56 protein-coding genes and 1 other annotated feature (2 of these 57 cut by a window edge) are annotated in these 57,671 nt (G+C 47.1%); of the genes, 50 read left to right on the forward strand and 6 right to left on the reverse strand.

What is annotated here, in order from left to right:
* From BM613_RS02915 to BM613_RS02945, 7 genes are all read left to right on the forward strand, one after another.
* On the forward strand, positions 1-244 hold the final stretch of the coding sequence (locus BM613_RS02915; protein WP_109429676.1) for a GDSL-type esterase/lipase family protein. It extends 1,772 nt beyond the left edge of the window; only the last 244 of its 2,016 coding nucleotides appear in the window; its start codon lies beyond the left edge, outside the window; it ends in the stop codon at positions 242-244.
* A 137-nt stretch (positions 245-381) separates the two neighbouring features.
* The gene (locus tag BM613_RS02920; RefSeq protein WP_281267815.1) at positions 382-1,194 is read left to right on the forward strand and encodes a DeoR/GlpR family DNA-binding transcription regulator; all 813 of its coding nucleotides are present in this window, start codon (positions 382-384) and stop codon (positions 1,192-1,194) included.
* Complete coding sequence (gene galT, locus BM613_RS02925) at positions 1,194-2,183, forward strand: galactose-1-phosphate uridylyltransferase (protein ID WP_109429678.1); 990 nt, start codon at positions 1,194-1,196, stop codon at positions 2,181-2,183. Before BM613_RS02920 ends, galT begins: the two co-directional genes overlap by 1 nt.
* A complete protein-coding gene (locus tag BM613_RS02930; protein ID WP_109429679.1) occupies positions 2,176-3,378 on the forward strand; it encodes a galactokinase in 1,203 nt (400 codons plus the stop codon). Before galT ends, BM613_RS02930 begins: the two co-directional genes overlap by 8 nt.
* Positions 3,366-4,352, forward strand: a complete 987-nt coding sequence (galE, locus tag BM613_RS02935; RefSeq protein WP_109429680.1) for a UDP-glucose 4-epimerase GalE — start codon at positions 3,366-3,368, stop codon at positions 4,350-4,352. Before BM613_RS02930 ends, galE begins: the two co-directional genes overlap by 13 nt.
* Positions 4,349-5,485 (forward strand): M24 family metallopeptidase, encoded by a 1,137-nt coding sequence (locus BM613_RS02940; RefSeq protein WP_109429681.1) that lies wholly within the window; start codon positions 4,349-4,351, stop codon positions 5,483-5,485. The genes galE and BM613_RS02940 overlap by 4 nt, the downstream gene beginning before the upstream one ends.
* A 151-nt stretch (positions 5,486-5,636) precedes the next feature.
* Positions 5,637-7,148: a C39 family peptidase gene (locus BM613_RS02945; protein ID WP_181362853.1), complete on the forward strand. Its 1,512-nt coding sequence runs from the start codon at positions 5,637-5,639 to the stop codon at positions 7,146-7,148.
* Here the strand turns inward: BM613_RS02945 and BM613_RS02950 are convergent.
* A complete protein-coding gene (locus BM613_RS02950; RefSeq protein ID WP_109429683.1) occupies positions 7,145-7,885 on the reverse strand; it encodes an alpha/beta hydrolase in 741 nt (246 codons plus the stop codon). The two genes, BM613_RS02945 and BM613_RS02950, sit on opposite strands and share 4 nt — an antisense overlap.
* A gap of 232 nt (positions 7,886-8,117) precedes the next feature.
* Between BM613_RS02950 and pdhA the strand changes: the two genes are divergently transcribed.
* From pdhA to BM613_RS03040, 18 genes are all read left to right on the forward strand, one after another.
* On the forward strand, positions 8,118-9,182 hold the full coding sequence (gene pdhA / locus BM613_RS02955; RefSeq protein ID WP_109429684.1) for a pyruvate dehydrogenase (acetyl-transferring) E1 component subunit alpha: 1,065 nt from the start codon (positions 8,118-8,120) through the stop codon (positions 9,180-9,182).
* Positions 9,183-9,195: 13 nt separating this feature from the next.
* Positions 9,196-10,176, forward strand: a complete 981-nt coding sequence (locus BM613_RS02960) for an alpha-ketoacid dehydrogenase subunit beta (protein ID WP_109429685.1) — start codon at positions 9,196-9,198, stop codon at positions 10,174-10,176.
* Positions 10,177-10,212: 36 nt separating this feature from the next.
* Positions 10,213-11,574 carry a dihydrolipoamide acetyltransferase family protein gene (locus BM613_RS02965; RefSeq protein WP_109429686.1) on the forward strand — a complete coding sequence of 454 codons (1,362 nt, stop codon included), beginning with the start codon at positions 10,213-10,215 and terminating at the stop codon, positions 11,572-11,574.
* A gap of 3 nt (positions 11,575-11,577) precedes the next feature.
* The gene (gene lpdA, locus BM613_RS02970; protein WP_109429687.1) at positions 11,578-12,987 is read left to right on the forward strand and encodes a dihydrolipoyl dehydrogenase; all 1,410 of its coding nucleotides are present in this window, start codon (positions 11,578-11,580) and stop codon (positions 12,985-12,987) included.
* 28 nt (positions 12,988-13,015) lie between these two features.
* Positions 13,016-14,446: an NAD-dependent malic enzyme gene (locus BM613_RS02975; RefSeq protein WP_109429688.1), complete on the forward strand. Its 1,431-nt coding sequence runs from the start codon at positions 13,016-13,018 to the stop codon at positions 14,444-14,446.
* 128 nt (positions 14,447-14,574) lie between these two features.
* Positions 14,575-15,507, forward strand: coding sequence for a sporulation protein YtxC (gene ytxC / locus BM613_RS02980; RefSeq protein WP_181362854.1), 933 nt, complete (start codon positions 14,575-14,577; stop codon positions 15,505-15,507).
* A 326-nt stretch (positions 15,508-15,833) separates the two neighbouring features.
* Positions 15,834-17,777, forward strand: coding sequence for a threonine--tRNA ligase (thrS, locus tag BM613_RS02985; RefSeq protein ID WP_109429690.1), 1,944 nt, complete (start codon positions 15,834-15,836; stop codon positions 17,775-17,777).
* 82 nt (positions 17,778-17,859) lie between these two features.
* A complete protein-coding gene (locus tag BM613_RS02990) occupies positions 17,860-18,357 on the forward strand; it encodes a COG1470 family protein (RefSeq protein ID WP_219930618.1) in 498 nt (165 codons plus the stop codon).
* A gap of 283 nt (positions 18,358-18,640) precedes the next feature.
* Positions 18,641-19,156 (forward strand): translation initiation factor IF-3, encoded by a 516-nt coding sequence (infC, locus tag BM613_RS02995; protein WP_109429692.1) that lies wholly within the window; start codon positions 18,641-18,643, stop codon positions 19,154-19,156.
* Between the two features lie 57 nt (positions 19,157-19,213).
* Positions 19,214-19,411: a 50S ribosomal protein L35 gene (rpmI, locus tag BM613_RS03000; RefSeq protein WP_109429693.1), complete on the forward strand. Its 198-nt coding sequence runs from the start codon at positions 19,214-19,216 to the stop codon at positions 19,409-19,411.
* A 60-nt stretch (positions 19,412-19,471) separates the two neighbouring features.
* Positions 19,472-19,831 (forward strand): 50S ribosomal protein L20, encoded by a 360-nt coding sequence (gene rplT / locus BM613_RS03005; protein ID WP_109429694.1) that lies wholly within the window; start codon positions 19,472-19,474, stop codon positions 19,829-19,831.
* 70 nt (positions 19,832-19,901) lie between these two features.
* On the forward strand, positions 19,902-20,864 hold the full coding sequence (locus tag BM613_RS03010; RefSeq protein ID WP_109429695.1) for a 2-hydroxyacid dehydrogenase: 963 nt from the start codon (positions 19,902-19,904) through the stop codon (positions 20,862-20,864).
* A gap of 72 nt (positions 20,865-20,936) precedes the next feature.
* Positions 20,937-22,598, forward strand: coding sequence for a dihydroxy-acid dehydratase (ilvD, locus tag BM613_RS03015; protein ID WP_109429774.1), 1,662 nt, complete (start codon positions 20,937-20,939; stop codon positions 22,596-22,598).
* Between the two features lie 13 nt (positions 22,599-22,611).
* A complete protein-coding gene (locus tag BM613_RS03020) occupies positions 22,612-23,424 on the forward strand; it encodes a TrmH family RNA methyltransferase (protein ID WP_181362855.1) in 813 nt (270 codons plus the stop codon).
* 51 nt (positions 23,425-23,475) lie between these two features.
* Positions 23,476-23,717 (forward strand) — a binding site (T-box leader).
* Between the two features lie 82 nt (positions 23,718-23,799).
* Positions 23,800-24,840, forward strand: coding sequence for a phenylalanine--tRNA ligase subunit alpha (gene pheS / locus BM613_RS03025; protein ID WP_109429697.1), 1,041 nt, complete (start codon positions 23,800-23,802; stop codon positions 24,838-24,840).
* Positions 24,841-24,855: 15 nt separating this feature from the next.
* Positions 24,856-27,285, forward strand: coding sequence for a phenylalanine--tRNA ligase subunit beta (pheT, locus tag BM613_RS03030; protein ID WP_181362856.1), 2,430 nt, complete (start codon positions 24,856-24,858; stop codon positions 27,283-27,285).
* A gap of 7 nt (positions 27,286-27,292) precedes the next feature.
* Positions 27,293-27,601, forward strand: a complete 309-nt coding sequence (locus tag BM613_RS03035; protein WP_109429775.1) for a cell division protein ZapA — start codon at positions 27,293-27,295, stop codon at positions 27,599-27,601.
* Between the two features lie 24 nt (positions 27,602-27,625).
* Positions 27,626-28,180, forward strand: coding sequence for a CvpA family protein (locus BM613_RS03040; RefSeq protein ID WP_109429699.1), 555 nt, complete (start codon positions 27,626-27,628; stop codon positions 28,178-28,180).
* An 80-nt stretch (positions 28,181-28,260) separates the two neighbouring features.
* Here BM613_RS03040 and BM613_RS03045 read toward each other — a convergent pair whose 3' ends face one another.
* A complete protein-coding gene (locus BM613_RS03045) occupies positions 28,261-28,599 on the reverse strand; it encodes a phage holin family protein (protein ID WP_109429700.1) in 339 nt (112 codons plus the stop codon).
* Positions 28,600-28,696: 97 nt separating this feature from the next.
* On the opposite strand from BM613_RS03045, the gene BM613_RS03050 reads away from it, so the two are divergent.
* A complete protein-coding gene (locus BM613_RS03050) occupies positions 28,697-31,048 on the forward strand; it encodes an endonuclease MutS2 (protein WP_181362857.1) in 2,352 nt (783 codons plus the stop codon).
* Here the strand turns inward: BM613_RS03050 and BM613_RS03055 are convergent.
* Positions 31,003-33,405 (reverse strand): transglycosylase domain-containing protein, encoded by a 2,403-nt coding sequence (locus tag BM613_RS03055; RefSeq protein ID WP_181362858.1) that lies wholly within the window; start codon positions 33,403-33,405, stop codon positions 31,003-31,005. The genes BM613_RS03050 and BM613_RS03055 overlap by 46 nt on opposite strands.
* A gap of 368 nt (positions 33,406-33,773) precedes the next feature.
* Here BM613_RS03055 and tyrS point away from each other — a divergent pair, with 368 nt between their 5' ends.
* From tyrS to map, 17 genes are all read left to right on the forward strand, one after another.
* Positions 33,774-35,009 carry a tyrosine--tRNA ligase gene (gene tyrS, locus BM613_RS03060; protein WP_425450680.1) on the forward strand — a complete coding sequence of 412 codons (1,236 nt, stop codon included), beginning with the start codon at positions 33,774-33,776 and terminating at the stop codon, positions 35,007-35,009.
* 87 nt (positions 35,010-35,096) lie between these two features.
* The gene (yunB, locus tag BM613_RS03065; RefSeq protein ID WP_109429703.1) at positions 35,097-35,801 is read left to right on the forward strand and encodes a sporulation protein YunB; all 705 of its coding nucleotides are present in this window, start codon (positions 35,097-35,099) and stop codon (positions 35,799-35,801) included.
* A 5-nt stretch (positions 35,802-35,806) separates the two neighbouring features.
* On the forward strand, positions 35,807-36,685 hold the full coding sequence (pheA, locus tag BM613_RS03070) for a prephenate dehydratase (protein WP_109429704.1): 879 nt from the start codon (positions 35,807-35,809) through the stop codon (positions 36,683-36,685).
* A gap of 260 nt (positions 36,686-36,945) precedes the next feature.
* Positions 36,946-37,962, forward strand: coding sequence for a LysM peptidoglycan-binding domain-containing protein (locus BM613_RS03075; RefSeq protein WP_109429705.1), 1,017 nt, complete (start codon positions 36,946-36,948; stop codon positions 37,960-37,962).
* 80 nt (positions 37,963-38,042) lie between these two features.
* Complete coding sequence (locus BM613_RS03080; protein ID WP_109429706.1) at positions 38,043-39,002, forward strand: phosphotransferase; 960 nt, start codon at positions 38,043-38,045, stop codon at positions 39,000-39,002.
* Positions 39,003-39,066: 64 nt separating this feature from the next.
* Positions 39,067-39,918, forward strand: coding sequence for a nitrilase-related carbon-nitrogen hydrolase (locus BM613_RS03085; protein ID WP_109429707.1), 852 nt, complete (start codon positions 39,067-39,069; stop codon positions 39,916-39,918).
* Positions 39,915-40,769, forward strand: a complete 855-nt coding sequence (locus tag BM613_RS03090; protein WP_245926219.1) for an NAD+ synthase — start codon at positions 39,915-39,917, stop codon at positions 40,767-40,769. The genes BM613_RS03085 and BM613_RS03090 overlap by 4 nt, the downstream gene beginning before the upstream one ends.
* 12 nt (positions 40,770-40,781) lie before the next feature.
* Positions 40,782-41,528 (forward strand): YebC/PmpR family DNA-binding transcriptional regulator, encoded by a 747-nt coding sequence (locus BM613_RS03095; RefSeq protein WP_109429708.1) that lies wholly within the window; start codon positions 40,782-40,784, stop codon positions 41,526-41,528.
* A gap of 24 nt (positions 41,529-41,552) precedes the next feature.
* The gene (gene ruvC / locus BM613_RS03100) at positions 41,553-42,074 is read left to right on the forward strand and encodes a crossover junction endodeoxyribonuclease RuvC (RefSeq protein WP_109429709.1); all 522 of its coding nucleotides are present in this window, start codon (positions 41,553-41,555) and stop codon (positions 42,072-42,074) included.
* Positions 42,071-42,688: a Holliday junction branch migration protein RuvA gene (gene ruvA / locus BM613_RS03105; RefSeq protein WP_109429710.1), complete on the forward strand. Its 618-nt coding sequence runs from the start codon at positions 42,071-42,073 to the stop codon at positions 42,686-42,688. Before ruvC ends, ruvA begins: the two co-directional genes overlap by 4 nt.
* 32 nt (positions 42,689-42,720) lie before the next feature.
* On the forward strand, positions 42,721-43,728 hold the full coding sequence (gene ruvB / locus BM613_RS03110) for a Holliday junction branch migration DNA helicase RuvB (RefSeq protein WP_109429711.1): 1,008 nt from the start codon (positions 42,721-42,723) through the stop codon (positions 43,726-43,728).
* A gap of 47 nt (positions 43,729-43,775) precedes the next feature.
* Positions 43,776-44,537 carry an RNA polymerase sigma-I factor gene (gene sigI, locus BM613_RS03115; RefSeq protein WP_109429712.1) on the forward strand — a complete coding sequence of 254 codons (762 nt, stop codon included), beginning with the start codon at positions 43,776-43,778 and terminating at the stop codon, positions 44,535-44,537.
* Positions 44,534-45,700 (forward strand): anti-sigma-I factor RsgI family protein, encoded by a 1,167-nt coding sequence (locus BM613_RS03120; protein ID WP_109429713.1) that lies wholly within the window; start codon positions 44,534-44,536, stop codon positions 45,698-45,700. The genes sigI and BM613_RS03120 overlap by 4 nt, the downstream gene beginning before the upstream one ends.
* Positions 45,701-45,800: 100 nt before the next feature.
* Positions 45,801-46,841: a tRNA preQ1(34) S-adenosylmethionine ribosyltransferase-isomerase QueA gene (queA, locus tag BM613_RS03125; protein ID WP_109429714.1), complete on the forward strand. Its 1,041-nt coding sequence runs from the start codon at positions 45,801-45,803 to the stop codon at positions 46,839-46,841.
* 20 nt (positions 46,842-46,861) lie between these two features.
* A complete protein-coding gene (gene tgt / locus BM613_RS03130; protein ID WP_109429715.1) occupies positions 46,862-47,995 on the forward strand; it encodes a tRNA guanosine(34) transglycosylase Tgt in 1,134 nt (377 codons plus the stop codon).
* Between the two features lie 25 nt (positions 47,996-48,020).
* Entirely contained in the window at positions 48,021-48,290 is a 270-nt protein-coding gene (gene yajC / locus BM613_RS03135; RefSeq protein ID WP_109429716.1) for a preprotein translocase subunit YajC, read from the forward strand.
* On the forward strand, positions 48,290-49,033 hold the full coding sequence (gene map / locus BM613_RS03140; RefSeq protein WP_109429717.1) for a type I methionyl aminopeptidase: 744 nt from the start codon (positions 48,290-48,292) through the stop codon (positions 49,031-49,033). The genes yajC and map overlap by 1 nt, the downstream gene beginning before the upstream one ends.
* Positions 49,034-49,103: 70 nt before the next feature.
* Here map and BM613_RS03145 read toward each other — a convergent pair whose 3' ends face one another.
* Positions 49,104-49,502: a TIGR04086 family membrane protein gene (locus BM613_RS03145; protein WP_109429718.1), complete on the reverse strand. Its 399-nt coding sequence runs from the start codon at positions 49,500-49,502 to the stop codon at positions 49,104-49,106.
* A gap of 36 nt (positions 49,503-49,538) precedes the next feature.
* Positions 49,539-50,216: a tRNA (guanosine(46)-N7)-methyltransferase TrmB gene (gene trmB / locus BM613_RS03150; protein WP_109429719.1), complete on the reverse strand. Its 678-nt coding sequence runs from the start codon at positions 50,214-50,216 to the stop codon at positions 49,539-49,541.
* A gap of 49 nt (positions 50,217-50,265) precedes the next feature.
* Here trmB and BM613_RS03155 point away from each other — a divergent pair, with 49 nt between their 5' ends.
* Positions 50,266-50,976: a DUF421 domain-containing protein gene (locus BM613_RS03155; RefSeq protein ID WP_109429720.1), complete on the forward strand. Its 711-nt coding sequence runs from the start codon at positions 50,266-50,268 to the stop codon at positions 50,974-50,976.
* Positions 50,977-51,055: 79 nt separating this feature from the next.
* Here the strand turns inward: BM613_RS03155 and spoVB are convergent, their stop codons facing one another.
* Complete coding sequence (gene spoVB / locus BM613_RS03160) at positions 51,056-52,648, reverse strand: stage V sporulation protein B (RefSeq protein WP_109429721.1); 1,593 nt, start codon at positions 52,646-52,648, stop codon at positions 51,056-51,058.
* Positions 52,649-52,829: 181 nt separating this feature from the next.
* On the opposite strand from spoVB, the gene BM613_RS03165 reads away from it, so the two are divergent.
* The 6 genes from BM613_RS03165 to BM613_RS03190 form a co-directional block, all read left to right on the forward strand.
* Positions 52,830-53,558 (forward strand): post-transcriptional regulator, encoded by a 729-nt coding sequence (locus tag BM613_RS03165; RefSeq protein ID WP_109429722.1) that lies wholly within the window; start codon positions 52,830-52,832, stop codon positions 53,556-53,558.
* Between the two features lie 61 nt (positions 53,559-53,619).
* Entirely contained in the window at positions 53,620-54,849 is a 1,230-nt protein-coding gene (gene secD, locus BM613_RS03170; protein ID WP_245926220.1) for a protein translocase subunit SecD, read from the forward strand.
* Positions 54,846-55,754: a protein translocase subunit SecF gene (gene secF, locus BM613_RS03175; RefSeq protein WP_109429723.1), complete on the forward strand. Its 909-nt coding sequence runs from the start codon at positions 54,846-54,848 to the stop codon at positions 55,752-55,754. Before secD ends, secF begins: the two co-directional genes overlap by 4 nt.
* A 114-nt stretch (positions 55,755-55,868) precedes the next feature.
* Positions 55,869-56,774, forward strand: coding sequence for a cation diffusion facilitator family transporter (locus tag BM613_RS03180; RefSeq protein WP_181362860.1), 906 nt, complete (start codon positions 55,869-55,871; stop codon positions 56,772-56,774).
* Positions 56,775-56,824: 50 nt separating this feature from the next.
* A complete protein-coding gene (locus BM613_RS03185; RefSeq protein WP_109429725.1) occupies positions 56,825-57,343 on the forward strand; it encodes an adenine phosphoribosyltransferase in 519 nt (172 codons plus the stop codon).
* Between the two features lie 104 nt (positions 57,344-57,447).
* Positions 57,448-57,671 carry the start of a RelA/SpoT family protein gene (locus tag BM613_RS03190; protein WP_425450681.1) on the forward strand. 2,068 nt of this gene lie beyond the right edge of the window, so only the first 224 of its 2,292 coding nucleotides appear in the window; it begins with the start codon at positions 57,448-57,450; its stop codon lies beyond the right edge, outside the window.

Consider the following 57,671-nt stretch of genomic DNA (forward strand, 5'->3'; position numbering starts at 1 on the left):
TATGGAGACGCGGATTGTATTTACAGTTTTAAAAACTTCAGATGGATTTGAAATGCGTGCGCAGCAGATGCATGCAACAATGCGCTTGCCAGTAGCTAGTTTGCTCGCATTAGGTGGTCAAAATACAAGTGCAAAGGCGGAATTAGAAAAAGATATTCAAGATTTTACAATCGATGAGCATCTTACCGCTGCAATGACTTACAACCGTACTCCGATAATGGTACCGAGTCAGTTCACAGCATAAGGGTAGGAGGTCTGGAAGCTAGAAATGATGAAGAAGGCAAATCGTCGATTTCTCGGCAATTTGCCTTCTTCACATTGTATAACATTTTTTTGTTAAAACATGATATGATTTGTGAAGAAGAAAAGAGGTGAATACGTATTCATCCGAAGCAAAGGCAGGACGCCTTATTACTATTAATCGCGAAACATGGTTTCTTGTCTGTTCGAGAGTTAGCTGAACAGCTTCAGGTTTCTGAAATGACAATCCGACGAGATTTGCGTGTGCTTGAAGAGAAAGGTCTTGTAGATTCCGTGACAGGCGGCGTTGAAGTATCGCGCAGTGCAAATGAACCCTCTTTTCATGCGAAGCGCTTATTACAGCAGGCGGAAAAATGGGCGATTGCCAAAGCTGCGTTGAAATGGATTGAACCCAATATGACCGTCGGGTTTTCTGCAGGGACGACGACGTGGATGTTAGCCAATCGGATGACCGGGTTTCGCGACCTTACATTTGTCACAAATTCTACGAATATTGCGCTTGAGTTAAGTCAGCGTGGGTGGTCAAATATCATTTTGTCAGGCGGATATTTTCGCACACCTTCTGACGCTTTAGTGGGCCCGCTGGCAGAGCGATCATTGCGCATGTTGCATGTGGATGTACTCTTTCTAGGGGTGCATGGTCTTGATGTCGGACAAGGACTCACGACGCCGAATCTCTCTGAAGCAGCAGTTGATCGACTTTTTATGGAGCGGGCAAGTAAAGTGATCGTCTTGTGCGATCACACGAAATGGGGGATAAGGGCGCTTGCGCACATCGCAAATCTGGATGAGGTGGACTTGGTGATTACTGATGATGGGGTGAGTTCTCACGCAGTGCGGGCGCTTTCTGACCACGGGATTGAGGTCGTAATCGCACCATGTGAAGAACTGCCTAAGGCAATGAAGTTTTCGGAAGAAAGAAGAGATCGGTGATGACAGAACTGCGTTACAATCCTTTGTTGCAAGACTGGACGATGGTAGCTGCAAATCGGCAAAATCGGCCGAATTTACCTCTGGACTTTTGCCCGTTTTGTCCTGGTTCCGGGAAAGTACCGGAAAATTATGAGGTCTATATCTATGAGAATGATTTTCCGACACTGTCTCCTCATCCTGCAGAACCTGATGATGTGTCGACCGGGCTCTATAAAACAGCGCCAGCTTACGGGAAGTGTGAAGTGGTCTTGTATTCACAGGATCACGAAGCATCGATTTCCAAATTAAAGGTTACCCAGATCCGCAAAGTCGTCGATGCATGGACGGAGCGATTTGTTGAACTAGCGAAAGATCCGCTTCATCAATATGTGTTAATTTTCGAAAACCGCGGCCGTGAAGTAGGGGTGACAATGCCACACCCGCATGGGCAAATTTATGCGTATCCGTATGTTCCTTTAAAACTGGCGACGGAGTTAAATGCGACAAAGGTGCATTACGAACAGCATGGGGAGTGTTTACTCTGTGCGATGAATCGAGAAGAACAGACATTTGCAGGGCGAATGATTCTTGAAACCGATTATTTTACAAGTTATATTCCATTTTTCACAGATTATCCTTATGGTGTTTTTATTGTGAGTAAAGCTCATAAAACGGCACTGCCGGATTTTACGACTGCAGAACGCAATGATCTCGCACTCATTTTAAAGCGCGTCACGGCAGGAATGGACGCTCTATATCTGCGTGATTTTCCTTATATGATGGTTTTGCATCAGCGCCCTGTAAATGGTGCGGATGTGGAGTTGCATTATCATTTCCATATTGAGTTTTATCCCCCCCTTCGATCAGAAGACAAATTAAAATATCTCGCTTCCTCAGAAACGGGTGCATGGGCGCCTTGCAATCCGACTGCTGTTGAAGAAACGGCAGCCATCTTACGGAGTGCCGTAGCGAGAGCGACGAATGAGAAAGGGGAGATGCGCGATGAGTGATTCGTTGCTCTTGCAAGCATTAGAGTCGTTTCTTGCATTCTCTCCTGGACCGCAAGAGGAAGTGCGTGTGTTTTTTGCACCTGGACGCGTAAATCTAATCGGCGAACATCTCGATTACAATGGTGGATATGTTCTTCCGGCTGCATTGACGCAAGGGATCTGGTTGTTTGTGCGACCGCGCAGGGACAACCATGCGCGTTTTCGCTCACTGCATTATGAGCGCGCGGTGGATGTGCGGCTCTCGCAACTGACTTATGATCGCCGCGATGATTTTGCGAATTATCCAAAGGGCGTGTTATGGGCGTTTGCTGAAAAAGGATTGACGATACAAGGAGGCGATTATTTCTTTGCTGGGAATTTGCCTAGTCAAGCAGGGCTATCGAGTTCAGCAGCTCTAGAAATGGTCACTGCTTTCGCTGTCAATAAGCTGGTTGGGGACCCACTTTCTCTTACCCAGTTAGCGTTACTTGCACAGTCAGCGGAGAATCGTTTTGTCGGAGTAAATTGTGGCATTATGGATCAATTTGCTGTTGGACTTGGCAAGTCTGGTCATGCGTTGCTTTTGCAAACTGCATCGTTGCAGTATGAACACATTCCTTTTTTGGCTGAAGGGATCCAAATTGTGATCACAAATACCAACAAGCGTCGAGAATTGACAGATTCTAAATACAATGAGCGCCGTAAGCAGTGTGACGAGCTGTTAAAACAGGTGCAACAAGTTGAACCTTATGTGCGCGGGTTGGCGGATGTGACTGAAGCGATGTGGGAAACGATAGCGCCTCGTTTGCATGATGCGATTCTAGTCAAACGCGGTCGCCATGTGGTTTTGGAAAATGCGCGAGTAATTGCTGCAGCCGCAGCATTGCGCAATAAAAACCTGCCGTTGTTTGGTTCCCTGATGAACGCTTCTCACGAGTCGCTGCGCGAAGATTATGAAGTAACTGGGCGCGAATTAGATGCACTTGCGACGGCTGCTTGGGAAGCTCCTGGTTGTATTGGTTCACGTATGACAGGAGCAGGATTTGGCGGTTGTACGGTAAGTTTAGTGGAAACAGGAGCTGTTGACACGTTTCAACGGGCTGTTCACGAATCGTATTTGCAATCGGTAGGACTTGAACCAAGCTTTTATGTGAGTGACTTTGGCGATGGAGTGCGTGAAGTGACAGAGGAGGTATTTGCCCTATGGCAGTGTTAGTAACGGGAGGAGCAGGGTATATTGGCAGTCATACAGTTGCTGAGTTAAATGAACACGGGTTTGAGGTTATTGTTCTTGATCATCTATTAAACGGACATCGTCAGGCGCTTTTTGGAACCACCTTGTATGAGGGAGACATCGCAGATCACAAGTTGATTGCTGAAATAATTAAAAAGCATGCCATTGATACAGTTGTGCATTTTGCGGCAATGTCTTTGGTAGGAGAAAGTGTGCAAAAACCGTTGGATTACTATGAAGCAAATGTTTGTAAGACCCGCGCTTTACTTCAGACATTGGCTGAACTCGGTGTGCAGCGGTTTGTGTTTTCTTCTACAGCAGCAGTGTATGGGGAGCCGGTACAGGTGCCGATTAGTGAGCAGCATCAAACGTCTCCCACAAACCCTTACGGAGATACAAAACTTTCTATCGAACACATGCTTCGTTGGTGCTATAACGCGTATGGAATGCATTCAATTAGTTTGCGCTATTTTAATGCTGCAGGCGCGCATCTCACTTTGCCAATTGGTGAAGACCATCGCCCAGAAACGCATCTGATTCCACTTGTTGTGCAGGCTGCATTGGGTCAGCGTGAACATGTGACAGTGTTTGGAGAGGATTACGAGACGAGAGATGGTACTTGTGTACGCGATTACGTCCACGTTATGGACTTAGCGTCCGCCCATCGGTTGGCTGTAGAACGGCTAAGACATCAACAAGGAGTTGACGTATTTAACTTAGGCAATGGCAAAGGCTTTTCGGTCAAAGAAGTAATCGATGTGGTCAGTCGAGTAACAGGGAGAACGGTGCCAACAATCTATGGTGCCCGTCGAGCAGGTGACCCTGCTGTTTTGGTGGCATCTTCTGCCAAAGCAAAAGAACAACTAAACTGGGTTTTGCGGCACAGCGATCTTGAAACCATTGTATCTTCCGCTGTGAATTGGCATTCTCGTCATCCCGGGGGATTTAACGAATGAATCGAAATGAGAAAGAGGACGTGGTAGATCTCTATGGGGATCGAGCGCACACGGCCGTTTTGCACAGACGTGTGGCGCAATTGTTAGAAGAATACGCTTTAGATGCGATCGTATTGCAAACGCGCGCAAATTTTTCCTGGCTAACAGGGGGGCGTGATAATCACATCGTCAATGCGTCAGAGACGGGTGTGGCGTCACTTGTCGTTTTCCCCGATCGCATCGTCTGTGTAACGACAAGTATGGAAGAACGGAGGATCAGAGAAGAAGAGATCGGTGCACTTGACATTGAAATCATTTCTGGAGATTGGACTGTAGGTATTCAACCTCTCTATGAGCGCCTGTTCAAAGGTAAAAAAATCGGTGCAGACACTTTATTGGCAGGTACTACAGATGTCACTGCGCCATTGGCACGCGCAAGGCGCCCTTTCACTGCGTTGCAAATCAAACAGTACCGTGCGGTTAGTCAATTGGCTGTGCAAGTTTTAGAAGAAACAGGAAAATCGCTTTTACCAGGTATGCAAGAACACGCCATTGCAGCGCGAATATCTGCAAATGTGATGGCCTTGGGTGCGTCTCCGATTGTGACACTTGTTGCGACTGATGATCGCATCTTGCGTTATCGCCATCCCATTCCAACTGTACAGGTACTTCAACGCGATGCAATGCTTGTCTTGTGTGCGCAAAAATATGGACTTGTCGCAAATGTAACACGTTTTGTGCATGTTGGCCGCATTGCTCCTGAATTGCGTGACCGCCAAGAGCGATGCACGATGATCGACGTAAAAATGAATGCTGCTACACGGCCTGGTGTACGTGTTGGTGATGTCGTTGCCACAGGTCTAAAAGCTTATGCAGAGGCTGGTTATCCAGATGATTGGAAGCTTTTGCATCAAGGGGGCCCCACTGGGTATTTCTCTCGTGAATATTTTGCGACCCTTGACTCTGACGATGTGATTCAAGAGGGCGAGGCATATGCTTGGAACCCAGCTCTTGCAGGATTTAAATCCGAAGACACGTTACTTGTCGGCGCGTATCACAATGAGTTTCTCACGCACAGCGGGAATTGGGTTTACCAATCCATTTCATACAACGGAGAGGTGTTTCAACGTCCGATCATCTTGGAAGTTGAATGAAAGAGGGAAGGGTAAAACTGGATACGCGATTTCTTTGATATCTAGTAAAGTATAATTATAATAAAATCATAGACTCAGCATGTTGCGTGTCCAGCTTACATACAATGCGGCATTGGAGTATTTCAGCTAGGTGCACGGTGGGGGTTTTATGATGAAGCGAAAATGGCTGACCTATTTCATTGTCGTTGGTGCAACTCTTGGTTCTGCGGTATTCATCACGGCGGCATTTGCTTCGTCTAATGCGCGCGCAAAACAGTGGATGACGACAGGAGACATGATGACAGAAATCACGTCACTTGCGGCTCCTCATTACGCTTTTGAGACCGCGTCGAATAAAATGTGGGATGCGATCATGTTTGATCGTGACAATGGCTGGCTCCACACTCTTTCGGCGCTCAATTCGTATACACTGAGCGTCTCGCAACCGTTTACGCGCAAAGAAGCCGCTGCATTAGTCGTCGCGATGTTTGGAATCAAGTTGTCTCCTAAATCAACGCCACTCGCGTTTGCAAAGCAGGCCGGATGGTTTCGCACGATGTCGGCAGGCCCGTATTTTACCATACAGTCAGCTCAGGCATTTATGCAAAATGTCATGAACTATGTACTGCAAAATAAGCTTACTCCTCATTTTAGCGCAGTTGGTTTTGCGGATTTACACCATGCATCGCTGTCTACTCAAGGAGGTTTTATGGCGGCTTTGCAAAGTGAAGTTGGACGTGTTTTGCAAACTCCTTTTGTGCCATCCACATGGTGGAGGGGCTGTGTCGTCAAACCTACACAAAACGTAACTGCACAACAAGTGGCACAATGGATTCACAGATTTGCTCTGCATACGCAATTTCCTGTTTTCCTCAATCATCTGGACACAGATCCATATCTGTGGGCGAGTCAATTGTCATTGTTTCACGCGACTGCGATTACGGACCCCGATCACATACTTACAGCCCAAGAAGCGAAACAGATCATCGATAATCTAAATTCTCTGATGAAAGGTCAATTGCCAAGCGCATCTGGGAAATTCGTTCCAATGCCCGTGCGCCAACTCTTACCTGTCAAAGTAATTAGCCAGTTACCTGAGTTGCCCAATGGGTGTGAAGTGACTTCGCTTTCCATGTTGTTGCAATTTGAAGGGATTCCGGTGACAAATATGACACTGGCGAGTGAAATTGCGCGGGCGCAGACGCCGCTTGTTGAAGATCAAGGTCAGGTAGTGCGTTGGGGGAATCCAAACGATGGATTTGTCGGGCATATGTCAAGACAGCCAGGGTTTGGAGTGTATAACGGACCCATTGCACAGTTGATGGAGAAATATTTGCCAAATGATGTACTCAATTTAACGGGAGCTACAAAACAGACAATTTTACGTGTATTAGCGAGTGGCCGACCTGTAGAAGCTTGGACGAATGTGTATTTTCGACCTGTAACAGATTTTGTGACGTGGATGAGTGATCATGGTCCGGTTCGAACAACGTTTGATGAACATGCGGTTGTGCTTGTCGGGTATGGGAAACACAGTGTCTATCTAGATAATCCACTCACTGGAGAAGAAGCAGAGCGAGTTAACGCCAAGTTGTTTTGGGCCAGCTGGATACAGATGGGGCGACAAGCGGTTACTGTAAAACAAAACACACAGGTAGCTGTCGAACAAGAAGAGGCACATTAAACTTCCTCAAAATGCCACTTTTGATGTAACCACATAAGTACCTCAGGGATATACTTTTGCCAAAAACCCCAAATATGCGTGCCTGTTTTCTCCTGATAGGTGATCTGAAGCGCTTTGTCTTCGAGCAGTGCTTTCATTTCTCGATTGGCTTGTAAAAAATTATAGTGGCCGCTTGGCGTCTCTACATCTTGTTCCTGTTCGCCTACAATCATGTACGCGGACATTTTGTGTGTCAGGGGGATTCGGTTTACATAGGTCAATACTTCTTGATAAAAAGCGCCGGAAAAGAGGATGAGCTGCTCAAAAAGTTGAGGATTTGCAAAAACTAATTCTAAGGTGACAACGGCCCCGAGTGAAATTCCTGCCATTGCTCGATAGAATCGCTCTTTGTGTATAGCGTAAGACTGTTCAACGAATGGGATGCACTCTTCGATGACAAATCGCGTATAAGCGTCGTTGCGTTGTCCAAACAGGGCATAATCATCAGCGCGCCGTTCGTGGTTGACCGCAATTCCAGCGATTAGGAAGGGTTTCAATTTTCCTTGTGCGATCAGGTCGGCCGCAAAAGTTGCGATTCGTCCGTGAGAAAAAAATTCATTTCCATCATGGCAATAAAGGATAGGATAGGATTTATTCTCGTCATAATCCGGAGGCAGAAAAATTTTCACGGTTCGTTCTTCTTCTAGGTGAGCACTGTATAGAGTATGTCCGATGATTCGACGTTTTGGTGTGTCCATTCGTTGTTATCTCCTTTACATGAATGATACAGAGAGTTTAAAAGGTGAAATGTTTCATTGTATGTTAAGTGATTTGAAAAAAAGAAAATGTTTTTGTAACAGATTGCGGTTAAACTAAAAAGAAGTTCGCAAGTTTTTAACATCTGTATTATACTATAAACAGACACTGTATTATTTAAGTACACGATGCTTGACTTGTGATTGTATGACACTACCTTTGAGGTGAACGCACATGAGCGCTGTAGCGCCTACAAAACCCAGCACTTATCTCCAAGTTCTCGATATTGAAGGAAATGTTGTGAACCCTAGCTTAATGCCAAATTTGACCGATGAGCAACTGCGTACGCTCATGCACAAAATGGTCTTTACGCGCATTTGGGACCAGCGCGCGATTAAACTTACACGCCAAGGACGACTTGGTTTTTATGCGCCAGTCGGCGGGCAAGAAGCGAGCATGATTGGCAGCGAAGCTGCAACTGAGAAAGAAGACTTTTTGTTCCCTAGCTATCGGGATATTCCGCAGGCAGTCTGGCATGGTTGGCCTTTGTATCAAGCATTTCTCTATTCGCGCGGACATCAGCATGGCGGTCAATTCCCCGAAGGGGTGAACGTCATTATGCCACAAATTATCATTGGCGCACAAATCGTTCAAACGACAGGTACTGCACTTGCGTTTAAACTGCGCCAAGAGAAGCGTGTCGCTTTTACTTATATCGGAGATGGAGGAACATCGCAAGGCGATTTCTATGAGGGCATTAATTTTGCAGGTGCTTATCGTGTGCCGGCGGTGTTTGTTGTACAAAATAATCAATTTGCCATTTCCGTTCCTGTAGCTTTGCAAACAGCGGCCGAAACACTTGCTAACAAAGCCGTGGCAGCGGGCATTCCTGGAATTCAGGTGGACGGGATGGACGTCCTTGCGGTGTACAGTGCCATGAAACAAGCGGTAGATCGCGCGCGTGCTGGTGAAGGGCCGAGTTTGATTGAAACTGTAACTTTTCGGTATGGCCCGCACACGATGAGTGGGGATGATCCTACACGCTACCGCACAAAAGAACTTGAACAGGAATGGCAACAAAAAGATCCGCTTGTTCGTTTTCGCAACTTTTTACAAAGGAAGAACTTATGGGCGCAAGCCGATGAAGAGCGCGTAATTGAGGAAGCAAAAACGGCTGTGAATGATGCGCTAGCAAAGGCAGATGCTTATCAGAAGATGACGATTCCTGGGCTCATTGACAGTATGTTTAAAACGCTGCCTGCGGATCTGCTTGCACAGCGCGCCGAATTTGACTCTTAGGGTGGGATGTTTGATGGCACAATTGACCATGATTCAAGCGATTACAAATGCACTGGATTTAGAATTAGCCCGCGATGAAAGGGTTTTGTTATTTGGGGAAGATGTCGGACAAAGTGGTGGGGTTTTTCGGGCGACGGATGGTCTGCAAAAAAAGCATGGGGTACATCGTGTTTTTGATACGCCACTTGCCGAGTCTGGTATTGCGGGTCTCGCGACTGGGCTTGCCGTACAAGGGTTTCGGCCAATTGCGGAAATCCAATTTTTCGGGTTTGTATTTGAGGCGATGGATGAGATTGCAGGTCAAGCGGCGCGCATGCGATATCGATCGGGAGGGCGGTATAGTTGCCCGATTGTATATCGCGCGCCGTTTGGCGGGGGCGTGAAAACGCCTGAATTACACGCTGACAGTCTAGAGGGCATCTTGGCGCAGACACCAGGGATTAAGGTGGTCGTCCCATCTAATCCTTATGATGCAAAAGGCTTACTTATCTCGGCGATTCGCGATGATGATCCGGTTTTCTTCTTGGAACACATGAAGTTGTATCGTTCATTCCGCCAAGAAGTTCCAGATGAGGCTTATACCGTACCGATTGGGCAAGCTAAAGTAGTGCGCGAAGGAAAAGACGTTACGTTAGTCACTTATGGTGCGATGGTGCACACGGCGGAGAAAGCGGCTGAAGAGTGGGCTAAGACGAGGGGTATCCAAACAGAAATTATCGATTTGCGCACAATTCGTCCTATTGACATAGAGACAATCGTTAATTCGGTGAAGAAAACACATCGTGCGGTTGTTTTGCAAGAGGCTCAAAGAACTGCGGGTGTAGCAGCGGAAGTGGTTGCTCAAATCAACGAACAAGCGATCTATTATTTGGAGGCACCAGTTCTACGGATTGCCCCTCCAGATACAGTGTACCCGTTTGCAATGATTGAAGATGAATGGTTGCCAACGCCTAAACGCGTGCTAAGCGGATTGGAAAAAGTATTTAGTTTATAAGATAGATTCGTGGTTGAATGAAGAGGTGAACCTAAAATGGGGCTTTATGAATTTCGTTTTCCTGAGTTGGGAGAAGGACTACACGAAGGGCGTATTGAAAAGTGGTTAATAAAACCTGGGGATGAAGTAAAAGAAGATGACGCAATCGCTGAAGTGGAAAACGATAAGGCGATGGTGGAATTACCTAGTCCTGTAGATGGGCGTGTGATTGAACTTAAAGTGCCTGATGGCAGTACGGTTGTCGTGGGCGATTTGATTATTTTATTTGAGGTCGCAGGCGAGGGGAATTCTGATGCGACAGTGCTTGCGGATGAAAAAGCATCCGCCGTACAACAGGCGGGTTTAGAGAGTGTAGCACAGAGAGTCGAAACGGCAAGTCCCGTTTCACAACCGGTACAAGGGAGTACGAGTACACCTGTACCCAGTTTTACACAAGAAATCCTTGCAACCCCTGGCGTGCGTAAATTTGCGCGCGAACAAGGGGTGGATATCGCGCAAGTGCGTGGAACAGGCGCTCACGGTAAAGTGACAAGAGAAGATGTAATCAACTTTCTTCAAGGCCAATCGACGCTGGAGAATCATGGTGTTCAAACAGTTGAAGCACCACGAGAGACAGAAAAGCCCGTGGCTAAAGTGGATACGCAAGAAATGGCAGTTACAACCACTGTAACAACAGGTGCGAGTGGCAATTTGACGACCCTCGAAGAGCGTGTGCCCTTGCCTTCAATTCGCAAGATCATCGCGCAGGCAATGGCGAAATCCAAATATACAGCTCCTCATGTCACAATTATGGATGAGGCAGATGTCACAGAACTTGTGAAATTTCGCCAGGAAATTAAACCGCTTGCAGTCGAACGCGAGATCAAAATGACATATCTCCCCTTTATCGTAAAAGCGCTTGTTGCGACTGTGAAGAAATTTCCTCAGTTAAATGCTTCATTTGATGAAGAAAAACAAGAGTTGGTACTAAAACGTTCCTATCATATTGGCATTGCAACAGATACGGATCGTGGCTTACTTGTCCCTGTCATTGGTGATGCAGATCGCAAAAACATGTGGATGATTGCGCAAGCGATTGACGATTTGGCAGGACGCGCTCGTTCGGGTAAACTAATGCCAAACGAGATGAAAGGCAGCACGATTTCAATTACCAATATTGGTTCAGCGGGCGGGATGTTTTTCACTCCGATTATCAACTATCCAGAAGTAGCGATACTTGGTGTGGGACGCATAACAGAGCGCCCTGTGATGAAAAACGGCGAAGTGGTTGGCGCACAGATGATGGCCTTATCACTTAGCTTCGATCATCGGATTATCGATGGGGCGCTTGCACAGCACGCGATGAATGAACTGAAAAATTTATTGGCAAATCCGCGTTTGCTGCTGTTGGAGGTGTAATAGATGGTTGTTGGAGAACTCACGGAAGAAGTAGATGTACTGATTATTGGCGGTGGACCCGGGGGATATGTGGCGGCAATTCGCGCGGCACAATTAGGGAAACAAGTAACGCTTGTTGATAAAGCGGAAGTTGGGGGTGTATGTCTAAATCGGGGCTGTATTCCATCGAAAGCCCTGATTTCTGCCGCAGAACATTATGAGGCAGCCAGTCATTCGCTGTTTCCCGGAATTGCGACGACAGCTACACTTGATTTTGCGCAGGTACAGACATGGAAGCAGAGCGTCGTAAATAAAATGACAGGCGGCGTAAAAACTCTACTTAAGGGAAATAAAGTGAACGTCGTGCAGGGTGAAGTATTTTTTGTGAAACCTGACGAGGTTCGCGTGATGACGGAAGTAGAGGGTCATAATTACCACTTTGAAGACTGTATCATTGCAACGGGTTCGCGCCCGATTGAACTAAAAACAATTCCTTTTAGTGCACGTGTACTCTCCTCAACAGAAGCCCTCTCTTTGCAAGAAGTCCCTGACAGTCTGATTGTGATTGGTGGAGGCTACATAGGGATCGAATTAGGACAAACGTATGCGAAGTTTGGGACAAAAGTGACAATTATCGAAGGTACAGATTCTATTTTGCCAACTTTTGAAGCGCAATTATCGCGGCTTGTCTTGCGTAATCTAAAGAAATACAATGTCGACATTTATACGAACGCATTGGCACAATCGGTAAAAGAGACTGCGGATGATGTGACCTTGACCTTTACAGTTTCGGGAGAAGAAAAAACTGTGAAGGCTCAATATGTATTGGTGACAGTCGGGCGCAGACCAAATACGGATGAATTAGGTCTTGAAACAATCGGAATTCAGATGGCGGACAAAGGGTTGATCGCAGTAGATGAGAGATGCAAGACAAATCTCGATCACATTTATGCGATTGGCGATATTGTGCCTGGGCCAGCGCTCGCGCACAAAGCCTCATATGAAGGAAAAGTAGCGGCTGAAGTGATTGCGGGAAGAAATAGTGTGGTTGATTATCGCTGCGTTCCTGCCGTCGTGTTTTCTGATCCTGAAATTGCGGTCGTGGGACTAGCGGAAGAAGAAGCGAAACAAACCTATGGTGAGGTAGTTGTAGGTCGTTTCCCATATGCGGCCAATGGGCGTGCTACGGCGTTGAATGCGGATGCTGGATATGTGAAATTAATTGCAGATAAAAAGTCAGGCCTGCTTGTTGGGGCGCAAGTGATCGGACGTGAGGCTTCCAATTTGATTGCGGAATTGGGATTAGCTATTGAGCTTAGCGCGACGCTGGAGGATGTCGCGTTAACGATTCACGCTCATCCGACACTTGGCGAAATGGTGATGGAAGCTTCTGAGGTGGCATTAGGCTTACCGATTCATGTGCTAGGAAAGTAGGGAGTAGGGAGAGTCGGGGAGGTACACCATGGCGTTGCAACAAAGGACAGGGACTAGTTTAATTTTGCGTTTAGAACTCGATCAGTCTGTCGGTGCTTTTGGTCAGTTGACGCGCGCAATTGGTGAAGCAGGTGGCGATATTGTGGCGGTAGACGTCATCCACGTCACAAAAAATACGGCGATTCGCGATGTAACCGTGCAGGCGTTTGACCGTGTGCACGGTGAACGCATCGTTCAGGCATTGAAGGAGTTGCCGGGAGTACGCGTAGTCAATGTTTCTGATCGTACATTTCTCTTGCATTTAGGTGGGAAAATTTCGATTCAACCCAAATCTCCTGTAAAAAACCGCGATGATTTGTCGCGCGTATATACGCCAGATGTAGCGCGCGTTTGCACCGCAATACAAGAGGATCCTGCAAAGGCTTTTCAACTGACAATCAAACGAAATACGGTTGCGATTGTAACTGATGGCACAGCTGTATTAGGGCTTGGCGATATTGGCCCAGCTGGTGCTATTCCAGTAATGGAAGGCAAGGCGATGTTATTCAAACAGTTTGCAGACGTAGATGCGTTTCCGATCTGTTTAGATACCAAAGACACGGACGAGATTGTTCGTATTGTCAAGGCGATTGCTCCAACATTTGGGGGAATCAATTTAGAGGACATTTCTTCACCGCGCTGTTTTGAAATCGAAGATCGATTGCGCGCCGAATTAGATATCCCTGTATTTCATGATGATCAGCACGGCACGGCAGTCGTATTATTGGCTGGGTTGCTAAACGCCACTAAATTAATCGGTAAAAAATTAGAGCAACTGCAGGTGGTGGTTACAGGGATTGGTGCGGCTGGTGTGGCATGCACAAAAATCCTACTTGCTGCGGGTGTGAAAAATGTCATTGGCGTTGATCGACAAGGTGTCTTAACACGATCAGTGAATTATGATAATCCAATTTGGCAATGGTATGCACAAAATACAAATCCCTACGAAGTGCGTGGTGGGTTGCAAGAAGCGATTGCTGGGGCGGATGTATTTATTGGCTTGTCTGGTCCAGGTGTACTCACTGTTGATCATCTTAAAAAAATGGCTAGAGATCCAATTGTTTTTGCGATGGCAAATCCGGTTCCAGAAATTGATCCGGAGGAAGCGGAACCTTATGTGCGCGTTTTGGCGACAGGAAGATCGGATTATCCCAACCAAATTAATAATGTATTATGTTTCCCTGGAATTTTTCGCGGGGCGCTAGATTGCCGAGCGAAAACGATCAATGAAGAGATGAAACTTGCAGCCGCTCGAGCGATCGCTTCAATTGTCACTGACGACGAACTCAATGAACAATATATTGTTCCCAGTGTCTTTAATAAAAAAATTAGTCGTGCCGTCAGTCAAGCGGTGATTGATGCAGCGATTGCGACAGGTGTTGCAAGGCGTGAACGACCAGATTATACACAATCGAACTAACGGTTGTTTGGCCACTCGTTGTATGTTGAACAGATGGCAATAGAGACTTATCCTGTGCGCGTATACGCTCCTTGCCTTCTCCGTATACTGTGTGTATGTCGTTTGCATGGTATCGAGAGGGTGGTAAAATGACGTACCGATTGCGAATGATGGACCCTAAAGAGATGCGGGATTTATTGCAATGGTTACAGCGTCTTGCGATTCCCAAGGCACGCAAGGGAATTCTATATTTCTTAGAAGTTACAGATCCAGAACAACCCGCATTCATTGACTTTACCATGTGTGGCTGTGACCCAGGGGTAAATGCTGCTGATTTCCTTTCGGGGATATTAACACGTTACATTTTAGGGCATTGGATCTATCACTTCATTAAAGAGGAGTTAAGGCGCGCGCATGGCTATTTAAATTCTGAAGAAATCCAGTATTTGCAGGAGCGAATATACACAGAAGCGTTGCAAGTACGAACACAGCGTTCCTCCTCATGGGCATCTTTTACACTTGAAAGTGGTTGGTTAGCGGATTTTGAACAACAATTGAAGCGGATGATCACAGATGTTTTGTCCTCTTCAGCTGATGAACTGCATCTTGACGGTTTATTGCGCTTTCGTTTTGCCAATCATTTGGCCGAACTGCGAGAGTTCATGCATTTCGCGGTTGATGATTATCTGTTAAGTCGAGAGTATGAAGATTATGTGGATTTGTTGCGTTATTTTCTTGAAACGACGCCGATTTCCCCAATCGTTGTGCATGTTGTCACAGTGGGTGAGGCGGCACGTGCGTTTACCGATGATTATGCTCCATTTGATGTTTCGGATGTTCGAGAAGTAGCAACTCGTACCGCGGCAGAAGAGTTACATCCGCAAGATGTATTAATGAGCGCACTGATCATGCGGTCTCCGCGTAAAGTGGTGTTACATACGGACGATGTTGAGTTTGGATTTGCAAAGACATTAGTGCGTGTATTTGGCGAGCGACTTACGGTTTGCGATTCTTGCCCAGAATGTGACGTTTTTGTAGCTGCGATTGACAAAGGATCTCCGTCTGTCTATACTTCGATTTAATATCTAATGGCAGTGAATGAGACATGGATGTTTGTAGGCTCGTCAAGAGAGAGTGCGCAGAGGGTGCTGAGAGCGTGCTTACGGAAGCGACAGACATTTACCACTCAGGAGCCGCTGACGAAGGAAATGATTGATTCCTTAAGTCAAGCCGTTGCGCGCGTTAAGCGCTTTGAGACGCTGGCGAGAGTCTAGCGTGAACTTGGGTGGAACCACGGAGGCGATAGCGCTTTCGTCCCTGCGAATCAGGCAGGGACGGGGGCGCTTTTATTTTATTCGTTTAGGATAACAAAATAAAGAATTGACGCGACGAAATGGAGTGAATGGATATGGAACAAGTAGAGATTCAGTTGAAAGATGGCACAAAGCGACTTTTTCCTAAAGGAACAACACTTGCGCAAATTGCGCAAGCGATTAGTGCGGGCCTAGCGCGGCAAGCGGTGGCGGGGAAACTAAATGGACAAATTGTCGAATTAGCCCGCCCAGTTGAAAAGGATGCAGAGATAGAACTGCTTACTCTAGAAGATCCAGAGGGACTTTTTGTGTATCGGCACACTGCGGCACATGTAATGGCGCAAGCCGTGAGTCGGTTATACCCTGAGACAAAATTCGCCATTGGACCTGTCATTGAAAATGGATTTTATTATGACTTTGCAGATCATACGTTTACTCCTGAGGAGTTTCCAGCTATTGAGGCAGAGATGAGAAATATTATAAAGGCAGATTATCCAGTAGTTCGCCAAGTGCTTTCGCGTGAAGAGGCGCTTGCTTTCTTTCAAGCGCGCAACGATCGTTTTAAGGTTGAAATAATCAATGATTTGCCAGCAGATGAAACGATCACAGTCTATACACAAGGAGAGTTTACCGATCTTTGCCGCGGTCCACATTTGCCGTCTACTGGCCGAATCAAAGCATTTAAATTGCTTAGTTTAGCTGGAGCTTATTGGCGCGGAGATGCGAAACGTGAACAGTTGACGCGTATCTATGCGACTGCCTTTGCGAAGGCGTCAGAATTAGAAGCACATTTGAAGTTGCTTGAGGAAATGAAAGAGCGTGATCATCGCAAGATTGGCAAAGAATTAAAATTGTTTACGTTAGCAAAAGAAGTGGGCGCCGGATTGCCTATTTGGTTACCCAACGGAGCAAAAGTACGGCGTGTGATCGAACGCTACATCGTCGATCTCGAGGAGAATCTTGGCTATGAGCACGTCTATACGCCAGTTTTAGGCAGTGTCGAGTTATACCAGATTAGCGGCCATTGGGAGCATTATCACGAAGACATGTTTCCACCGATGCACATGGATAATGAGGACCTTGTTTTACGGCCAATGAATTGCCCTCATCATATGATGGTGTACAAGGCAGAACCGCGCAGCTATCGCGACTTGCCGCTTCGCATCGCGGAACTTGGCATGATGCACCGCTACGAGATGTCAGGGGCGCTCGCGGGGTTGCAACGGGTGCGCGCGATGACATTAAACGATGCGCATATCTTTTGTACGACAGAGCAAATTCAAAGTGAGTTTTCAAATGTTGTAAAACTCATTCAAAGAGTGTATCAGGATTTTGCGATTAAGGAATTTTCGTATCGACTGTCACTTCGTGACCCAGCCAATACTGAAAAATACGTGGCAAATGACGAAATGTGGGATACAGCAGAAAAAATGTTGCGCCAAGCGCTCGACGAATTGGGGTTAGCCTATACTGAGGCAAAAGGCGAGGCGGCATTTTATGGGCCAAAACTTGATGTGCAAGTGAAGACTGCGCTTGGCAAGGAGGAGACTTTGTCAACTATTCAATTGGATTTCCATCTTCCCGAACGTTTTTCCCTTGAGTATATTGGTGAAGATGGCAAGGCGCATCGCCCTGTGGTTATCCATCGGGGCATTGTAAGTACGATGGAACGTATGGTGGCATTTTTGATCGAAAATTACAAAGGTGCTTTCCCGATATGGCTCGCACCTATACAAGTGCGCGTGTTGTCTGTGACAGATTATCAGCAAGCATATGCAAAGGAGATCGTCGATCGCTTGCGCGAACGTGGGGTGCGCGCGGAAGCGGATGTGCGGCAAGAGAAAATTGGTTATAAAATTCGCGCGGCACAACTTGACAAAATCCCCTATATGCTAGTTGTTGGTGCGAAAGAAATGGAAACGCGGCAAGTGGCCGTACGGGAACGTGAACGCGGTGACATTGGACAAAAGTCACTTGCTGCTTTTATCGATCAATTGCTTGTAGAAATTGCGGGTCGTAGCAATGAGTTGGAGAGTTAAGCAGAGAGTTGCAGGGCGCGCGGGAAAATACAGAGGCGTACTATTGCACTTTTCTTTCGCACTTTGGATCCTTTTCGCATATTTGTATAGCGCACAAGGAACAGCGTTTGCGGCACAAGATTTGGGTACTTATGCAATCCGTATTATGGTATCCGACAAAGGGGCTGCATATGTCAAAGCGTCACCAGGGGAGAGCGTAACGCTCTCTCCCCTCACGTTGTCGAATCGGGGGGCACAAAAACAGCTTCTGCACGTTGATATTGCAGGAGGATTGTTATACGCGTATCCAACACAACTTGTCTTGCCGCCAGGACATTCAGTGCATATTGGGCTGTTTTTAAACATTCCTGGCGATGAGCGGCCTGGCGTCTATTCACGCGCTGTGGTGATCGCTGCGGTTGTACCTGATCGTAAGCTTGTGCAGGTGGCGCGCGTCCCTTTTACCGTGCAGGTTCAAGCGCAAACTGGTACTGTAGGAATTCTACAATGGATACAGCAGCATTCTTTGTTTATGGTCGCTCTTGTAGTTTTGCTCCTGTTATTTTCCTATGGCTATGACAGGTGGCGTCGTAATCGGTAGAAGGTAGGCATGCATCTGTGGTTTTCTAGACCCGTTTAGGTGTTGCTAAAAACGTAAAGGTCCTCTATAATAAATGTATTCTTTGCAGGTAAGTAGAAGCGTTCGCTTCTCACCCCGGGATCTACAGCTTGTAGTATCTATGGGTTCAGTGCACATGGACGGAATTGTAGAAAGAGACCATGTTGGCGTGAATGTGTGAGTGCGAGCGCGGTGAAAGACCGCGCTTTTTATTTTGTATTTCTTTAGTGAATTTAGGAGGTGTTGTTCAATTAGCAAGGATGATGTGCAAATTAATGATGCCATCCGTGCGCGTGAAGTGCGCTTGATTGATGAAGCAGGGGAACAATTAGGGATTGTCAATCTCCGTGAGGCGCTGCGCATTGCGGGGGAAAAGAATCTCGATCTTGTCAATGTCGCTCCGACGGCAAAACCTCCCGTTTGCCGCATTATGGACTATGGAAAGTTCAAATACGAGCAAAGCAAGAAAGAGAAAGAAGCTCGCAAGCATCAAAAAGTCGTGATGATTAAAGAAATTCGCATGACCCCGAACATTGAGGATCATGATTTTGAAACAAAGGTAAAGGCAGCGGCAAAGTTTCTACAAGAAGGCGACAAAGTGAAGGCAGCTGTTCGCTTTCGCGGAAGAGAGATTACGCATCCAGGTATCGGTCAGGCTGTTTTAGAAAAGATGGCGAAAGAACTTGAACCTTTTGGCGTGATGGAGCGCTCTCCGCGACTTGAAGGGCGCAGCATGATTATGATTATTAATCCGCGTCAAAGTGCGGAAAAGTCATCATAAAAGTAAAGCGCAAGTGCTGATCAAACCCTTTTGGGTACGAATTTGGAGGATATTGTAATGCCGAAGATGAAAACGCATCGTGGAGCGGCCAAACGTTTTAAAAAGACCGGCTCTGGAAAATTAAAACGCAGTCACGCATATACAAGTCACTTATTTGTATCAAAATCACCAAAGCGCAAGCGCCAATTGCGGCGTTCTGGCATGGTGGCAGCGGGAGACGCCAAGCGAATCCGTCAGTTAGTCGCCTATTTGTAATAAATTCGAAACAAGTGGAGTGGGGGCATCTTTAGTCCCGCGATTTAAGGAGGATTTGTCATGCCAAGAGTAAAGGGCGGCATTGTGACGCGCCGTCGACATAAAAAAATATTAAAATTAGCACGTGGATATTTTGGTTCGAAGCATCGTTTATTCCGTACAGCAAATCAGCAAGTAATGAAGTCCCTGATGTATGCATATCGGGATCGTCGCGTTCGTAAGCGCGATTTTCGCCGCCTGTGGATTCAACGTATCAATGCGGCTGCGCGGTTGAATGGACTTTCCTACAGCCGACTGATGTTTGGTCTTAAACAAGCTGGGGTTGAAGTGAATCGCAAGATGCTTGCGGATTTAGCGGTTCATGATGCACATGCTTTTACAGAGCTCGCGACGTTAGCGAAGTCTAAATTAGAAGCATAGACTGTGTATGGACAAGGAGGTCACATCTTCCTAACGGGAGTGTGGCCTTTTGTTTGTATGGGGGGATTGTATGCGCAAAAAGACAGTGGTGACTCGACTATTGCCGACTGAAGTCATCGAAAAGTTGCAAGCCGTTTCTGAAGTTACGATGTGGCCTACTGCAGAAAATGCGGCCTCGCGCGAGTTTTTGCTGCGGGAGATTAAGGATGCCGATGCACTCTTGTCGATGTTGACAGATTCGATTGATGCAGAACTAATCGCGCAGGGCAAAAAATTGCGCATTATTGCGAATATGGCTGTGGGTTACGATAACATTGATTTACAAGCAGCGAAATCACAAGGTATCTATGTCACGAATACGCCGGATGTCTTAAATGAGACGACGGCAGATCTAGCCTTTGCACTCTTGCTTACTACAGCAAGGAGGATTCCGGAAGCGATCGATTTTTTGCGCTCTGGAGAATGGCGTTTATGGTCTCCCTTTTTGCTTGCAGGGCAAGATGTGTATGGTGCAACGCTCGGAATTGTGGGAATGGGGAGAATCGGTGAAGCTGTTGCTAAACGTGCCCGTGGCTTTGCAATGCATGTGTTGTATCACAACAGACAGCGAAAGCCTGAGGTTGAAGAGCGTTTAGGAGTAACTTATGCAACTTTTGATGATTTGCTGCGCCAAGCAGATTTTGTGATGGTACTGACTCCGCTCACAGAAAGCACTTATCATATGATCGGGGAGCGAGAACTGCATCTTATGAAAAAAACAGCCATTTTGATCAATGTCAGTCGTGGGTCTGTCGTGGATGAACACGCGTTGTATCAAGCATTACGTATGGGTGAGATTCATGCGGCTGGACTTGACGTTTTTGAACAAGAACCGATTCCTCCTGATCATCCGTTGTTGCAGTTGCAAAATGTCGTGGCACTGCCTCATATCGGCAGTGCGAGTAGAGATACACGTATGCATATGGCGATGCTTGCAGCAGATAACATATGTGCAGTGCTTGCGGGAGGAGATCCGATTACTTCCATTGTGTAGTCGCGATAAAACAGCTAAAATAGTCAGAAAATGCATAGAGATCGAAATTTCCGGGAGAGAGTGGGAGAAGAAATGCGCAGTGATATGGTGAAAAAGGGGATCGATAAAGCCCCACATCGCAGTTTGCTAAGAGCTACAGGAGTAAAGAACGAGGATTTTGACAAACCGTTTATCGGAATTGTAAATTCTTTTATTGAGATTATTCCAGGTCATATGCATTTGCAAGAGTTCGGAAAGCTTGTGAAAGAGGCGGTTCGAGCAGCTGGGATGATTCCATTTGAGTTCAATACGATCGGTGTAGATGATGGGATTGCAATGGGCCATATTGGCATGCGCTATTCTCTGCCTAGTCGTGAATTGATCGCGGATTCGCTTGAAACGGTCGTGCAAGCGCATTGGTTCGATGGCCTTATCTGCATCCCGAATTGTGATAAGATTACACCAGGGATGATGATGGGAGCATTGCGCGTCAATATTCCTACGGTCTTTGTTTCAGGGGGGCCGATGAAGGCAGGGAAGACGACAAGTGGGAAGACAGTGGATCTTGTGTCGGTATTTGAAGGAGTAGGCGCGTATCAGGCGGGCAAGATGACAGCTTCAGAGTTACAAGACATTGAGGAACACGGGTGTCCTACATGTGGATCATGTTCTGGCATGTTTACAGCAAACTCAATGAACTGTCTTGCCGAGGCACTCGGTTTGGCACTTCCAGGAAACGGTTCAATCCTTGCGATTGACAAGCGCCGTGAGGAATTGGTCAAAGAAGCGGCAGAGCGGTTGAAATATTTGATCGAAAAGCAAATTAAACCACGTGATATCGTCACACAAGATGCACTTGATAACGCGTTTATTTTAGATATGGCTATGGGGGGATCGACAAACACCGTTTTACACACGCTTGCGATTGCGCATGAAGCTGAAGTTGAGTACCCATTAGAGCGCATTGATGAAATTTCACGGCGTGTACCACAGATTTGTAAGGTAAGTCCTGCTTCGGAGTGGCATATGGAGGATGTGGATCGAGCAGGTGGAATTTCAGCTATTTTACGCGAGTTATCGCGTAAAGAAGGTTTATTGCACTTAGATTGTATGACAGTGACAGGGAAGACACTCGGAGAAAATATTGCTGAGGCGAACATTCAAGATGCGCGTGTAATTCGCACGATTGAAAACGCTTATTCAGTGCAAGGTGGACTGCGCGTATTAAAGGGGAATTTGGCGCCTGACGGAGCAGTGATCAAGAGTGGTGCGACATCTGTCACGCATTTTGAAGGTCCATGCGTAATTTTTAACTCACAAGATGAAGCTTCAGAAGGAATCAAAAATGGGAGGGTGAAAAAGGGAGACGTTGTCGTGATCCGTTACGAGGGGCCTAAAGGTGGTCCTGGGATGCCTGAGATGTTGGCACCGACCTCAGCGATCGCGGGGATGGGACTTGGTGCTGATGTGGCGCTTATTACGGATGGGCGGTTTTCAGGTGCGACGAGGGGCATTAGTATCGGTCATATCTCGCCTGAGGCGGCTGCAGGGGGGCCGATTGCAGCATTGCAAGAAGGTGACATCGTCGTTATCGACACGGAGCAGCGGACTTTAGAAGTGCGTATCTCTGATGCAGAGTTACAGGCGCGACTCTCCGCTTGGCAGCCACCTGAGCCACTTGTCAAACGCGGCTGGCTCGCCCGTTATACACGTCTTGTGACGTCCGCAAACACGGGTGCGGTCCTTAACGATTGAAAGGGGAAACGGATTGGACTATTTAACATCGGCGCAAAATCCACGGGTAAAAGCGTGGGCGGCGTTAAAAGAGCGAAAGTATAGAGAGCAATCGGGTACCTATTTGGTTGAAGGCGTACGCAGTATAACAACTTATCTACAGCACGGGGCTGAGATTTTAAGTTTTTTGTATGACCCGGGAGCAAGTGTTTCTGCTTGTGAGGAGCTTGCAAGGCAGTGTGAACAACAAGGGGTGCCTGTCTTTGCATTGACTTCGCAATTAATGGCGCAGATAGCAGACACAGTTCATCCACAAGGCGCGATGGCTGTCGTACAAATGGATAAGTCGGAAATTCGCGCAATGTTTCAGTTAACGCGTGCTGCGGGAGATTGTCGGGATGTGCTTTTACTCGTTGACGGTGTGCGTGATCCAGGCAATCTCGGAACGATGATTCGCTCGGCAGCAGCTGTAGGAGTGCGCGGTGTGATTGCGCTTGAAGGGACAGTAGACTTTTACAATCCGAAAGTTGTGCGCGCGACGATGGGGGCACTTGCTACCGTAGCGGTTGCAGAAGCAACCGCAGAACAAGTTATCCGTTATGCCAAGGAATATGAGGTGCGTCTCATTGGAGCTGATGCACACGCACAAACGTCGTTTTTTGAAGTCGATTTGCAAGATCGTATAGGCCTTGTAATTGGCGGAGAAGCACAAGGGATCTCTGAGAAGTTGTATTCATCTCTAGCCGCACGGGTTGCACTCCCCATGCCTGGTGCGACTGAATCGCTAAACGCTGGCGTAGCATCGAGTGTACTTTTATATGAGGCGTTACGCCAGCGCCTCGGCTAGTGTTTACCATTTAGGGAGGCTTTACAGAATTCTCATCCCGCTGTATCATAGTGGAAACTGATGACCGAGAGAGTACCTATTGACTTTTGCATACAGGGACGTGGCCCGTGACTGAGAGCGCCATGTGCAAACCTTTAGGGAAGTTCACTCGTGAGGTGATCGATTGAACGAATTTTTTCTGTAGGTTGATCCGCGCCCGCGCGTTATTGCGGACTTTGAGGGAAGTTTGTGCGCGTGTAGTCGCGGCAGTGACTTCTAAAAAAGGGTGGTACCACGAAGTTTTCGTCCCTTGACGAAAGCTTTTTTTGTTTGAAATGTAAAAATCTATCGAATGCTGTGAAGTGACAAGGTGTTTCTATGATATGGGGTGACAGTGTGAAAGAACGGTTACTTAAATTGCAAATGCAAGCTTTGGCAGCGCTTGAAGAAGTGCAGGGGCTTGAAGAATTAGAGGCGTGGCGCGTTGGCTATCTAGGGAAAAAGGGTGAACTTTCTAGCGTATTGCGCGCGATGGGAACACTTGATGCAACAGAACGCCCGCTAGTGGGACAGATTGCAAATGACGTTCGCATAAATCTGGAACAGGCGCACAAGAAACAAAAAGAAGCGCTGCAAATGGTGGCTTTGCAAAAGCGTGAAGCGCAAGAGAAGATCGATATTACGTTGCCTGGGCGGATGCAGTGGCTTGGTGCAGCGCACCCATTGCATAAAGTGATTCGACGCATCGAAGATATTTTTCTGGGTTTTGGCTTTACTATTGCAGAAGGGCCAGAGGTGGAGCTCGATTACTATAATTTCGAAGCTTTAAATCTACCGAAAGATCACCCGGCTCGCGATATGCAAGATACTTTTTATATTACGGAAGAGATTCTCATGCGCACACACACTTCTCCTGTTCAGGCGCGCACACTGCAGGCTCGCTATCCGGAGCTACCGATTCGCATCATTGTGCCTGGACGGGTGTATCGAAGAGACGATGATGATGCTACGCACTCCCATGCATTTATGCAGATTGAGGGCCTTGTGGTAGATCGTGGAGTGCGCATGAGTGATTTGAAAGGGATGTTGTTAGAATTTGCGCGCGAAATGTTTGGTCAGAATCAAGAAATTCGCTTGCGCCCAAGTTTTTTCCCATTTACTGAGCCGAGTGCAGAGCTTGATATTCTTTGTATCTATTGCGGAGGAAGCGGTTGTAGAACATGTAAGCATACGGGTTTTATCGAAATCCTCGGTTGCGGCATGGTGCATCCCAATGTTCTTGAAATGCAGGGATATGATGCTCGTGAATTGAGCGGATTTGCATTTGGTATGGGGGTGGAACGAATCGCCATGCTGATGTATCGGGTGGAGGATATTCGTCAGTTCTATCAAAACGATGTCCGATTGCTTGAGCAATTTTCAACATTAGCTAGGTAAGTAAGGAGGCTCATTGTGAAAATAACGTGGAACTGGTTGTTGGAATATGTAGATGTCAGTGATTTGACACCGCAAGAAGTTGCACAAAAAATGACGAACGCAGGAATTCCCGTCGAACACATGCAGCGTCTAGTTGAAGGTGTGGATCAGGTGGTAGTCGGTGAAGTCGTTGCTGTAACTGCACATCCAAGTGCTGATCGCTTACGCGTTTGTACAGTAGATGTAGGTGGAAATGAGCACTTGACAATCGTATGCGGTGCGCAAAATGTGCAGGCAGGTCAGCGGGTTCCGGTTGCACTTGTCGGAGCGACACTCCCTGGCATGAAGATCGGCAAATCGACATTACGTGGTGTCATCTCAGAAGGAATGATCTGTTCTGTGGCGGAATTAGGCCTAGATCCGCACGTATTTCCAAAAGAGCAGACGACGGGCATTTTTGTACTGCCAAAAGATGCTCCAATTGGCCAGGATATCAATCGCTATCTCGGATTAGACGATCTAGTCATGGAGTTAGAATTGACACCCAATCGCTCAGATTGCTTGTCTTTGCGCGGTGTAGCCTATGAAGTGGCGGCGCTCTTTGAACGCACTGTACACATGCCAATGCCCATTTTGCAAACCCCTACAATCGCTCCAAAACCGCTCGCTGTGCAAGTAGTGACTGAGAAATGCACAGGGTATGCGGGGCAAGTTGTGGATGATTTGGAACTAGGACCCTCTCCCATGTGGATGCAAATGCGATTGGTTGCAGTTGGCATGCGACCGATTAATAATCTTGTCGATATCACTAACTACGTGATGTTTGAATGGGGTCAACCGCTTCATGCTTTTGATTATCAAGCAATTCACGAACAACAAATTGTCGTTCGACAAGCGCAAGCGGGAGAACAACTTATTACTTTAGATGGGCAATTGCGCACGCTGTCTGCAGAGATGACGGTGATTGCAGATCCGATGCGAGCACTTGGACTTGCAGGAGTTATGGGTGGGGAAAACAGTGAAGTGACAGCTAATACAACGTCGGTAGTCCTTGAATCTGCTTTATTTGATCCCTTGCAGACAAGAAGAACGGGGCGAGTATTGCAACTGCGATCGGAAGCAGGATTGCGCTTTGAAAAAGGACTGGATGCGAGTGTCGTCACAGCAGCACTCGCGCGCGCGGCTGACTTGATGGTGCAGTATGCAGGCGGTAGAATCGCTTCTGCGCCAGTGGTCACAGGGGCAGCGCTACAAAAACCGACGGGCACAAAAGTAGCGGTTCGCCCTGCACGTGTTTGGCAATTGCTTGGTTTTCACATACCACTTGACGAGATGCTAAACGTCTGCGCGCGTTTGCAGTTTCCTGCTAAAATAGAAGAAGATCGACTTGTGATTGATGTACCGCTAAGGAGACCAGATATTAAAATTGAAGAAGATATGATCGAAGAGTTTGCCCGCCTTATCGGGTATGACCGCATACCGGCAACGATGATCGAAGGTCCCCTCACTGCAGGTAAATTGACGAAGGATCAACATTTGCGTCGAGTTCTTTCAGATCATTTGATTTCTGTTGGACTACAAGAAGTAGTAACTTATACTTTTATTTCACGGGAGGATTTGAACCGCATTCGCGTGTCGTCGGAAGATGGATGGAGTCAGAGTATCGAACTTTTACACCCTTTATCAGATGAACACCACATTTTGCGGACGACGCTGCTGCCCTCCCTACTTGAAGTGGCAAAAATGAATGTGAATCGCAGGCAGTTAGATTTGCGGTTGTTTGAGCTTGGTCGCGTATATTTGCCAAAACAGTTGCCTTTGACTGAGCAACCTGAAGAACGATTGCTCTTGGCTGGACTTCTCATGGGGCGGCGTAATCCGGAGCATCCTTTTAGGAGTGTGCGCACATTTGATTTTTATGATGCAAAGGGCCTTGTGGAAAGTGTCCTTGGGCGTATTGGGGCCGTTTCAAAGGTGACCTTTGAACGTTCGACAGCCCCGTTTTTCCATCCTGGGCAAAGTGCAGATATGTATCTTGAAGGAATGCTTTGTGGTCGAGTAGGCCGTCTGCACTTCAATGTAGAGAGCGCTTATGACCTTGCGGACGCCTTTTATTTTGAAGTAGATGTCCAGATCTTAGCTCACGTGGCGCAGGATGAACTATATGTTGCTGAATTGCCCCGATTTCCTGGCGTGCTTCGCGATTTAGCGCTTGTGGTCGATCGCGATTTGCCTGTAGCGAATCTGCTTCAGACCGTTCGAGAGGTTGCTGGTGAGGACCTTGTCACCATTTCTGTTTTTGATGTTTATACGGGGAAAGGCATCGATGCAGGACATAAAAGTGTTGCGTTGCGACTATTTTTCCGCTCGCTCTCGCGCACATTGACAGATGAGGAAATGGAGACCACAATAAATCGTGTCTTGGCACATGTAAATTCTGTGCATGGCGCTGTTTTGCGTGAATAAAGAGTACATGAATAAGAACGATGCAGTGTTTGGTGAGCATGCGGAGGTGGAAGACGTGAGTGACGAACAGAATCGCGTCAAGGTCACGATTTTTGGACAATCGTATACATTGCGGGGATCTGGTTCGTCTGAACGCCTGACGCGTCTGGCTGCACTTGTAGACGCGAAGATGAATGCTTTATCTGAACAAAATTCTCGCATGGATTTTCAAACTTTGGCTGTTTTGACCGCTTTAAATTTAGCGGAGGAATATGAAACACTTGCAACTGAATACGAAGCGCTACTAACTACACTTGAGCAAGAGATTAAGAAGTAGACGGCGTAAGGTGGCGAAAAAGGCGTGAATATCACCGATTGGGTGATGATTGCAATTGTTGTATTCAGTTCATGGGAAGGGTATCGAACAGGGTTTGTTGCACAAGTCGTGCGATTGCTTGGGACCGTGATCGCGTATATCTCTGCTTGGAAGTTACATGCATTTTTAACGCCGACGATCGCGCATTGGCTATTAGCTACAGTATTAAAACATATGCGCTATACCCCATCGGGTCCTTTTGTCGTCTTTTTTGGACCACAACCTTCTCAAGGAGATGTAGCCACCGCAATTGCAAGCGCGATTTCGTTTGGCATTGTTTTTTACCTCTCCCTGCTTGTAATACGCTATGTGGGCTATATGTTAAATACTGTAATGAGTCTGCCTGTTCTTTCTTTCGTAAATCGTCTGGCTGGCTTGGCCGCAGGATTTGCCATTGCCATCGCGCTGATTGCAGTCTTGCTTAGTATTCTTTCTTATGTGCCTGCTTCGCCATTAAAAGAGCAACTTGCACATTCGAAACTTGTCCCCATGTTTAAAGTGCCTGTTCGTCAATTGGATAAAATCGAAAGTACACTATAGCAAAATACAAAGGGCGAGAATCTACATTTTGTTCCTCTCGCCCTTTTGTATGAGAATCGATCTGACATGTAAAATGAAAGTTAGTCGACCTTGCTGCGCATTGTGGTCGGTACAAAGAGGTCAACAATTCCAATGATTAACGAAGCGAGTAGAGCGCCAAGAACAGTTACATGCATGCCTGGCACAATCGCTTGTGCTAAGAAGATGACGACTGCCCCGGAGATAAATCCAGCGAGTCCGCGCGCGTAAGGGGAGATGGAGCGGCCAAACATCCGCTCGATTACCCATCCGAGTGCCGCAATGACGACGGCTGCGAAAAGGGCTGTCCAGAATCCTGCAATATAAAATCCTGGAACGATCAAGTCAATGAACAGCAGCACGAGTGCAGATACGACAAAGCGTACAATAGTTCCTAACATGTACTTTCACCTCCACGTTTCACTGCGTGTAGTGTTTCCCGTTTATCGGGGAAACATGAGATAGAGTCAACGTTCATTTTGGGATGTGATACAAACTGTGAATCGACGTGCACTCCAAATTTTAGAATATGAAAAAATACAGATTGAAGTGGCGCAGTATTGTTTAACTGTGTATGGCAGGGAACGGGTTTTAGAAATGGTGCCGTTAGATAGTCCTGAAGCAGTTGCAAAAGCTTTAAGAATGACTGCGGAAGCTGCTACTTTCTACCGTATAAAAGGGGAAGCGCCTTTTGCAGTGACGATCGATCTTCGATCGGCCATCAAGCGCGCAAAGCTTGGCAGTGTACTTTCTGCAAGTGAGTTGCTTGCAGTCGGCCTCACAGCCCGCGGCGCGCGCAAAATGCGCAGGCAAATTGATGAAATTGCACAAGAACATGAATTGGATTCTTTTGTGCAATTTTCTGAGGAACTGATGATTGAGAAAAGCTTAGAGGATGAAATTTTTTTCTGCATTGATGAAGAAGGTCTTGTAGCGGATCGAGCGAGCAATGACTTACGCGATATTCGTCAGAATATGCGGACGGTGCAGATGCGCATTAAACGTACGTTGGATGAACTGATTCGTTCTCCATCGATACAAAAGCACCTTCAAGAGCAGATCGTCACTTTGCGTGGGGACAGATACTGTCTAGCGGTGCGTGCAGATAGCCAACATGCGGTGCGCGGCGTTGTTCATGATGTATCGGCCTCTGGTTCTACGCTTTTTATTGAGCCGGAGCGTGTCGCGCAGCTAAGTAATGAGCTTAAACGATTAGAAACAGCTCAAGAGCGAGAAATTGAGCGAATTCTAGCGCGTTTGAGCGCGCTTGTCTCAGAATCCTCCAGTTCACTCTTTCGGGTGATCGAAGCGATCGGGCAACTTGACTTTGCATTAGCTAAGGCTCGTTATGCACAAGTGCACAAAGCGATCGAACCGCGCCTTACGACTGAACCACGGCTATTCATTCGCAAAGGTCGTCATCCTTTGCTTGACAAAGAGCGTGCGATTGCGTTAGATGTACGGATTGGTGATGATTTTACAACACTTGTCATCACTGGACCGAATACAGGGGGAAAGACAGTCACACTTAAAACCATCGGACTCTTTGTTGTTATGGCACTTTCAGGGTTGTTTTTACCAGCTGCGGAAGGAACAGAGATTGGATGGTTTTCTGAAGTGTTTGCCGATATCGGCGATGAACAAAGTATTGAACAGAATCTATCCACTTTTTCTAGCCACATGACAAATATCATTCAGATATTAGAACGTGCAGATCGTCATTCCCTTTTATTATTTGATGAACTGGGTGCGGGAACAGACCCTACAGAAGGGGCAGCACTCGCCATGGCGATCCTAGATGATCTGCATAATCGCTCCATTCGTGTGGTTGCTACGACACATTATGCTGAATTAAAGGCTTATGCGTATACGACAGAAGCGACAATGAATGCGAGTATGGAATTTGATGTAGATACGCTTTCTCCAACTTATCGGTTATTGTTGGGGATTCCTGGGCGTTCTAACGCCTTTGCAATTGCTCGTCGTCTAGGGCTCTCTGAGTCTATTCTTACAGTGGCAAATGAAAAATTGTCGACACAGGATGTGCGCGTCGAAGATTTGATCGGGAAATTACAACAGAGTGTAAAAATTGCGCAAGAAGAAGAAGAAAAGTGGAAAGTTGCCCATGCGCAAGCGGAGCGTTTGCGCCAGGAGCTTCTTGATTTGCGCCAAACAGAGGAAGAACTTTCGCAAGTTCGGCGCAAGAAAGCGGAAGCAGAGTTACGTATGCAGATGATTCGCGCACAGCGAGAAGCAGAGCAGATACTTGCTGACTTGCGGGAACTTCGCGCAAAGGGTGCAAAGCAGGTAAAAGACCATGAGCTTACTGCGCAAAAAAAGCGGTTAGAAGAACTCATTCCAAATGAAGCGTTACGAGCATTGCCTGCTAGCAAACGACAAAAGGCTGTAACCGTGGGCGATGAAGTTCGCGTTCTCACGCTCGCGGGGCAAAAAGCGACCGTGATTGCAGAGATTCCCGGCAAAGACGAATTAATGGTAGCAGTTGGCGCCATGAAGATGAAAGTGCGACGCGAGGACGTCGAATTGATGCGGAAAGCAAAGACAATCGATCCGCCAGTTGTGACAATTTCGCGCGCAGCGACCGATGTATTGCCTTCCCTTGATTTGCGTGGAACGACTGTCGAAGAGGCGATTCGGGAGATTGATCAATATTTAGATCGAGCGTTATTAGCTGGATACCAGAAAGTTTCTTTGATTCACGGAAAGGGTACAGGTGCTCTACGCAAAGGAGTGCAATCATATCTACGCAATCATCCACACATTCAAAGTATGCGACTTGGGAGTCAAGGAGAAGGGGACGGCGGCGTCACCGTTATTGAGCTTGGTTGAAGTTCAGAGAGTGGGAAACCGCCGCGCGGATCAATTTCGGTAGGGATCGCCTCTTCTAAATCCAGTGGTGCGTACTTTCCCTTTTTTGCGTCAACCGGAATGTGTGGACGGTTAAATAAGATCTCCGTTTTAATCTCTGTGATGGGTGTAAATTCTGTTGCTAACACGCGGATACCATGTACTCGCGTGGTGAAGATCAGTTGGTGACTGTGGCAAATTGCCGTTGGTTCTGTGCCGCTAATGAAATAATCTACTTCCGCGTCATGAGCAGCTTTGCAAAGTGGGCTCGCCAATAACCCTGACTTCGTACAAATGACATAGGGATGAATATTGGCGGGCAGTGTAAAGTGCTCCTTGCGCTGCTCGATAGAAGGACCTAACACTTCTACAAATAACTTTTGTGGACGTAAGGTTTCTCTGTAGCGTCGCGAATTGATCAGTGCGCGTGGGAGATCATAGCCAACCCACGCACTCATCGTATAGGTGGGTGTATAGCCAACAAACCAAGCATCTTTGTTCTGATCTGTCGTTCCTGTTTTACCTGCGACCTCTGCATTGTGTAGTGTGTTTGCGATCAGGTGTGCTGTTCCGAAGGGGTTTTGTACCACTTGTTTTAGCATGGTGGTCAACAAAGCTGCTGTCTCGCGTCGAAATACGCGGTGAACGCGGGGTTCCCGGCGATAAATTTCTTTGCCCAATGAGTCCTCCATACGGTCAATTAACGTCGGCTCCGCATAGATTCCTCCATTTGCGATTGCTGCATAAGCCGCAGCTAGTTCTTCAGGATTAACACCGCCTTGTGTTCCGCCGATGGCAAGTCCAAGGTTGTTCGCATCAGCTCGCTCAATGCCAGTGAGTCCAAGTTCCCAAGCATAATGAGCTCCCATTTGCGGTCCCATTTGATTAAGAAGTTCAATAGCCGGCAAATTGTAACTGCGCATAAGGGCATCGCGCGCGGTCATGAGCCCGTGAAAGCGCCGATCCCAATTCATGGGAAACCAAGTGTGAGTTGGACTGTTTGCATCCGCATACTCATGCGCCACATCATCTAAAATACTGCCTGGCGTAATCAATCCATGCTCTAACGCGGGGCCGTACACGACAAGTGGTTTCAATGCTGAGCCTGCTTGTCGTCTTGTGAGTGTGTGGTCAACTTGACTCTGCGCAAAATTGCGACCTCCTGCGATGGCAAGGATACGGCCCGTGTGATTTTCTACAATCACCATCCCCACTTGTTCGTCTATCGGCAGAGAATCGGCAATGTGCTGATTTCGTGTCAGTGCAGGAGGGAAGTTTTTTTTGTTTTCTGCCACTTGCTCTATGTGTCGCTCAAGATTTGCGTCGATCGAAGTATAAATGCGGTAACCGCGTGATTCTAGCATGATTTGTGCTTCACTTAACGAGATGCCCTCACTTTGTGCGATTAGACGCGGTGCAAGGTGACTGACTTGCGCGATGACATAGGGGCTGTTGCTTTCATAAGGTGCATATAAGATATGATCGTGACGCAGTTCTTGTAATACCGGTTCAGCGAGAGCCTTCTGATAAGCGTGATCATTTAAATAACCAAGCTCATGCATTTTGCTAAGAATCCAGCGTTGCCTACAAAGCACGTGATGCGGGTACTTTTCCAGTGAAAAATAAGATGGATTATTCGGAATGGAGGCAATGGTGGCCGCTTGTGCAGGAGTCAAGAATTTTGCGTGCCGACCAAAAATGTGGATCGCTGCACTTTCTACCCCATAGAGCGGGACTCCATGTACGCGACCAAAATAGAGTGCGTTTAGATATTCCAGAAGAATTTGTTGTTTGCTTTGACGGTGCTCAAGTTCCAAGGATAAGATCATCTCTTGTACTTTCCGTCTGAACGTACGTTCCTGACTTGGAAACATGGCGAGTTTGACTGTTTGTTGGGTAATCGTCGATGCGCCACTGCGAATCGACCGGTGGTTGAGGTCATCCCAGGCGGAACGAAGAATGGCAACTGGGTCAATTCCAAAATGATGATAAAAATCTTTGTCTTCAGCAGAAAGAAACGCTTGTACAAGTGAGTTTCCCGCCTCCTTTAAGGCGATCAGGGGACGTCGGTCACCTTCACTTGCAAAACGGCCTAGCAGACTGCCATCACTCGCGTATACAAGTGAGGCGGCGGAAAGATCAACAAAGTCAGATAAACGAAGTGCTGGAATGTCTTTCAAAAGATAAGTGCTCATGCCGATTGTAAAGCCGATGATGACAGCAATACCGCCAAGTGCAATGGCCAGACGGATTTGCAAGACCTTACGCGCGCGTTTTTGCCGCGCATCGGGATGGTGTCGTTGCAGGGTTGAATTGGAACGAGGCCCTTTGTTCGCCATGGCAATCACCTCATGAGCAGTAGTATGTTCCAACCTTTTTTTCAGCATTCTAAAGGATCGAATGGATTGACAATGCGTATGACGATCGGATAGAATGAATCAAATTTCCGAATACAAAGAGGCTGTGAGAGCTGAGGCGAACAGTGGTTTCGCGCGAGTTACAAGGAGTGTCTTCAGAGAGTTGGCGGGTGGTGTGAGCCAATGGCGACTTGTGATCAAATTACCCAGTTTGAGCCGCATGACTATGCCGGTTAAATCTCCGTTATCGATGTAAAGTGGGCGCTTTGCGCCAACAAGGGTGGTACCGCGAGTGAACTCGTCCCTTTTTAGGGACGAGTTTTTATTTTCTTCGAAAGGTTGGTTGAATTTTGGTGAAAGTAGATGCAGATCACATTGAACAAGAAATCAAACGGCAAGTCGAGGTGATCCAAAGAGGTGCGGTTGAAATCATTCCGAAGGATGAATTGATATCCAAAGTACGCAAAAGTGTTGAGACGGGGCAACCACTGCGTGTGAAACTGGGTCTCGATCCTTCAGCCCCCGATATTCATGTGGGGCATGTTGTGGTTCTAGAGAAACTCCGTCAATTGCAAGATCTGGGACATATTGTGCAATTAGTCATTGGTGATTTTACGGGACGCATTGGAGACCCGACGGGCAAATCAGAAACGCGTAAACAATTGACGGAAGAACAGGTCAAAACAAATGCGAAATCGTATGAGCAGCAAGTATTTAAAGTGCTTGACCGGGAGCGTACGGAAATTCACTTTAATTCGACTTGGCTTGCTCCTTTGCATTTTTCAGACGTTGTGCGGCTCGCTTCAACACTTACTGTAGCGCGAATGCTTGAACGGGATGACTTTAAAAAACGATTTACACAAGGGATTCCAATCAGTATTCATGAATTTTTCTATCCTCTGATGCAAGGATACGATTCAGTTGCTCTACGGACGGATATTGAACTTGGAGGAACGGATCAGACATTTAATTTGCTCATGGGAAGGACTTTGCAGAAGGAGTATGGACTTGAACCACAAATCGCTTTGACGATGCCGATTATTGAAGGTCTCGATGGCGTACAAAAAATGTCAAAAAGTCTCGGGAATTATATCGGTGTAAACGAATCTGCAAAAGAGATTTATGGGAAAACGATGTCTTTGCCTGACGCTTTAATGGTCAAATATTTTGATTTGCTAAGCGGGTTGCCTACAGAAGAAATTCTACAGATCGAACAGGCTTTACGAACAGGTGAACTGCATCCGCGTGATGCAAAAATGCGCCTCGCTTACTTATTGACGGCTCGCTTTCAAGGAGCACAAGCGGCAGATGAAGCGCAGTCCGAGTTTGTGCGGGTATTTCAAAAACACACGCTACCAGATGAGATTCCTACATTTTCTATCACAAATGTAGATGTTTCACTTGTCGCCTTGTTAGTGTCGGCAAAACTTGCCCCGAGCAACTCGGAGGCGCGGCGCTTGATCCAAGGGGGGGGCGTGCGCATTGATGGAGTTCAAGTGCTTGATCCGCAGTTTATTGTGACGCCGCACGCCGATATGGTCGTGCAAGTTGGAAAGCGCAAATTTATTCGGCTCATATTCTCATAAGTTGGACGAATCCCTAGCCGCGTACGCATAAGCTTTTAGAGAAGCGTGTCCCATGCTTCTCACAGCGTGCGAACGGGAGGGCTTATCATGCGCTTTAAAGCGAGGCGGTCGCCCTCAATTTGGAGACGTTATACGATTTTTAGCCTGTTGTTTTTATTTTTCTCACTTGCCACCTTGCTTTGGAGTATCGAATTGCTTGATCGTAGCTTGCGTCCACCTTTTATGGCGATGGCGACTGGAATTGCCAGGCAAATGGCAACGCAAGCGATTAACGATGCGCTTACGCAGAGAATCGCTGAAGATGAACAGTATGCGAAACTCATCATCGTGGAAAAAGACCGATTCGGCCGTGTTACAAGTGCTCACTTTAACTTTGCTGAAGTGGCTCACATTGAAAGTGTGACGACTTTACGTGTGCAGCATGTTCTGACGCGACTTGAGGAGCGAACGATCTATGTTCCAGCTTTGCAAGCGATGGGCAGTGCCATTTTGGCGACACTTGGTCCCTCAATTCCGCTGCGTATCGAACCACTTGGCTCTGCGCAAAGCGAAGTTTTACCTGTTGTTGAAACGGCTGGAATCAATCAAACGGTGCATATTTTGTATTTACACATTACAGCTCAGGTGAGTGTAGTCGTGCCGTTTATTACGACGCCTGTTCGTGTAGAGACAAAAATTCCAATTGCTTATGTAGTGTTTATTGGAACTGTACCGCAGACGACGATTGCAGGGACGGGTGCACCGCAATTTCCGTTGCCATCGATCATTTCAGGGAAAAGTGAGGAGAAGTAAGAAGCATGAGGATGTTAGGATTTTTAGGTCCCAGCGGGACGTATACTGAGCAAGCCGCCCATTTTTTTGCAGATAAACTAGGAGTTGAGAGATCGCGGATTCACCCTTTTTCTTCAATTTCACGGGTTTTTGATGCAGTGGAGAACAATGAGGTGCAGTACGCAGCTGTTCCAATTGAAAATTCCTTAGAAGGATCGGTGCTTGTGACACTCGATCGATTGGCTGCGTATCCCCTGCGCATATTCGCAGAGGTCGCATTGCCGATTCGGCACACAATATTTGGATTGCCGGGTACAGATCCTCACGCTGTGCGACAAGTATTGTCGCACCCACAAGCTCTTGCCCAATGTCGGCAAACGCTAATGGAACTGTTTCCAAATGCTGAACATGTAGATGTTGAGAGTACAGCTGCGGCGATTTTACATGTAGCAAAAGAACGCGATCATACGCTCGTGTGTGTTGGCAGCTTAAATGCAGGACGTGCACAAGCGCTTGAAGTGTTACGGGTAGATGCGCAAGATATCTCAGATAACGTGACGCGATTCGTGCTACTTGGGCGGAGGGAACACGCTCCTTACTTTGTACAAGAGCAAAAAGCAGACACAACGAAAACATCTTTACTACTCCAATTAGGTGATGATCATCCTGGCGCTTTGTACGCAGTATTAAAAGTGTTTGCACAGCGTCAATTAAACTTGTCGCGCTTAGAGTCACGTCCAACGAAGAGAGGACTAGGCAGCTACCAGTTTTATATTGATGTATTGGGAAACTCGAATGATCAAGAAGTTGTGCAAGCAATGGAAGAAATCTCTGCAATCGCGGGATTTTCTGTGCGTGATCTAGGAACCTATCCGTGTTTTTCAGTTTCTTCGCAAGAAATTTGACAGATTTAGTCGAAAACCCTATAATGACGTCACAACTTATTTTAAACTGAAAAGAACTGCAAGGAGCGTTTTACCATGTGCCTTATCCCCCCCACGCACGATGGAAGCGGACTCTGCAGTTCTTTTTAGCGTGTATTTTCCATCATACATATAGATTTGTAAGATTTTTATAGAAAATGCCCATATTTGTCGACTCCCCTGTCATTTTGCCTATGTCTGCATATATTGCTACAGATATCTGACCTAGGAGGTCGAAATGGGTGAAACTGTACACGGTACAAAAAGGCGATACTATGTGGAAAATTGCTCAACGCTTTGGAATTTCCACACTTGCTTTGATTAATGCCAATCCACAAGTTTTTGATCCAAACTTGCTTCGTATCGGCGATCAACTCTATCTTCCATTGCCGCTTGATCCAAGTGATGGTCCTTACATTGCATCGGATTTTGGTGGCTATGAAGTTCCTATGCCCACATGGCCCTATGTTGTAAAAAAGGGCGACACGATGTGGAAAATTGCTCAACAGGTTGGTCTTCCTGTGCAGTATCTTATCATTGCGAATCCGCAGATTGCTTATCCAGACCAAATTATCCCAGGTCAAATTGTGAATATTCCTGGTCGTGCGCCCGATCAATTTGATATGCAACCTCCAGGTCAGATGCCAACGCCAGCACCGCATGCAGCACCGCATGCAGCACCGCCAGGTCAGATGCCAACACCAGCACCGCATGCAGCACCGCCAGGTCAGATGCCAACGCCAACACCGCATGCAGTGCCCCTCGCTCCACATTCTGCACCGATGAAGCCAGCAGTACCATTAGAACCGAACCAACCTCCTGCTGGAGCATCGAATGTAAAATCTTTAAAGCCGTCGCCTCAGGGGTTTAGTGAGTCAAAAGCAGATCGCGAGTACTCATCAAAACAGGCGAAAATGCAAAATGACGGAGTAAAACCACCGAAAATGAAAGTGACACCGCCTGCTGTAGCGAAGCTCTTTGTTGAAGAAGCAGGCGAAGTTATAGAAGAAAAATCATTTTATGAGAATCGACCACTTGAAGACATGATCATTTGTGAAGATCCGAGTTTGCCATCTAATCTGATGATCGTCGGCAAAGGTCCAGAAATTCCTGTAACCAAGGAGACAATTGCGATGTCGCCGTTTGCTCCACTGAGTATTTATCAAGAGTTGCAAGTGAAAAAGGACGTAAAATTGCGGGAGAGTTCATCACTTTGGGAAATGGAATCTTCCTGGTTTCGTGAATCTGCATCACATTAAATAGAACAGAGATCGTTCTGATGTGTTAAAGGTGCGCCGTCTTTCACGTCGGCGCGCTTAGTCGTCAGGGAGTGAAATAAATGGAAACCTGGATGACGGGGACTGCGGTGCAAGATATTGAGCGCGCTTATGGGGTAAAAATATGGGCAACGATACCGCTGCGAAGTGTAGTTGCAGTTGTGACAGATCGTGGACGGTTTATGTGTAAACGCTATGGGGCGAAACAGGGATTGTCGTTTGAACGTATCAAAGCGATAATTCATGTCAAAGACCAATTGGCACAGTACGGATTATGTAAAACGTATTTACGGACAATCGATGATCGCGGATTCTGCGAATTGGACGGAGACTTGCTGACCCTTGAACCCTGGCTGTCCGGGGAACATGCAGATTTCTCCATTCGCGCGGATCGTCTCTCTGCGATCCAAGCAGTCGCTCGGTTGCACCATGCACAAATCACAGTACCCAAACCACTCGTTGTCACGCAATCGATCGTCCAGAAATTTTCCTTGCGCTTACGCCGTGCCGTTGATGTCGTTCACTCCGGTGGATTAGTAGGAATGTCAGAGAAAGAGTGGGAACGCTATCGGCACCGCGCGGAACAAATATTGCGCGACCTACCGCATCAAGAGTTGCAATGGTTAACGGAGAAAAATCGGGACGCAGGTGTGCTGTGCCATCGTGATCTGGCTCCACATAATATTTTAGTGCAACCAGGAGCACCAGCTGTCTTAATTGATTTTGACTTGGCAGGACCTGATTCACCACTCTATGATTTACACCAAATTTTTGATCATATGGTGTATCGTACCGGAACACAAAGTTGGTTGGACGAGACACTGGCGAGTTATTTGCAGATTCACCCACTTACTTTACGGGAGCAACACTTATTGCGGAGATTACTGGAATTCCCAACTCCTTTATTGCGGGAAGTGGGGGATTTACAAGATGCGCGTTCTGCACATGCAAAAAAGCGAGCGGCACTGCGTATTCGCTATGTAAACCACTTGATGCAGGAGCGGTTACAAGGGTACACATGATATACTACGCATGATGACGATGCCGCAGGCAAGAAGTCTGCGGCATGTTTTAGGGGGATAACGAGTGAAATCCATTCGCGTCGCTTTGGGACAAGTTCGGCCCAAGCTGGGAGATGTGCACACAAATTTAGCAAAACTGCTCGAGTTTGTTGATCGCGCCGCACGTGAAGGCGCAAATCTAATTGTTTTTCCTGAGTTAGCGTTAACGGGATATTTGTTGCGCGATTTGACGTATGAAGTGGCGCGTAAAGTGACAGATGATGAAATTGTGGCGTTGATTGCTGCAAGTGTCAAGATTGACATTTTGTTTAGCTTCGTGGAAGAGACAGATGCCCATCATTTTTATACGAGTTCACTCTATGCTTCTGATGGACGGGTTGTACACATTCACCGCAAAGTCTACTTACCCACGTATGGGCTGTTTGAAGAAGGGAGGCATTATGCGCGCGGAAAAAGCATTGCTGCTTTTGATTGTACACATCATCGTGCGGGGATCGCGATTTGTGAAGATGCTTGGCATCCGTCTGTCCCGTATTTACTCTCTGTCGCAGGGATTGACGTGTTGTACATTCCGTCGTCAGGACCCGGACGAGCACTTGGTAGTGGTTCTGATTCCGGATCGCAGCTGTTTTGGGAACGCTTGATTCGCACTTATGCACAACTTTTTACTTGCTTTGTGGTTTTTGTAAACCGCGTCGGATTTGAAGATGGCCTTTATTTCTTTGGACATTCTGCAGTTGTGGGTCCTGATGGGGAATTGGTTGGGAAGATTGATACACACGAGGAAGACTTACAGGTTTTTACGCTCGATTTATCGCTGCTTCGCAAAGAACGCTATCGCTTGCCGCTTTTGCGAGATGAGGATGCCCATTTGACGTATCGCATGCTTGGCAACATGTTGGAGGAACAGCGATGATGCAAATAGAACAACTTGTCAACAAAGTAAATCGTGCACTGGCGGATCAAGTGGCTGGAACGATTCCCATTCTCGTTGCATTTTTGCGCCAAGAAGTAGAGAAGGCGGGATTTGATCATGTCGTATTTGGATTGTCTGGTGGAATTGACTCTGCAGTTGTGGCTTATCTAGCTGTCGCAGCATTTGGTCGCGATCGTGTGCATCCTTTACTCATGCCTTATAAAACGAGTAGTAAAGCGAGTGTTGCAGACGCCAAGAAAGTCTTGGATGAACTGGGTCTGCCACTAGTGCAGTTTGACATTACACCGCAAATCGATGCGTATTTCGCATTTCAAGAGGATGCTTCAGCTTTACGCAGAGGCAATAAGATGGCGCGTGAAAGAATGTCTATCATTTATGACCAATCTGCACTGTTACATGCTTTGCCGCTTGGGACAAGCAATAAAACGGAGTTGCTGTTGGGATATGGGACGCAATTTGGTGATCTTGCTTCTGCTCTCAACCCAATTGGCGATTTGTATAAGACACAGATACGCCATCTCGCGAAACTGCTTGCGGTACCTACAGCCATTATTGAAAAACCGCCTTCTGCAGATTTGTGGCAAGATCAAACGGATGAAGGAGAGTTTGGTTTTACGTATGAAGAAGCGGACGCCATTTTACACTTGTTGATCGATCAGCGGCTCGCTGCGGCGGAAGTAGTGGCGCTTGGTTTTGAAGGGCGCATGGTCGAAAACATCACATGGCGGATTCGCCAAAATCAATATAAAAGACGCATGCCGATCATTGCAAAACTGTCGAGCCGAACGGTTGGAGTTGACTTTCGTTACTCACGAGATTGGGGCATGTAAGCGGAGGAGTCTATGGCTGGTCATTCGAAGTGGAAAAATATCGCACATCGCAAAGGGAAGCAAGATGCATCGAAGGGACAGTTATTTACGAAATTATGCCGGGATATTTATACCGCGGCAAGGCGTGGAGGGGCAAATCCAGAGACGAACTATCATCTAAAGATGGCACTTGAAAAGGCACGAGCCGCTAGTGTGCCAAACGATACGATTGCGCGCACGATCGGTAAAGCGACAGGAACACTAGAGGGCATTCGCTATGAGGATCTGCTTTATGAAGGGTATGGTCCGGGCGGGGTGGCAATCATGGTGGAACTCTCTACGAGTAATCGCAACCGCACGGCTGCAGAAATGCGCCACTTATTTTCAAAGTATGGTGGATCACTCGGGGAAACGGGCTGTGTTGCATGGATGTTTAAGCGTATGGGCGTGCTTTCTGTCCCGGTGGGGCAAGTCGCTATGTCGGAAGAAGATTTTACGTTGGCGATGTTGGATGCAGGGATTGATGATTTTGAAAGAGAAGATGATCAGTATATCCTCTCTGTAAATTTGGATCAGCTTGCTTCTGTGGAAGCCGCTTTGCAACGGCTGAAGGTTCACTCTGAAAGTGCACAGATCGCTTATATTCCAACAACTTGGGTAGATCTTCAAGGTGATGAGGCGGAGCGTGTTGTGACGTTGATTGGCATTTTGGAAGAGCATGAAGATGTGCAAAGTGTTTTTAGCAATGCGCGTTTGCCTGATGAGATGGATGAGGAGTAGGGCCTTTGAGAGAGGAATGAAGCGATGCGGATTTTAGGAATCGACCCAGGATTTGGGCGAACCGGGTATGGCGTGATTGAAGCAGGACAATCACTGCGAGCGATCGAATACGGTTGTATTGAAACCGTGCCAAATACGCCAAATGGATCGCGGTTTCGCGACATTTACGAGGCAGTGACTGATGTCATTGAGCGATATCGACCAGATGCGACAGCGATTGAACAACTGTTTTTTAATCGCAATGTCACGACAGCTTTTACGGCTGCGGAAGCGCGCGGCGTGGTCGTTCTTGCAGCAGAGTTGGCAAGTGTGCCGCAATTTTCATATACGCCGATGCAAGTAAAGATGGCTGTTGTAGGCTATGGTCGGGCAGAGAAACGACAAGTGCAAGAGATGGTGCGCGTGTTACTTCATTTGCCTAGTATTCCAAAGCCGGATGATGCCGCTGACGCTTTGGCGATAGCAATTGCGCATGCCCACAGTTACCGCATCGCCGCACGTGTCGATGGCCGCGCACGATACACGCGCAAGGGGGGACAGCAATGATCGCCTTACTAGATGGAGTTGTGGATGCCCTGGAGGAAGACGCTGTCATTTTGCTTGTTTTTGGGGTCGGGTATCGCGTGTATATGCCCGGATCAATGTTATCGGAAATGGAACTTGGGGCAACGACTAGGCTGTATATACATCAACATGTGCGTGAAGATGCAATCTTACTTTACGGCTTCACAACGGATCAAGCGCGTAAGTTGTTTTTGCGTTTACAAAGTGCAAGTGGGATCGGTCCTAAAGTTGCGCTTGCGATTTTGCACCATTTAACTCCTGGGCAAATAGCGACGGCGCTGCACAATGGAGATGTTGGGCAGTTGACGACAGTTCCTGGTGTTGGAGCGAAAACAGCGCAGCGCTTAATCTTAGAGTTAAAGGATCGCGTGGCTGATCTTCTCCCCGATGTGTATGCGACAGAAGAACCTGTCACTGAATTTAGAAACACAAGAAAAAATCAGCGTGATGCTTTTGCCCAAGTGCGTGAGGCGTTGTTAGGACTAGGATTCACGGATCGAGAAATCTCAGGTATTTTACAGGACATCGGCGATGAAATTGCAGAGAAGAGTGTCACGGAAGGGGTCAAACACGCGTTGCGTGCTCTTGCGCGGTGACGGAACCCCAAACGGAAAAGAGGGAAACATTCGTGCATGAACGCATAGTCGATGCTGTGCAAATTTTTGAAGATGGGAAAGACGATACGCTGCGTCCGCGTTATCTGCGAGAATATATCGGACAACAAGGCATAAAGGATAATCTGCGGATTTATATTGATGCAGCAAAATTGCGACAAGAATCGCTAGATCACGTATTGCTGTACGGTCCTCCTGGGCTTGGGAAAACTTCGCTTGCACATATTATCGCAAATGAACTTGCCGTCAATATTCGTGTGACTTCAGGTCCAGCGATTGAACGTGCAGGAGATCTTGCGGCACTCGTCACGAATTTGGAGGAAGGCGATGTCTTATTTATTGATGAAATTCACCGTTTGCCACGCAGTGTAGAAGAAGTTTTGTATCCAGCGATGGAGGACTTTGCGGTTGATATCATGCTTGGCAAAGGGCCTAGTGCACGTTCGTTGCGACTTGAACTGCCTCCTTTTACTCTGATTGGTGCTACGACGCGGGCAGGGCTCTTATCTGCACCTCTGCGTGATCGTTTTGGTGTCGTCTGCCATTTGAATTATTTTCCGGTTAGCGATTTACAAAGGATTGTGTTGCGTGCGGCCGCTATCCTTGGCGTAGCTCTTAATGAACAAGGGGCAGAAGAAATTGCACGGCGTTCTCGCGGTACACCGCGTATTGCAAATCGCTTATTGCGCAGAGTGCGCGACTTTGCACAGATCATGGGAGATGGCTACATTGATTACGATTTAGCGATCAAGGCACTTGCGCGTATGAATGTCGATGCGTATGGGCTTGATGAACTCGATCACCGGCTGCTGTTAGGGATTATTGAGAAATTTGGTGGTGGCCCAGTTGGGCTCGATACGCTTTCTGCGACAGTTGGGGAGGATGCGGGGACGATCGAAGACGTGTATGAGCCTTATCTCTTGCAGATGGGTTTACTTAAGCGCACTCCGCGTGGGCGAGAGGCTACACAGAGGGCGTATGCGCACTTTGGAATGCTCTATCCAGGAATCCAAACTACGTGAGCAAGACGGACATAAGCGCGAAGTCTACGGCGAATTAAGGTAGAAAGGTGGCGCAGCCGGTGGTTCGTCTCTCTTTGCGACGAAAGCAAGTCGCTGTGCCAGAAACGCTTAACGAACTTGTTGCGCTTGCATTAGATGGACAAAAGGATGCGCGTGAACAACTTTTGCAACATTGTTTACCTTTTGTTGAGCGCGTTGCGTCAGCGACGTGCGGACGGGGGATTGCGCGCACGGATGAAGAATTTCAGATTGCGTTACTCGCGTTAAACGAAGCGATTGACGCGTATGTGACGAGGCGAGGGGCTTTTTTGCACTTTGCTGAAACAGTGATACGTCGCCGCCTGATCGATTCATTTCGCGCCAATTCGCGCAAGCGCGAACTTCCCTTTACAGCATTTGACGAAACAGACGAAGACGGAAATATACAAAATACCATTGAAGTTGCATCTGCACTGTCTGCTTATCAGCGGGAGATGGAAGTGGCCAGACGAGCAGAGGAAATCACAAGATATACGGAAGAGTTGAAGCAGTATGGCATCGATTTTTTCGATCTCATTCATGCGAGTCCAAAGCATGTGGACGCAAGGGAACATGCTCTTTTTGCAGCGAGACAAGTCGTGTGTGACGAAGACCTGCGCGCGCGCTTTGTAAAGACGAAAGCTTTACCTCTAAAACAACTTGCACCACGAGTTGCTGTGAGTCGAAAGACGCTTGAGCGGCAACGGGATTATATCGTGGCTGTCGTCGTTTTGTTGCTAGGGGATTATGAGCTGTTGCAGTCATTTGTGACGGGGGGGAATCCGCGATGAGGCGAAGCGGGATTGTCATAGGGTTTCCTGACGAGCGAACAGCTGTTATCCTTACACAGGAATTCACGTTTGTGCGCGTACTGCGTGAAGAGCATATGAAAATTGGCCAAGAGATTGCGCAAGGTGATCTTGTTGTGCCACAAGCCAGCATTTTGCGGCGTCCATTTCTCTCGCGCTGGCTAAATCGGCGAAGCGTGGCAGGGATCGTTGTTGCTTCCATGGTCACAGTAACGATGCTTGTATTTTCGCAGTGGGATCTAGCGAAGGCAGCCCCATACATTTATCTATCGCTCGATGTGAATCCGAGTGTCGTGTTTACAGTGGATCGCAGCGACCGCATTCTTGCTGTAAAACCACTTGACGCAGCGGGGCGTAAGGTTCTTTACCATGTACAAATGACGGGTGACTTATTGTCGAGTGCACTGTGTGATTATATGCATTCTATGGTTCAGTTTGGCTATGTCAAGCGGCAAACAAATATAGTGATGGTTGTTGCACCTGGACAGACGGCTGCACAAGCGAAACTGTCTACTACGATGCAGAGTTTGCGTCAAGTGATTATCAAAGCGCTGGGGAAAGGGGAAGTTACCTTCACTTCCTTTGTTGTAACGAAAACCTTCTTTTCTAGTGCGCTGCAAGATCAGGTATCTCCAGGTAGACTGGCATTATATGTAGAGGCTAAGCGAAGTGGTGATTTTGTGTCTTGGCAGGATCTTTTAAATGGGCATATGGCACGGGCGGTGGGCGGAACAGTGAAACTGCATCAATTGCTTCACATCGCTGAACGTGATCCGACTCTGCCGCATGCTCTTTTAGAAGTTACAAAGCTTCAGAGCAAGCGAGGTGTACATGAGAACAATGGGCGAGCAAACGGGAAAGAAAACGCGCCAGCACCACTTTTGCCCCCTGATTTGCCGCCGTTACCCAATCAACTGTTGGCATTCATACAGCAGCCGATGCATGCACTAGTTCCCTCGCGAAAATGGTCAATATCTATACAAAAAAGGCGCTTGCCGTCATTCCCGCCCTCCACATCGATTCATTCTTCCAGTCTCCCAGAAACGGCTCATGTGAGGAGCGCGCGGGCGCCCTTCTCCGTGTTGCAAGGGGCTTCACCGATTGGCAGAGCGATTTTGCATAATGCCCCGATTCAGATCCGCTGAGTGTACGTGCATGTTTGTCGCATAAAATTGCTGTGACGCATTTTGCACTTTGCAGGGCTTGTGTTATAGTGCGAAGTGTTAGAGGCGGTGAAATGAATCTGTGAATACGCATGAGTACAAATATAACCTTCCAGAAGAATTGATTGCACAAAGTCCTGAGCCACATCGGAGTTCTTCCCGACTACTTGTCCTTGATCGGAAATCGGATGAATTGAAACACGCGCATTTCTACGATTTGCCAAAGTTCTTACGTTCCGGGGATCTACTGATTGCCAATGACTCTCGAGTAATCCCGGCACGTTTATTTGGGCGAAAAAGAGATACCGGAGCTATGATTGAACTGCTCTTGTTACGTCCATACGCAGTTGCTGGTCAGTGGGAAGTGTTGTTGCGCCCAGCAAAACGTCTGGCAATGGGTCAGCAAGTTGTTTTTGGGGATGGACAACTGACGGCAACACTTATCGCGCATTTGCCTGGGGACACACGTCTTGTCGAGTTTTCAGCAAGTGGCACTGTTTTTGACGCGTTGTTAGATACACTTGGACAGATGCCATTACCCCCTTATATTAAATCTAAGTTAGAGGATCCCAACCGGTATCAGACTGTATATGCGAGGGAGAAAGGATCGGTTGCTGCACCTACAGCGGGACTGCACTTTACACCGCAATTGATTCAAGAATTAGAAGAAAACGGAATACAAATGCATTTCATTACACTTCATGTGGGGCTAGGCACATTTCGGCCCGTTCAAGCCGATCGAATTGAAGATCACCACATGCATGAAGAATGGTATCGTGTGCCAGCAACAGTTGTGGATGCGATACAAGCCGCTAAGCGATCGGGGCGGCGCGTGCTTTGTGTAGGGACAACGACAGTACGGGCACTGGAATCTGCTTGGCGGATACGTCAACAGCAGACACCCAGTACAGAGATCAGTGGATGGACCAACATTTTTATCTATCCAGGGTTTCAATTTCAGGTGACCGATGCATTAATTACTAATTTCCACCTTCCTGAATCTACTTTGCTTATGCTTGTTTCTGCACTTGTCGGACGCGAACGTTTACTTGCCGCTTATGAAGTTGCGGTTCAGCAGAAGTATCGCTTTTACAGCTTTGGCGATGCAATGTTGATTTTGTAAGGAGAAAGGATCTTATTGAGATGTCTGCACTGTCGTTTGAGTTATTAAAGACCTCAAGTGATTCTCTCGCTCGCCGCGGGAGGATACGCACGTTGCACGCGACGATTGAAACTCCAGTGTTTATGCCAGTGGGTACGCAAGCTACAGTTAAGACACTAAGTCCTGAAGAACTAATGGACATTGGGGCGCACATCATCTTATCAAATACGTACCATTTGCATTTGCGTCCAGGGGAAGACGTCATTCAGGGTGCAGGCGGATTACACAAGTTTATGAATTGGCCCCGGGCCATTCTAACAGACAGTGGGGGCTTTCAGGTTTTTAGCTTGTCAACCCTGCGTAAAATTTCAGAAGAAGGTGTAGAATTTCGATCACATATTTCCGGAGAAAAACGATTTTTAAGTCCGGAGCGATCGATTCAAGTGCAAAATGCCTTGGGAGCCGATATTATTATGGCGTTTGATGAATGTCCTCCTTATCCGGCCGACCGAGAATATGTCCTTGCTTCCCTGTTGCGTACGACGCGGTGGGCAAAGCGTTCGCTTGTGGCGCATGAGCGAAGCGAAGAGCAGGCGCTTTTTGGGATTGTCCAAGGAGGTATGGAAATTGATTTGCGCAGACAGGCGGCAGAGGAATTGGTCGAACTTGATTTTCCCGGATATGCAATAGGAGGATTGAGTGTCGGTGAACCTAAACCACTGATGAATGAAGTGCTAGAGCATACCACCCCATTTTTACCACAGAACAAACCGAGGTATCTCATGGGCGTAGGAGCGCCTGATGACCTTTTTGAAGGAGTGATGCGCGGTGTCGATATGTTCGATTGTGTATTGCCCACACGCATCGCGCGCAACGGCACGGTCTTTACTGCTTCTGGGAAACTAGTTGTGCGAAACGCTGCAAATGCGAAAGATTATGCGCCACTAGATGAAAAGTGCGACTGTTACGTATGCAAAAATTATTCTCGGGCCTATATTAGACATTTGCTAAAAGCAGAAGAGACTTTTGGCATTCGTTTGACGTCGTATCACAATGTGTATTTTCTGGTTAAACTGATGGAAAAAATACGCGCATCGATTGAAAACGGGACTTTTCTTGCCTTGCGCAAACAATTTTATGACGCCTACGGGTATAATAGAGACGCAATGTGCTAAATAGCACAATGAAGGAGGCTGTCCAATGTCAGGAACTGCTGTAATGCAATATTTACCACTTATTTTGATCCTTGTCGTGTTTTATTTTTTGCTTATCCGCCCGCAACAAAAGCGTCAGCGTGAGCGAAATGCCCTACTCCAGTCGTTGCAATCGGGCGATCAAGTTGTGACAATTGGTGGACTGCACGGGACAATCACTGCAATTGATGGCAATATCGTTAGGTTGCGAATTGCAAACGACTTAGAAGTGACTTTTGAGCGCAAGGCGATTGATTCGGTTCGGAGAGATGTATAATGGCGATGGTGAAAACGCCCGAGCAAATCGATCGCATGAGAGAAGCAGGAGCAATCTTAGCGGCATGTCATGAAGCACTTGCTTCCGTGATTCAACCGGGCATTACAACCTCTGAGATCGATCAGTTTGTCGAACAGTTTTTAGAAGAGCGCGGGGCGACACCTGAGCAAAAAGGTTATCAAGGCTACCCTTACGCGACATGCGCATCAGTTAACGATGTAATATGTCATGGATTTCCATCTGCGTATGAACTGAAGAGTGGCGATATCGTAAAAATTGACATGGTAGTGAATCGGAATGGTTGGCTGGCAGATTCTGCTTGGTGTTACGCTGTAGGTGAGATTTCCGATGAAGCGCAGCGGTTGCTCGATGTCACCAAAAAAGCGCTATTTCTTGGCATTGAACAGGCGATTCCGGGTCATCATTTAGGAGATATCGGACATGCCATTCAATCCTATGCAGAACGCGAGGGTTTTTCTGTGGTTCGTGATTTTGCTGGTCATGGGATCGGACGCAAAATCCATGAACAGCCCATTATCCCGCATTATGGACGCCCCGGAACGGGGATGATCTTACGTGAGGGCATGTGCTTAACCATTGAACCGATGTTGAATCTGGGTACATATAAGGCGAAAATTGATTCTGATGGATGGACGGCTCGCACATTGGATGGGAAGCTGTCTGCGCAGTATGAGCACACCATTGCGATCACAAAAGAGGGACCCATTATTTTGACTGCGTAAGTGGGAAGTTATCATTGAAAAGATTTTGGCGAGCGACCTCAGCACAGGTATGAGAGGTCGCCGCATGTGCTTAACGCTTTAAATTGACACCGATCATCCCGCCAAAAGCTCCGATCAGTGCGAGCAGGGCAATGCGTACGAGAGTCTGCATCTGAAAGGCAGCACTCATATCAACTAGGCTGCCTACGATAGCTAGCATCACGCTAAAGAGCAGCGCCGTGATGCCGCCAAAATACCAACCTTTTGTGGCAGCATTGCGGGCGGCGATGATGGCACCGAGCAGTGCGGAGATGGCGTTGATTGTGTAGGCTGCATAAGGGAGTGTGGTTTCTGAAAAATTTGACCATGTATAGATACCTGCCATGACAAGTGTGCACATGAGCGAAGTCACGAAGGCAACAATGACGCCTAAAATGACTGGAGATCCACGAAAATCCGTCCGTAAATCAGACCACATTTTCCCGTTCAAGTTCTAGCCCCCCAAAGGAGAATCGATTCTCTATGTTTATATGAGGGGCATGTCTACAATATGTTCATTTGGTGTGACGCGCACATGAAAAATAGGCATTCCGAGCTTGCGGAATTTTTGTTCATATTCAGTCTGGATATATTTTCCCTTCTCCGCTTCTCCAAATGGCGCCAGATCTGACACATTTCGGTCAATTTCCTGAATAATCCACCCATCTTTACGGAAAGATTGCAAAGACCACTCAAAAAATTCTGCGTTATCCGTTTTAAACTCAAGTGCTCCGTTGTCACGCAAGAGTTTTCGATAAATGGCTAAGTGGCGAACGTGTGTTAAACGTTTCAAGTCATTGCGACGGCGCGGCCATGGATCAGAAAAATTGAGATAGATGATGTCTATGCTGTTTTGTGGGAAAACATTGAGTGCATCGTTGATATCCATATGAATGAAACGGATGTTTTGGATTTCTTTAGAAACTGCGAGTGAGGCAGCGCGGGCTATAATTTCAATAAATTTTTCCACACCAAGGCAAAGTGTATCAGGGTGTGATCGTGCCAATTGTGTAAGAAAAGCTCCGCGGCCACAGCCAATTTCAAGTGCTGTAAAGCGGTATGATGCCAATAGTTGTGCGGGTAAGACTCCAGTGGATTTGTCATACAGCACGGATGCGCTTTTTTGTAGTAAATCTGGAACTTTATGCTTGCCGCGTATTCTCAACGGGGATCCTCCTCATACTAGGGATGGTCATTCAATGGGGGTAGTGGTCATGATGATGTGGACATTATTTATTCGCACCTTATTTACGTATGTTTTTGTATTTGCCGCTTTGCGAATTATGGGCAAGCGGGAGATTGGCAAGTTATCTGTCTTTGATCTAGTCGTTTCCATCATGATTGCCGAGATTTCCGCATTAGCGTTACAAGACTTGAAAATTCCGGTGTGGCATGGCGCTTTTATCATCGGACTGCTGGTCCTGATGCAGATCGGCGTATCCATACTCACTTTGCACAGCCGTCGTTTGCATGATCTCGTCGAGGGGAAACCTACGGTGTTGATCGCCAATGGCGAAGTCAATGACAGTGAGATGAAGCGTACTCGCTACAGCATGTCTGATCTGTTGATGCAACTGCGCGAAAAAGATATTACAAGTATCGCTGATGTAGAATTCGCCATTTTGGAGACGACAGGGAAATTATCTGTCTTTCCAAAGGCCGGGCAGCGCCCAATCACAGCGGATGATCTAGGCATGGTGGTTAAACCGACAGTAATGCCAACCTCGCTCATTGTAGGGGGTGAAATCATCTTTGACAAGTTGGCTGCGATCGGGAAATCGCCCCAATGGTTAAAAGAGCAGTTGACTGCGTTAGGCTACTCATCAGAGAAAGAAGTGTTTTATGCTTGGTGGGATGGGACGACATTGAAGGTTGATCGCTTGGATAATAAAAGTAAAGTACAAAAACAAGATCCTCCCTTATAATCAAAGGAAGTTCGGAAAAAAGTGTCTTCGCTACCGGTAGCGAAGACACTACAATATCTTTTGGGTTGATGCTCTTAGATCATTTAGAAAAAGGAATATATTTGATGAAATGGGCCAATCGTTTTCCGATCCAAGGGATTCGTGTAAAGGCGTGAGATGTAAGTGTTCCAGACATGACGAGTAGTAACAGGTAAACCATGAGTCCACTGCTGATGGCAGTTGTCAATGCAGTAGAAAGAGGAACTGCTGAGAGGTTGATCCATAGAAGGTGTGTAAACAAACCCATCGCGGCTGTGGCTGCAAGAATTTTTGCAGTATCTAACGCATCTACATAAAAGCCGATGATGCGGTGTACGGAGTTGATATGCAAAAGTGTCGTAAGTGTCACGGAAGCGGCGACTGCAATTGCGACACCCGAGATTCCGATTGCTGGTTTACTAGCTAGAAAATAGATGATAAGCAGCTTGATCGCTGCGCCGATCAAGGAGTTGCGCATGGCAATCCCAGCTTTGTTGATTCCTTGTAAGATTCCGGACAATGGCCCTTGGAGATAAAGTAAAAAGCCTGTAGGTGCCATGATTGCGAGTAATGGTGCAACGTGTGGATGGTGAAAGATTGCGTCGCAAAGTGGCGTCGCATATTGCAGTAGAATCAGTGAAGTGGGAAACCCGACTAACGCTGTAACGCGAAATGATTGATAGAGTCTGCGTTCAACAAGTTTTTCTTGGCCTGCTGCAATTGCCTCCGAGATCGAAGGTACGAGTTGAACAGCCAATGAATACGTAAAGACGGTGGGGAAGACAAGCAAGGGAATCGCCATTCCACTATATTCTCCGTACATTCTTGTTGCGAGCGTGGTCGTGATTCCAGCCATCAAAAGTGAACGCGTAACGAGAATGGGTTCAACAGCAAAAGCGATTGACCCAATAAAACGACTAAAGGTGACGGGCAAAGCAATTTCAAACATCGCGCGCAAGGTGCGTGTAAAGGGTTCTGGTTCCCCTGTGTATGGAGGGAGTGGTAAATTGGAAATGCGGATTTTGCGGCGATAGATGAGATACATGTACAAGCAACCAGCGAGTTCACCGAGAATCATACCGCCGGACACACTCGCTGCGGCATATTCCATCCCTTTCCCTTTCGCTAGCGAGAGAAAAGCGATGATCCACACAGCGACAATGCGTACGAGAGTTTCGATAATTGCCGCGACAGAAGGGGTACTCATGATTTGTAATCCTTGAAAATAGCCTCGTAGCACGGAGGCAGCTGCAATGATGAGAATGATAGGTGTCAATGTAATGAAAGGAAAGTAAGCACGCGGATCTGTAAATAAGTAGCGCGCAAAAAAATGGCCAAATAGAATCATGCCAACTGTCAAAACGATCGCGAGTGTGAGTGTTATGCTAAGTGCGGTGACAAGAATGCGGCGAATTCGTTCGCGATTTCCTGTGACGACTGATTCTGCGACTAATTTTGAAACGGAAACCCCCATGCCAAATGTTACGATCGTTAAAATAAGTGTCAAAAGAGGAAATACCATTTGAAATAAGCCAATGCCTTCTGCACCGATGAGTCTTGTAAGTGCTATGCGATAGATAAATCCGAGAATACGGGTGATCAGACTTGCTCCGATAAGGACGGAAGTTCCCGCGATAAATGATTGGCGCTGCATGTCTAGCTCCACCTTCTTTCAAGATGCAATGGCAAAGTGCAACCTATGCCGTTCGGAGAGTTGGCTGTCAGGGAGACATGCCTGTCACTTGAACGTATGCGGAAATGCACAAGGTTAGTCCAAATCTCTTGCGCGATCTGTTCCAAGATGCGACAATTATTTCTAGAGGGGGGAGCAGCACGTGGTTCCATCGTCCAATCAAGAACAGGCACAGAAGAAAACAACGAAGATATTTGGCGTTGAGCGAAAAAACCCCACTCCTGCATTTGAAGAGAGCGAACCCTTGGCAAAAGAGGGAGAGGCGGTTGATTCCTCAGCAACACAGTTCTCTACAGTCAATCACGAACTTACAGAGGCACAGGTGTTTTTTGAAAAACGTCGAATCGTCTTTAAGGGACGGCGTAAAGATGAACCGTTTCCCGTACAAAGTGAACAAATTAGCAAATCAGAAGTTGACATTGCATCCGATCAAAACAAGGATTCTAACGAGGACGCGCAAAAGGAAGAATGTTCCCCCTCGCCGATTCAAGAGTCGCTCATGCGCAAGGAACACCCAATCTATGCTGAAGTTTTACGTCTTCAAGAACAGACAAAAAAGCAGATCATTGAAGTTGACAAAGAAGAAGATGCACATGATGATTTTCATCCATATGATCAAAAACCGAGCCAAGATTTGCAGTTTTTACTTGAAAATAAGGTAGAGGAGTTTCATTGGCTAGGGTATCAAGAAGTGACGGTTGACGATCTGTGGGATTATTTTCGTTTTTTAGGGAAAAAACGCCCAAAATCATTGCACGAACTTGTGAATGCTGTGATGTGCTTACAGCCGCAAGCGTTTATGAATTATTCTCTGAAACGAGCATATCGCTCCACTACATTGGAAGATATAGATTTAGAAGGCTTACTCTAAGTTGACGAATAAGTGAACAAATCGATATACTGTTGGCAGTCATGACTATAGGAGGTTCACGGTGATTAAATGGGGACGTCTCACGACCTTTATTGTTCTTGTCGTGGCGATTTTTGCGATTGTTATATCCACGAGTTCGATGTTATATAAAAAAATTCCCCTTGGGCTTGATTTACAAGGTGGATTTGAAGTTCTCTATCAGGTAGGTAATTCGAATCAGACAATTACTGCGAGAGATATGAGTGCAACAGTGGCTGCTCTTGAAAATCGCGTAAATGCACTCGGTGTATCAGAACCTTCAATTGAAGTGGAAAATGGAAATCGGATACGCGTGTCCTTGGCTGGGCAATTCAACCAAGTGCAGGCGCGCAACTTTCTTTCAAAAGAAGCAAACCTCGAATTCAAATCGCCTACCGGACAAGTACTTATGACAGGTAAAGACCTCGAGAGCAATGCACATTATGAGGCAGATCCGACGACAGGTGCGCCAGAAGTAGCTGTGCAATTTAAAGATCCAGCCCTTTTTCAAGCGATTACCCAAAAATATTTGGGGCAACCGATCTCGATTTGGCTAAATGGTCGCATGATTGATAATCCGGTCATTAAAGATGTCATAACGAATGGACAAGCTACGATCTCTGGCAGTTCTTCAGCACAGGCTGCCATTCAGTTAGCGGAACTATTAAATGCAGGGGCACTCCCTTTTCCACTGCATGAGTTATCTTCAACGAGTGTAGGACCGACGCTTGGTCAGGCCGCTTTGCACTCGACATTGCTAGCAGGTGCAATTGGCGTCGCGCTCATCTTTTTATTTATGATCATCATGTATCGCGTCCCTGGATTAATTGCAGTTGTTGCGTTGATTGCTTATAGCTATGTGTTACTTGCAGTGTTCGCAGGTATGCAAGTTACCCTTACTTTGACAGGATTAGCTGCTTTGGTACTTGGGATCGGGATGGCAGTTGACGCAAATATCATTACTTACGAACGAATCAAAGATGAATTGCGCAGCGGCAAGTCACTACAGTCCTCTGTCATTGCAGGGCAGCGTAAGGCGATTCGGACGATTCTTGATTCGAATGTTACGACGCTGATTGCAGGGATTGTGATGTATGGCTATGGAACAGGGGATGTGCGGGGATTTGCTGTCGCACTGATCGCAAGTATTATCGTGAGCTTGTTAACAGCCGTACTGCTTAGCCGCACATTGCTGCTGTTATTTATCAAAGCAAATGTGGTGAAGAACACTTGGCTGTTTGGCATTTCGAGAAAGGTGGCTAATCCCTCATGAGATTTGCAATCGTGTCACGCCGCAAATGGTTTTTTCTGCTGTCTGGAACCATTACGCTGGCGGGCTTGATCGTCATGTTGATCTTTGGGTTGAATTTGGGGACCGACTTCAAGTCTGGGTCACAAGTGCAGATCGTATTGAACCAGCCTTTTAATGCGGAGGCGGTGCGTGCTGTTTTTATAAAGCAAGGGCTTCCAGTGGGACCGGAGGGCATCACGGCGGCTGGAACAAACAACCAAATGGCAGTTGTTCGGCTCAGTTACCCTCTATCGAATGCACAAGAGGGGAAATTAAATGCAGCAATCAAGGCCTCATTTCCTAAAGCGCTCGTTCCTCCTGAGTATTCGACAGTGGATCCAATCATTGCGCAAGAACAATCACAAACTGCGGTATGGGCTGTTTTGCTCGCGTCACTTGGCATCGTTATCTATGTAGCGATTCGCTTTGAATATCGTTTTGCTGTTGCAGGAATTGCAGCACTCTTGCATGACGCGTTCATTGTTATCTCGGTCTTTGCACTCTTGCGATTGGAAGTAGATTTGCCCTTTATCGCTGCGGTTCTTACAATTGTCGGCTACTCGATCAATGATACGATTGTTATTTTTGATCGCATTCGGGAAAACTTAAAAGGTGCGAAAGTCAAGACGTTAAAAGAACTAGAAACGCTCGTCGATCACTCCTTGTGGCAGACAATGGCGCGTTCAATCAATACCGTATTAACGGTCTTATTTGCGGCGATGAGCTTGTTTTTCTTTGGCGGAGATCCGATTCACAACTTTTGTTTTGCACTGCTTGTCGGGTTGATAAGCGGGGCATACTCCTCTATTTTTATCGCAAGTCCGATCTGGGTTGCTTGGCGTGGCCGAGCGATGGCACGCAGTCAGCAAACTCCGGCGAAAGCGTAATGTCGAGCAAGAATCCCCGGCCTCGAAATTGCCGGGGATTCTTGCTATCTAGCTGCATGCGAGTTAATTTTTTCAACGTACTAACAACATGTGCAGGAGGACTAAGTGAATGCGATGGAAAGAAACCAAACGCAAGAACAAAAATCGAACCAACTCGCATTTTATAGTTTGTTGTTAAATGTGGTGTTAACTGCAGGAAAGGGAATTGTCGGAGTAATCGCGCACAGTGACGCATTGCTCGCGGATGCAGCCCATAGCGGTGCAGATGTGGCAGGTTCGATCGCAGTTTTAATCGGCATTCGCGTGGCACGTCGGCCTGCAGATTCTGATCATCCCTACGGGCATGGTAAAGCAGAGGAAATCGCGGCAAGTTTAGTCGCGATGTTGCTCATTTTGGCGGGACTTGACGTCGTGTATTCATCTGTGCGGCAATTTCTTACCCTCTCGTCAGCTCCAGATAGCCTTGCGCTCTATACTGCAGTCATCGCGATGCTAGCGAAAGAAGGAATGTATCATTATCAGTTACGTGTCGCACAAAAATTAAGTTCCCCTGCTCTTTATGCAGGAGCTGCAGATCACCGCTCAGATGTCTATTCATCTCTTGCAGCGGCAGTGGGGATTTTCCTCGCTCTTTTGGGGAAGTGGAACCATATCCAAGCGCTGCGTCTCGCCGATCCTGTAGCAGGATTTTTGGTTGCGGCTGTCGTCGTACATATCGGCTACCAATTAGCAAAACAATCTTATCGTTCGCTTATGGATCAAGTGCTGGATCCCGAGTCGACAAAAGAAATGTTGGCAGTGGCAATGGCAGTTGAAGGAGTTTTGCGTATCGACGATCTGCGGGCGCGCTCGTTTGGATCCTATCTTGTCATTGACATTAAACTGAGTGTAGATGGAGAGGCCACAGTGAGTGCTGGTCACCGCGTAGCAAAAGAAGTAAAATATCAGATGATGAAACGGTTTCATTCGGTTGCAGATGTTTTTGTTCATGTGAATCCGTATTTCACGTCAAATGAGTGACGCACGTTGCGCGCTCTGAGCACCAAGTAAAGGGAAAGAGGAGTAAAATCGTGGATTTGCGACAAAAAATACGAGTTGTTGACGATTTTCCAGAACCGGGAATTAGCTTTAAGGATATTACGACTTTGCTCTGTGACGGTCCAAGTTTTCAATCTGCGATTCGACAAATTGCAGATTTTGGTCGACCGCGTGCGATTGATTTGGTTGTCGGTCCTGAAGCGCGCGGATTTGTCATTGGAGCGCCAACTGCCTATGCTTTAGGTGTCGGTTTTGTGCCTATTCGAAAGCCGGGGAAGTTGCCGGGTGTAACGATTCGCAAGGATTATCAACTAGAATATGGACGCGATGGGCTAGAGATTCATGCGGACGCCATTCAACCTGGGCAGCGTGTTTTTATTGTCGATGATTTACTTGCGACAGGTGGGACAATCCATTCGTGTATTGAACTTGTCGAACGCTCAGGCGGCATTGTTGCAGGTTTGGGGTTTCTGATTGAGTTACAGTACTTAGAAGGTCGTAAAAAACTTGCGCCATATGAAATTTTTTCGCTCATTCAGTATGAACAGTAGAGGGATGGGCAATTTTGCTTACTAAATGACAGAATGGAGGTGGGATGATGGATAACCTTTCTGAGGAATTGCATCCGCGCGCAGAGGATGGGAAGGAAGAAAGTATTGAAATGGAGCAACCGCTGACTGATGAGGAAGCGAAAGTTGCATTGCGGGCACTTTGTGATAAAGCACCCTATCTCACGGATGTAGAACGCAGTTTGTTACGGCGCGCCTACATTTATGCGGAGTTGCACCATCGTGGGCAAAAGCGCAGTTCAGGCGAAGATTACATCACCCATCCTGTGGCAGTCGCCGAAATTCTCTCTGGCTTAAAGCTGGATGCGGG

The sequence above is a fragment of the Sulfoacidibacillus thermotolerans genome (assembly GCF_003144315.1).
Lineage (GTDB): Bacteria > Bacillota > Bacilli > Alicyclobacillales > SLC66 > Sulfoacidibacillus > Sulfoacidibacillus thermotolerans.

Coding starts and splice junctions, on each gene's coding strand:
- galT (WP_109429678.1), top strand. CDS start 1,194: ATGACAGAACTGCGTTACAATCCTTTGTTGCAAGACTGGACGATGGTA.
- BM613_RS02930 (WP_109429679.1), top strand. CDS start 2,176: ATGAGTGATTCGTTGCTCTTGCAAGCATTAGAGTCGTTTCTTGCATTC.
- galE (WP_109429680.1), top strand. CDS start 3,366: ATGGCAGTGTTAGTAACGGGAGGAGCAGGGTATATTGGCAGTCATACA.
- BM613_RS02940 (WP_109429681.1), top strand. CDS start 4,349: ATGAATCGAAATGAGAAAGAGGACGTGGTAGATCTCTATGGGGATCGA.
- BM613_RS02945 (WP_181362853.1), top strand. CDS start 5,637: ATGAAGCGAAAATGGCTGACCTATTTCATTGTCGTTGGTGCAACTCTT.
- BM613_RS02950 (WP_109429683.1), bottom strand. CDS start 7,885: ATGGACACACCAAAACGTCGAATCATCGGACATACTCTATACAGTGCT.
- pdhA (WP_109429684.1), top strand. CDS start 8,118: ATGAGCGCTGTAGCGCCTACAAAACCCAGCACTTATCTCCAAGTTCTC.
- BM613_RS02960 (WP_109429685.1), top strand. CDS start 9,196: ATGGCACAATTGACCATGATTCAAGCGATTACAAATGCACTGGATTTA.
- BM613_RS02965 (WP_109429686.1), top strand. CDS start 10,213: ATGGGGCTTTATGAATTTCGTTTTCCTGAGTTGGGAGAAGGACTACAC.
- lpdA (WP_109429687.1), top strand. CDS start 11,578: ATGGTTGTTGGAGAACTCACGGAAGAAGTAGATGTACTGATTATTGGC.
- BM613_RS02975 (WP_109429688.1), top strand. CDS start 13,016: ATGGCGTTGCAACAAAGGACAGGGACTAGTTTAATTTTGCGTTTAGAA.
- ytxC (WP_181362854.1), top strand. CDS start 14,575: ATGACGTACCGATTGCGAATGATGGACCCTAAAGAGATGCGGGATTTA.
- thrS (WP_109429690.1), top strand. CDS start 15,834: ATGGAACAAGTAGAGATTCAGTTGAAAGATGGCACAAAGCGACTTTTT.
- rpmI (WP_109429693.1), top strand. CDS start 19,214: ATGCCGAAGATGAAAACGCATCGTGGAGCGGCCAAACGTTTTAAAAAG.
- rplT (WP_109429694.1), top strand. CDS start 19,472: ATGCCAAGAGTAAAGGGCGGCATTGTGACGCGCCGTCGACATAAAAAA.
- BM613_RS03010 (WP_109429695.1), top strand. CDS start 19,902: ATGCGCAAAAAGACAGTGGTGACTCGACTATTGCCGACTGAAGTCATC.
- ilvD (WP_109429774.1), top strand. CDS start 20,937: ATGCGCAGTGATATGGTGAAAAAGGGGATCGATAAAGCCCCACATCGC.
- BM613_RS03035 (WP_109429775.1), top strand. CDS start 27,293: ATGAATAAGAACGATGCAGTGTTTGGTGAGCATGCGGAGGTGGAAGAC.
- BM613_RS03045 (WP_109429700.1), bottom strand. CDS start 28,599: ATGTTAGGAACTATTGTACGCTTTGTCGTATCTGCACTCGTGCTGCTG.
- BM613_RS03055 (WP_181362858.1), bottom strand. CDS start 33,405: ATGGCGAACAAAGGGCCTCGTTCCAATTCAACCCTGCAACGACACCAT.
- yunB (WP_109429703.1), top strand. CDS start 35,097: ATGCGCTTTAAAGCGAGGCGGTCGCCCTCAATTTGGAGACGTTATACG.
- pheA (WP_109429704.1), top strand. CDS start 35,807: ATGAGGATGTTAGGATTTTTAGGTCCCAGCGGGACGTATACTGAGCAA.
- BM613_RS03080 (WP_109429706.1), top strand. CDS start 38,043: ATGGAAACCTGGATGACGGGGACTGCGGTGCAAGATATTGAGCGCGCT.
- BM613_RS03090 (WP_245926219.1), top strand. CDS start 39,915: ATGATGCAAATAGAACAACTTGTCAACAAAGTAAATCGTGCACTGGCG.
- BM613_RS03095 (WP_109429708.1), top strand. CDS start 40,782: ATGGCTGGTCATTCGAAGTGGAAAAATATCGCACATCGCAAAGGGAAG.
- ruvC (WP_109429709.1), top strand. CDS start 41,553: ATGCGGATTTTAGGAATCGACCCAGGATTTGGGCGAACCGGGTATGGC.
- ruvA (WP_109429710.1), top strand. CDS start 42,071: ATGATCGCCTTACTAGATGGAGTTGTGGATGCCCTGGAGGAAGACGCT.
- BM613_RS03120 (WP_109429713.1), top strand. CDS start 44,534: ATGAGGCGAAGCGGGATTGTCATAGGGTTTCCTGACGAGCGAACAGCT.
- tgt (WP_109429715.1), top strand. CDS start 46,862: ATGTCTGCACTGTCGTTTGAGTTATTAAAGACCTCAAGTGATTCTCTC.
- yajC (WP_109429716.1), top strand. CDS start 48,021: ATGTCAGGAACTGCTGTAATGCAATATTTACCACTTATTTTGATCCTT.
- map (WP_109429717.1), top strand. CDS start 48,290: ATGGCGATGGTGAAAACGCCCGAGCAAATCGATCGCATGAGAGAAGCA.
- BM613_RS03155 (WP_109429720.1), top strand. CDS start 50,266: ATGATGATGTGGACATTATTTATTCGCACCTTATTTACGTATGTTTTT.
- spoVB (WP_109429721.1), bottom strand. CDS start 52,648: ATGCAGCGCCAATCATTTATCGCGGGAACTTCCGTCCTTATCGGAGCA.
- secF (WP_109429723.1), top strand. CDS start 54,846: ATGAGATTTGCAATCGTGTCACGCCGCAAATGGTTTTTTCTGCTGTCT.
- BM613_RS03180 (WP_181362860.1), top strand. CDS start 55,869: ATGGAAAGAAACCAAACGCAAGAACAAAAATCGAACCAACTCGCATTT.